Below are 57671 nucleotides of genomic sequence, written 5' to 3'. Positions count from 1 at the left end.
CACACGGCGGTTACCCCTCAGCAAGCCGGAACGGAAGCCGCGCAGGCCTTCTTCATTATTGATGGTGAGGAGTTCTTCGGGGTTGCGGTTGATGCCGATGGTACTGCGACCCAGAATAAAGTGGCGCAGTTTCCAGTTGCCGTTTTCGTAGAGCTTGGTAAAATAGAGCGATTCCAGCTCCAGCGTACCTTGTTCCCATTTGCCGTTCTTTATAAATGAGCCATAACCGGCACGGCCATAGAGGTAGCCAAAGTCTTTGTTGTAGCGGGCAAACGACAAATCAAGCCCGGCATAGCGGCGGTCAAACAGGTCACCCCGTTCGTAGCCATAAGAAGCCGATATCAACGTACCGGCGGGAATATCCTCCGTTCGACCGAAACCATACAGGTAACGGTCTTTGTAGTAGCGGCGCACGCTGTAACCCACACTGGCAATGCCAAACAAGTTGTCCTGAAAGTTTTCGGTAGGTTTAGTGTAGAAGTTCGTATTAATCAGCCGAAGCGCCGTGATCAGGCGGCCACGTGGCTCAAAGCCCAGATTATAGCTTTTGAACTTGAAAGAGCGGCCGAGCCAGAAATCCTGCCGATGGTAACCGACCTCTGCAAAACGCTGAATCGTATCCTCGGGTACGGGCGGCAGGAGCAGCTGCTCGTCTATTTTGCTGGCTCCTATGGCGCCGGCATAGCGGGTATTGGTGGCAAAGAAATCGCGGCGAAGGAAGGCGCTGCGCTCTTTGTAAAAATTCTGATCGAAGTAGTTGATGTCAGCTGTGATGTAGGTGTTGCCGATGTTCTCCACGGTGTAGCCGGCGCTTGTTTCCCAGGAGCGCGGGGCATTCATGTTAAAGCGGTAGGAGCCTCGAATCTGATGGCCGAGTCCCAGAAAGTTGAGCTCACGCAAGGCTACCCTGCCCGAACCGGAAGCTGGACTGTATGATCCTGAGCCTCCTAAACTGAAGATATCTTTGGTAATAACGAGCACATCCACGCTGTCCTCGGTGGTGGTGCGTTCGTCTACGATGATGCGGGCATCGAGCAGGTAATCCGTCTGACGCAAGAGACGCTCCGACTCCACCAGGGCCAGTGGCTCCAGAGGCTCCATCCGCTCGAAAAGCAATTTGTTGCGCACTAGGTGACGGCGTGTTTTGACGTGCAATGAATTGCCTGCCTTTTCCAGAAAGCTGCGCGGCACACGGGTCGAGTCGTGTATGGAATACCCCAGTGCGTCGAGCGTCATGATGTTGATGTTGCGTACCACCTTGTAGTTGTGCCGCTCGTATTCGCGCTGAATCAGTTCGGCATCCAGCCCCAGCACTTCCTCGTCTCTGCGGTCAAATACCAGTATCGCTTTCAGCAGCTTGCCCATGATCGTTTTGCGCTGAGAAATCTCCCGCAGGTTGTTCATCACCCGCTCGTCAAATTTCTGCTTAATGGTATCTGCTGGTGCTGCGATGCTGTCTTGGCGGATGGGTACTTCCTGCGCATGCACATTTCCGGCCAACGGCAACAAGCCGATCAGGCATGCCATTGTGAATCGGAGAAAGAGCATAGAGGACAGGGCCATGGAACTTAGGGAATGCTTACGCTGATAGACTACGTGCTTGTACGCTTTAACCTCCTAATATACTGCTTTCGCTTCGATGTGGAAAATTTGAGACTGAAATCCTAAAAACGCCTCTATGCTAATTATTTTAGTAACACAGGGATGTGGATAGTGTGTTGATAAATATTGTTGCTAATAATATTGGTTTTTGTGCTAAGGGTTTTGTAATTTTATAACCATCAAGCAGATATAAAAAGCGTAGATGGACGATAAGATAATAGGTAAACTAAAAATATTAGCAGATGCAGCTAAATACGATGTTTCCTGTTCTTCGAGTGGAGGAAAACGCAAGAACGAAAACAAGGGATTAGGCAATGCGGAGGGCATGGGTATTTGCCACAGCTATACCGAAGATGGCCGTTGCGTCTCGCTTCTTAAAATTTTGCTAACCAATTTCTGTATTTATGATTGTGCCTATTGCGTGACGCGCAAAAGCAATGACGTGCAGCGGGCAGCCTTTACGGTACAGGAAGTGGTAGACCTGACCATCAACTTCTACCGTCGCAATTACATCGAGGGTCTGTTCCTGAGTTCGGGCATTTTCAAAGATGCTGACTATACCATGGAGCGACTGGTGCGGGTAGCCAAAAAGCTGCGACAGGAAGAGAAATTCAATGGCTACATTCACCTGAAGACTATACCTGGCGCAAGTGAGGAACTGATAAAAGAAGCCGGTCTCTATGCGGACCGCCTGAGTGTGAACATTGAGCTGCCTTCAGAACAGAGTTTGCAGAGTCTGGCACCGGAGAAGAACTATAGTGAGATCCTGTTGCCGATGGGTTCGATCAAAGACCAACTGGTGCAGGCCAAAGAAGAAAGTAAGTTATTCAAAGCTGCGCCAAAGTTTGCGCCTGCAGGGCAGAGTACGCAATTGATCGTAGGCGCCACTGCTGAAAGCGATAGGCAAATACTGCAGTTGTCGGATCAGCTTTACAAAGGGTATAGCCTCAAGCGGGTATACTACTCAGGCTACGTACCGGTGAGTACGGACAGCAGACTGTCTATTATTACTGCACCGCCGATCATCCGTGAAAACCGCATCTACCAGGCCGATTGGCTGATGCGCTTTTATGGATTTGATGTGAAGGAAATACTGGACGAAGCGCATCCGAACCTGGACCTGGACATAGATCCAAAGCTAGGCTGGGCTCTACGCAACCGCCATTTCTTCCCGTTGGAGATTAACACAGCTGACTACGAGATGATCCTGCGCGTGCCGGGCATTGGCGTGAAATCAGCGAAAAAAATTGTGTCGGCCCGGCGGTTTGCGCCGCTGCACTTTGACCACCTGCGCCAGATGGGCGTGGTGCTGAAGCGGGCCAAGTACTTTATCACCTGCCAGACTAAGAGTCTGCAGCGACAGGACTTTGACTCAGAGCAACTACGCCGCCGCATCTTATTCGGCGATGGCTCAGTGCGAAGTGCACTGCTTACGCAGCAGCTGAGCTTGTTCGGGCAGGCTGGCTAAACATTATAAAGCGTGACATGGAAGAGGGGAGAGAGGAATTCAAAACAGACTTGTGTAATCAAACAGATCATAAATCATTTCAAACCATTCATAAAACGATGAGAAATTCTACGAAAGTTGCCCGTGTATCCTGCTGCTGTAAACTCAACATGCTAGTGCCACATTTGCAGAGCCTTTCTTCCAGAATGCAGCACGATGGCAAACGTGATAAAGGCCGCGTGAACTTTAATGCAAAGCAGTAACCAGCACATCTGCTGATGCACTTCTATACCTACGACGGCTCCTTTGAAGGACTACTCACCGTGGTGTTTGAGGCCTATGAGCGCAAAGCCTGGCCCACGGCTATTGAGCCAGAACAATTGGCGCAGCCTTCTATGTTCAGCGAAACCGTGCAGGTCATTACTGATGATGTTAAAGCCAACCGGGTATGGCAGGGGCTGAAGAAGCGGTTGTCAGCTGCAGCTCTGGAGTCGCTCTACTATACCTATTTGTGGGAGCAGACCGGCTTTGAGCGGTTAATCTTCGACTATGCCCGATTAGTTTTCGACTCGTCTGAGAGTGTGGAAGGAAACTATACGGCCCCCTTTATTTTGCAGGTACAGCAAATTCAAAAGCAGGTACACCGCGAAAAGCACCGAATGGAGGCATTTGTGCGCTTTCAAAAAACTGCAGATGGTCTGTTCTATGCCAGCATCTCTCCTGACTTTAACGTGCTGCCACTGATCGTGCGGCACTTTGAAAAGCGCTATGCCGATCAGCGCTGGGCTATCTATGATTCGTCCCGCCGTTACGGTGCCTATTATGATCTGCAACATACCAGCTTTGTGCAGCTGGATAACCCGGCCCTAACACCCAAGCAGCAGGGTATACTCAACTCTGATCAATACCACGAAAGCGAAACGCGTTATCAAATGCTCTGGCAGGTGTATTTTGACCACGTGAACATACCAGAGCGGAAAAACCCCAAATTGCACCTGCGTCACATCCCCAAGCGCTACTGGAAATACCTGTCCGAAAAACAGCCACGGCTACTCTAAATATGCCAGGTTCTTAATCTATTGTGTTTCAATCAGATTTCATAACAAAGGCTGCACTTCTATACCTTCTTCCAAAATTTTTCACAACACAGGACAACCCGAAAGCCAATTTTGGAGTATAAGTGTATATAGATATTTTATGAAACCTATTCAGTCGGAGGCCTCTGCACGAAGTAGCGGGCGTGGTCCGCTGACTTTCATTATCTAAAAAAGAAACATGAATACACGCATACGAAAAAAACTCATTCAAGTAGCCCGTGGTCGCGCTCACCTGATGTCGTTCCAAAATCTGATATTAGAAGCTGAACTGGGCTTAAACCTCGAAAACACGTACGAGAAGTCACAACTCAATGAAGTAATTGACGAAATTTCTGAATCAGAGCACGCTGCAGGGCGCCCTTTGCTAAGTTCGTTGGTCCGTATCAAAGGCCGTCAGAATCAGGGCGATAGTTTCTTTAAACTGTGCGAACGCCTGGGCTACGGTGATTGGAAAAGCTTAAAGCGCGACCAGGAATTTCTGGAAAAACAGCGTGAAACCTGCCGTGAATTCTGGCAGGACAGCAAGAATTTTACATCCTACCTGTAATACGAAGCAAAGAGGCAGGCCCGCCTTCACTCCCTGGGTCTGTTTCTTTGCAGATTTCACCCTTGTACACTAACTGGTAGCAGCACCATGATTTATTTCATGGTGCTGCTTTTTTTATGCCCTGTCGGTTGAGAGGGAGATTAATCACACAGCAAGTTGACTTCTCTTTTATTCAATTATAAACTGATGCAATCTTAGAAATTAATTGCACTGCTTTAAATCAGCAGCATGAGACTAAACTTTGATAAATAACATTGGGTATTTGATGCACCAGGGGCTATCAGGTATAATTTAAATGATAGTATCTGCCAGATGTGCGTTAAAGTATTAAGGGTTAATGGTTAAAATTCAATACAAAATTTTGTTTTGGGGTTGACAATATAGAAGAATATTATTTCTTTTATACATCGGACTGTTGAACTACTTTATAGGTGCTCTTGCCATGCTATGAAGTCTTTGGGCAAGCTGAAACTTCATAACATATCATATAACCATTATTCAACAGCCTATGAAATTACAAACCTCTACTCTTTTTTACACCCTTGTTTTATTTTTAAGTACCGGGCTCTCACAAGTGCTCGCTCAGGACGCTCCAGCTAAATTTGGTAAAGTAGATGAGGAGGTGCTCAAAATGCGTGTGTATGATCAGGATACAAGCGCTGCTGCAGTCGTACTTTCAGACTATGGCTACTCTTATTTTACCTACAGCAAGGGGTTCAAGATCGTATTCGAGCGCCACACACGCATCAAAATACTTAAAAAGTCAGGGTATGACGCAGCGAATGTGACGGTGCCCTACTACCAGCGCAATTCCAAGAAAGAAAATGTGTATAGTATCAAAGGCTATACCTATAACCAGGAAGGTGGTAAAATAACGAAAGACAAACTGGAGTCAAAGGCGGTGTTTGATGAGCAAACGAACGAGAATTGGTTTGCCAAAAAGTTTACAATGCCAAATGTGAAGGAAGGCTCTGTAATTGAGTACTCCTATACCATCACCTCGGACTTTCTGTACAACCTGCGTGAGTGGGAATTCCAAAGTACTATCCCGGTGGCCTACAGCGAGTACAATGTGCGCATTCCAGAATATTTTCGTTACAAGCAGGAGCAGCAGGGCTATCTGAGATTTGACGAGTCTACCAACACCAAAACCGCAGATCGCTTTACCGTTACATGGTCGGGGGAATCGACACCAGGTTTCGGAGGGGGCCGCACAACGGGCGGCTCTAGCCAGGTGGAGGCAACCAGCGATGTATACCGTTGGGTGATAAAAAACGCACCCGCCCTGCGTCCCGAGAAATACATCACCACCCTGCGCGACTATCAGTCCAAAATAGATTTTGAGCTGCAAACAGTAAAATATCCGAACGAGTTGCCACAGGTGATGACAGGAAACTGGGAGGATGTGACAAAGGACTTGCTGATAGCCGATCGATTTGGCAGCCAGCTAAACAGAAAAGGGTTTTTTAAGTCTGAAATAGCTGCCATTACGGGTAAGCACACGGATCAGGAGCAGCAGATGATCGCCATCCATAATTTGGTGAAACAAAGTGTTAAGTGGAATAATAAATACGGCTTTTACACAACAGGACCTATTCGCAAAGCTTTTGAGAACCGAAGTGGAAGCGCCGCGGATATCAACTTGATGTTAACAGCCATGCTGCAGGATGCGGGCCTGGATGCCGGCCCCGTGCTGGTAAGTACCCGCGAGCACGGCCGTGTGCCACAGGGCTCCCCAATGCTTAACAAGTTCAACTACGTGATAGCGCACGTCAAGCTAGGCGATAAAGAGTATCTGCTGGATGCTACGGACCCACTGTTGCCAGCCGGTATGCTGCCAGTGCGCTGTCTCAATGGGCAAGGTCGCCTGATTAAGAAAGATGATCAGCGCTGGGTAGCACTTACACCGACAAGCAAACTCACCAAGTTCTTTAACGGAGAGCTTACCGTTAACCCGAATGGCGGAATAACAGGTAAGGTGATGGAGTCGAGCACGGGTTACGATGCCCTGAGCCTACGCCGGACGATATTAGAGGAAGGGAAAGATAAGTATGCCGAAACGATCAGCAAGGAGATCGGAAATTACAAAGTGGAAAAGCCTGAGTTCCATAATATAGAAGATCTCAACCAAGCATTAAACATAAACTATAGCTTGTCGGCAAGCGGCAATAGCCAACCCGTTGATGTGATCTACCTGAATCCGATGCTGGGCCATGGAGAGACTGAAAATCCTTTCAAACTTGAAGAGCGACTTTACCCAGTGGATATAGCCGTGCCTATTGACTATACCTATGTGATCAAATTTGTGATACCGGAGGGTTATGAGTTAGAGGAGTCACCAAAAGGAGCCATTATCTCACTGCCAGACAATGGGGGTAAGTTTATGTACATTGTTCAGAAAGAAGGAAATGTGCTGCAGGTGATGAGCAAGATCAACATGTTCAAGCCTGTGTACTTCGCCCCTGAGTACCCGCATCTGAAAGAGTTCTACAACCAGATTGTGGCCAAGCACGCCGAGCAGATCGTGTTAAAGAAAGTATCAGCCAACTAGTCATTTTGCAGCCTGGCTCAGGTCCACCCGTTTAGGGTAGGTCTGAACCAGGCTAGCTTAATCTCCAGATTCTTATGAAAGCAAAGCTTATTTTTATTTTGATTCCGATGTTGTGCCTTCCGGTATTGGAAGCTCTCTGTCAATCCGGACCCTACAAGTACGGCAAGGTGCAGGAGGAGGAACTTCGGATGCGAACCTATGACAAAGACACCAGTGCAGCAGCGGTTATTCTTTCTGACTTTGCAGTGTCCCACTTTAGGCTAAATGGAGACGTGAAACTGATTACGGAGCGCCGCACCCGTATCAAGATCCTGAAAAAGACGGGCTATACCTGGGCGAACGTAGAAGTGCCAATGTACCAGAATGGCAGTAGCAAAGAGACCATAACCGGCATAAAAGGCTATACCTACAACCTGGAAAACGGTAAGATCAAGAAAGATAAGCTAGAGTCGAGCGCCATATTCGAGGAAAGGCAGTCGGAGTACCGGCAAACCAAAAAGTTTACGATGCCGAACGTAAAGGAAGGCTCTGTGATCGAGTATACTTATACTGTTAACTCTGACTTTATATACAACCTGCGCGACTGGGAGTTTCAGAGCACGATACCTACAGTATGGAGTGAATACAGAGCCAAGATACCACAGTACTTTGATTACAAAACCCTGCAGCACGGCTACCACGGCATTTATGAGCCAAAAGATAACTACGATGCCCGCATCAATGGGTATCGCTGGGTAATGGTAGACTTGCCTGCGCTGCGACCGGAGCGTTATATCACCACCTTGACCGACTACCAGGCCCGCATTGAGTTTGAACTTCAGATGCTGCATGTACCCGGCAAAGAATCCCAGGTGATGACAGGTGAGTGGGAAGAGGTAATTAAAGACCTGTTACGGCAGGAACGCTTTGGCAGCCAGCTGAACCGAAAAGGCTTTTTCAAAGGGGATGTAGCCGCTATTACAGAGCAGTTTACTGCGCCAGAGCAGCAGATGAAGGCCATCTATGAGATGGTGCAGCAGCAGATGAAGTGGAACGGGAAGTATGGTATATACACGACCGGCACGCTGCGCAAAGCCTTTGACAGCAAAACAGGCAGTGCCGCTGAAGTAAACCTGTTACTCACCGCGATGCTGCAAGAAGCTGGACTGGACGCAGCGCCTGTGCTGGTGAGTACACGTGAGCACGGCAAGGTATACAAAGGTACCCCGATGCTCAACAAGTTTAATTATGTGATCGCACATGTCAACCTGGATGGCCAGTCCGTGCTGCTGGATGCTACCGATCCGCTATTGCCGACAGGTATGCTCCCTATGCGGAGCCTCAATGGTGAAGGGCGCCTGATCAAGTCTAAAACAGACCAGTGGATAGCGCTGAAACCTTTAGGCAAATACCAGCGGGTATACACCGGAGACCTGACCATCCATGAGAGCGGACAGATCGAAGGGAATGCAACTGAGGTTAGTAGTGGGTATAGAGCGCTGTTCCTGCGCAAGGAAGTAAAAGAAGAAGGTGAAACCAGCTATACCGAGAAACTCAACAAAGAGATCGGCACTTACAAGTTCAGCAGCCCTGCCTTTAAGCATCTGAAAGAACTAAACAGCTCACTTGAACTCAATTACAAAGTTTCAGCCGCAGGCAATGGCCAGGCGCAGGACATGATCTATCTGAATCCGATGCTGGGGCAGGGTGAAAGTGAGAACCCCTTTAGACTCGAGCAGCGTGCCTACCCGGTAGATTTTGCCTTCCCGATAAGCGAAACCTTTATTTGCCGCTTCACCATACCAGAAAACTACGAACTGGATGAAGCGCCGCAGAATGTTAAAGTGAGCCTGGCTAATCAAGGTGGAAGCTTTACCTACATGGTGGAGAAGCGGGGCAATGTAGTAGAAGTGCTCAGTAAGATCGATATCTTGAAGCCCATTTACTATGCAGCTGAGTACCCGCAACTCAAGGAGTTATATGCACGCATTGTAGCCAAGCATGCTGAGCAGATTGTGCTGAAACGTAAATAATATTCTTAGGCTTCGACAATAATTGCAATGAAAAGAAACTTATATACTCTGCTGATTAGCATGCTTTGGGTAGTCACAAACCCAGCAGTGGCCTCCAATACTGACCTGTTGAAAGGTGCTAATGCCGTCATTAATGAGGAGGAAAAAGTATTTACGGTGCACTCACTCAGCAAAGGCACTACCTATGTCAAACGGGTGGTTACGATCCTCAATGAGGGTGGAAATGACCATGCTAAGCTGTACGTGCACCATGATAAGCTGAACAAGGTTGACTTCATAAAAGGTACAAGTTATGATCGGAATGGGAAGAAGATCAAAAGCTTAAAAAACAGTGAGATCCGGAACGTAAGCGCATCCACCGCCGACAATGAGGTGCTGGATAACCGTGTTATGATTGCTGAACTGACGCATCAGGTATACCCTTACAAGGTGGAGTTTGAGTACCAGACCACGACCAGCAATATGCTCTTTTATCCTAACTGGGTACCACTCAATAACAGCAAGACTTCCATTGCCAAAGCTACTTTTCAGGTGAAGATGCCTAAGGGAATGAAACTGCGTTACCGCGAGAGCAACCTGACGCAAAGTGTACAGCAGGAAAGCACTGCTTCACACGATGTGTACAACTGGCAGCTCACTAACCTGACTCCGATGGACAGTGAGCCCTATGCACCAAGCATGATCGAGCTGCTGCCTATGGTCCGCACTGCACCCTCAGACTTTGAAGTACAAGGGTATAAGGGCAACATGGACTCCTGGGAAGCTTACGGAAAGTGGATCAACCAACTGAACCAAGGCCGCGACGTACTGCCCGAAGCTACAAAAGCCAAGCTGCAGGCGATGGTGGCTGGTATTGATGACCCAAAAGAGAAAATCAACAAGATATACCAGTACCTGCAGTCAAACACACGCTATGTTTCTATTCAGCTGGGACTGGGAGGGTGGCAGCCATTTGAAGCCAGCTTTGTCGACTCCAAAGGCTACGGTGACTGTAAAGCGCTTACCAACTATACCAAAGCTATGCTGCAGGCTGTCGGTATACCTTCCATCTACGCCCTGGTGAACGGGGGAAGCGACGAACGAGCCGTACTGGCCGACTTCCCAAGCAGTCAGTTCAACCATGTGATCCTGTGCGTACCCACTAAGCAGGACACCGTTTGGCTGGAGTGCACCAGCCAGTTCGAGTCGGCGGGTTTTTCAGGCAGTTTTACAGGAGACCGCCATGCCTTACTTATTACAGCTGACGGCGGCAAATTGGTTAAAACACAGGAGTATACGGCAAAGGACAATCTGCAGAGCCGCCTGGCTACTGTGAAGCTGGATGAAAGCGGAAATGCTGTGGCCCAGGTACAGACAAGGTATACCGGTATCGCACATGAAGATCATCGCGATGTTATCCATAACCTCTCGCCTGAAGATCAGCGCAAGTGGCTGTACCGCAACATTAGTATCCCGGCTTTTGACCTGAAAAATTTTTCTTTTGATCTGAAAAAAGGGCAGATGCCTGAAGTGAACGAAAAACTGGAGCTCAACCTGCGGCAACTTGTCACGGTAAGCGGAAAGCGCATGTTCCTGACGCCTAATCTGATGAACCGTTGGACCACACTGCCTCAAAACACAGGCAATCGCAAGTATGAGGTTGTGCGCTCGAGTGCTTATACCAATGTAGATACGATTGTTTATGAAATGCCAGCAGGCTTTGCGCTGGAGTTCAAGCCAAATGACTTTTCATTTAGCACAGAATTTGGGAGCTTTGAATCCAAGGTGAAAATTGACGGACGCCAGGTTACTTATGTGAGAACCCTGCATATGAATAAAGGCCGCTACAAGCCCGAAGTATATGCCGCGATGGTAACCTTTATGAACGATGTGTACAAAGCAGATCAGCAGCAAGTGGTGTTTGTGAAGAGCATTCAATAAATTGATCAAAGTGAAACGGACGCAGCCCCACAGAAATTTTTTCTGTGGGGCTGCGTCTTTTCAGCAGGCTTCCCGTCATCATGGTGTAAATCGAAAAAAAACATCACCTTAAAAAGACAAAGCCATGAAAAGATTCCACGTGAATGTGCGCGTTAAAAAGATGCACGAGTCACTCGCTTTCTATACCGCCCTGTTCGGCGCCAAGCCAACTGTTTTAAAAGAAGACTATGCCAAATGGATGCTGGAAGACCCGCGCATCAACTTTGCCATATCGCTGCACCCGGAGAACGCAGGTATAGAGCACTTGGGTATACAGGCCGAGAGCGAGGAAGAACTGGCTGAGGTATACGGTCGTCTGAAGCAGGCAAAGGGAGCCATACGAGAGGAAGGGAAATGTACCTGCTGCTATGCCAAGTCCGAAAAGTCGTGGATAACTGACCCGCAGGGCGTAGACTGGGAGGCTTTCTATACCTTCGGAGAGGCCACTGTGTATGGAGAAGGCACAAACGCCCGCCCTGCAACTAATATCCAAGAAACTGCCATCTAGTACAAGATAAAACCATGAAACCGGACCACAGCGGGTATAGCTTATACCTGCCGTGGTCCGGCTATATTATGGGTGATGTCAGAGGCATGTATGAACTTGACTTTGCTGAATTTTTCTTCGTAAATTGATGTGTGGATGTAATTGCACACTATCGTTAAAATCGTTGCGCCATGGAAAATAAAAGCTGCCATACCTGTTCAGGCGATCAGTTAGTTACCTCAATAGATACCTGCGCCGCGGTAGCGCCAGTATACCTGGAGTATGAGGCCAAACTGCGCAGCTTTGTGCTGAAGCGTGTCCGCGACAAAGACGAAGCCAACGACATACTGCAACAGCTTTATGTGAAGCTTTACAAAAACTGCGAACAGCTACCCGATGTGCGCAATTTAAATGCCTGGCTTTATCAAATAGCCCGCAACGCCGTGTATGATTACTACCGCGAGCAGGGCCGCAGTATGCCGATTGAAGATGAGAGTAAACTAGAGGAACACTTTAGCCAGGAGACGGCCAGTCAGCAAGATTCCGAAAGCCTTGTGCTGCCCCTTATCAACATGCTTCCAGCTGAGTATGCTGAGCCTTTACGCTTGAGCGAAATAGAGGGCATTAGCCAGAAAGAGATTGCGGAGCGACTGGGAATGTCCTACTCAGGAGCTAAGTCGCGGGTGCAGCGTGGCAGGGAGAAATTGAAAGAGCTTTTTGTAGAGTGCTGCCATCTGGAACTTGATAGAAAAGGTAGTCTGGTTAGTGCCACCGCCAAGGAGAGCTGCAGGCCATTGCAGGTACAGTTAAAAGAGAAAGAAAGTTAAAACCTATACCTCGTCTGCACCCTGATATCCGACCTGCGGGGGCCTTCAATCGTTTCCAGTCCAGAACCAACCGTACGCTGGTTGCGGTAATGCGTGAGGCCATATTTTACCCACACATCCATTCGACGCATAGGCCTGAATTGTAACAGGGCGTATAGCCGAGTGCCTCTGCCACTAAAAGCAGGTATAGAGAAGGCGTACAATACATCTCGCTCGAAGGCGTACTGGCGCGTGTCGTAATTATCGGTGTCAAAGATGGCGTAGCGGGTGCTCAGGCGCACTTTGTTGAAATTGAAGTTGATGTCTTGAGAAATAAAGTACCCCGTAGTCAGCGGCGACTCCAGTTCAAAACTGCTGAATTGCACACGTGAGCGCAAGTTTACAACTGGCGTGGGCGTGAATTCATAGTACAACAGATAGTTCTTGCGATTTGCCTGTCCCACATAGTCTAGGCTGGTGATATTATCGGTGACATTGCGGCCTTTACTTTCGGCACGGAACTGGGCGTATAGGGAGCTTTGACGATTCGGCCGGAAGTAGAGGCGCATCATGTATTCATCGCCATACGAGGGAGCGTCTACCCGGTAACGCAGCCATGGGAACCGGAAGCGGTCATAGAAGGCCGTCAGCTCCCATTTCGGAAAAGGCTTTATTTTGATGCCTGTGTAGAAGCCCTGCTCGTTGATGTTGCGGGTGTTTTCGCTGAAAGCATTGCCATAGAAGGTATGGAAATCCCGGGCGTAGTAGCGATACAGCATGGCCAGCTCCACTTTGTTGGAGAGGTTGGCCGTCAAACCATTCACAGTGCCCATGCCGCCGCTCTTGGATATAGCCGTTTCGCCGAACAGGTATACGTTTTGCCAGGTATATGCGTAGTTGGTGCCAATGTTGTAATTGCTTGTTCCTCCAAATTCGAAACGCTGGTAGGGCAGACCCGCTTTCTGAATGGGTGAGCTGTAGGTAGTAGCCATCGCTGTTACCCCTGTTAGTAAGGTGCGGTTGCGGCTCTGGTAAGTCGCATTTCCCCCGATGGTCTGCTCCCGTACCCGGCCTTTGTTAGCCAGTTCGGTTGGGGTGCGGTGGAAGCCCGAGGTCTGTATACCTGTAAAGAAATCTCCGAAGTTATCGAGCGTGTCGAGTTGTGCCTGCAGGTTGGCATCCACCCGCTTGCTCGATACAAAGCCTGTTACATCCACTCTTCCCAAGGTATAGGTCACAGCAGCCCCTCGGTAAAAAGCGTGCTCCAATACCGAACTGTAAGGCCGTATACCCATGTTCGGTCGGCTGACTGTTGTGATGGTTTCGCTGCCCTTGCCCACGGTATAACCCGATGATAGCAGCAGTCCCTGTCCGAACTGCAGTTGGTAATCGCCCAAAGCAATCGATTTGAATTTTCCTTTGTTGTAGAGCTGCAAGTGTGCCGAGTAAAAGTCGAAGCCATAGCGGCGGGTGTCGGGGTCCCAAATGAACTGCTCCCCAGCATCTTTCTCAACAGTAAAGCCCAGGCTATAGTCACGGGTATGGCTGACGCGGTAGCGCATCAGTACTTTGTCTGGTGAACCAAGGTAGCGTGTACGGGAGCGGCTGGCGGTGTCGATCGGGGTATAACCGCGGCGTTGCTGCAGGGTACGCTCATAGCGGATGATCAAGGCGTTGTTATCCTCGCCCACGATGCGCTGCAATAACTGTCGTTGGTCAGCGTTGAGACCTGCATCATCCACCCGTACAAAGTACACGAGTTTGTAAATGGTGATCAGGTCAAAATCAGGTATAGACTGCAGCTCATAAATGCTCAGCAAACGGCCGTTTTCGTTGATATGTCGGAAGAGCGAAGCAATCTGGGAACGGGACAGAATGTAGAGCGAGGCCAGTTCTTCGGGTGTGGTACGGTTGAGGTCGATGGGACGCTGGAAGTACTGGAAAAGCGTTTCATAGAAGTCCTCGTAGGGCACGTTCTCGTCTTCCTGCTGCGCAAAGAGCTCCTGTACGAACAGGTCGAAATCGAAGGTTTGCCGTGGGTAGTCCTGTGCCCGCAGTGATAGGCAAATGCAAAGGGACAGGAGGAAAGTCGCTATACCTTGCTTCATCTGCATTTACTTTTGGAAGGTATAGGAAAGCGACAAATGATGGCTTTGGCCCAGTAACGTAGTAGAACCGAAAGCATAATCGGCGAAGAGGTGACGCGCCCGAAAGCCAAGGCCAAAGGTAGCCCGATTAGTGAGCGTGCTGAAGCCAGTACGCAGGGCCACTTTTTCTTGCAAAAGCTGGTACTCTATGCCTGCCTTGAAGTTGGCAGGATAGTCAATGTGTTTTTCGGTTTCGGCGAGTAAAAGGAGTTTTTGGTATGGGCGATACCCGAGGCCCGCTTTCATGACAGTGGGTAAGCGTTCGTCGTCAAACTCGGCTAGTTTGGCTTGGTTAATATTGTAAGCATAGGCTCCGAAGTAAAGTCCCGGCACCACTTCCGCCTGTCCGCCCACCGAAAGCGCCACCGCTTTGCGACTGCCATATCCTTCGGCAGCCACCTGCCACAGGTCCACTTTCCCTCCCAGGCTGAACTGCCCGAGCTTATGGCCTATACCTACGCCCACATGCTGCTGACTAAACAATTCATCGCCGAAGCGGCTTAGACTCAGTCCGTAATTGCCATACCTAGTAGTAGGATAAACCGCTTGCAGCGCCACCGTCGAAAAAGCCCGAACGCCGAAGCGGTTCTCGACATAAGCCCCGACCTGCGCCTGCTCCAGACTAGCTATACCTGCCACATTGTTGTTGAGCGCCCAGAGGTCAGGTAGCGTAACGGAGGCATTGCCCAGCGCAGCGGCACGTGCACCCGCAGGCACATCAGCCTGCGCCTGTACGAGGCAAGGCAGATAGAGGAGAAGAAGAAAATTAAGTTTGTTTCGTAGAAGTTGCGTTATCCCATGCAGAGTCGTTTTATAGCTAAAGTGCTATGTACGAGGGGGTAGTAGGAGGGTTTGTCAGAATCAGGATTTTTAGGATTTTTTTCGGATAAGCAGGATTGATATACCTTGGGGTGTGTGATTGTGGTAGCAAATCTAAAGTTGAATGAATTGATATTATCAATCCTGAAAATCCATGGGGCAGAGGCCTCTTTTTAATCCTGCAAATCCTGATTCGGATAAACAAAAAGGCGCTGAGGAATACCCCAGCGCCTTTGCTTTATTCAGTTTAGAAAGACTCAGCTTAGTTTTTCACTTCTACTGTCGCAGACTTTTTGCCGTCTTTCTTCTTTACTTTTACTGACTTCTTACCAGCGGCCAGATCAGCTTTCGCTTCTTCGATGGCAGCGTTAAGAAGTTGAGTAGAGCCGTTGTTGCTAGCAGCACCAGCAGCTACGCCAGTGTCAGCTGGGCCTGGGCTGTTAGTATTTACGATCGTCATCTCGTTGATCAGGTTAGAAGCACCTGCGTACTTATCCACCATGAACAGCACATAGTTGGCGCTCACGTTGATGCAACGCTTGTAATCCGGGTCGTACACCAAGTCACCTGTCATGGCTTCCCAGTTGCCGTCGAAGGCCAGACCGATCAGCTCACCTTTGCCATTGATCACCGGAGAACCAGAGTTACCACCTGTGATGTCATTGTCGGTGATGAAGTTCACGATCAGCTCGCCGTCCTTGTTAGCATAGCGACCATAGTCTTTAGCTTCGTACAACTGCTTCAGTTTTGCCGGCACGATGAACTCCTCGTTGTTCGGGTCTTCTTTCTGCATTACACCTTCCAAAGTAGTAAAGGTATCATACGTCACGCCATCGTGAGGCTGGTAGTTCTTCACTGAACCATAGCTCAGACGGATAGTAGAGTTAGCATCCGGATAGTATACCTTGTCCGGGTTCATTTGACGCAGACCAGCTACATACAGACGATTCGCACGAGCCAGCTTGGCATTGCTTTCACCCAACTTAGGGGCGATGTTCTGCTGATAATGCTCCATGATAGAGTTTACCAGGGAGAAAGCCGGGTCGTTAGCCAGCTGCTTCTGCGTCGGGTTGTTCAGGAACTGGTCTACCTTCTGCTTGTTCACCACAAAAGAGTTGCTGTACACATGGTCAGCCAGTTTATTGAAGTCGCCTTTATACTTCGCTACCATTTGTTTGAAAGCCTCTGGCTGCTGGTCTTTGGCGATGTCTTCGTGGTAGAACTTCATCATAGCGGCAAACACTTTCTTGTCTGTAGCCATGTTGTAGTCTTTGAAGAAAGCATCAGCTCTTGGCTTCAGGTCTTCAGCCGCTTTTTTAGCAGCGTCAGCGTTGCCTGATTTCAATGCATTGAAAACTGGCGTCATGCGGTAAGCGAACAGCAGAGCTTCTGTGCCCAGTACCGCTTCGTTCAGGTATACAGAACCAAGATTATACTTCTCGATCTCTTTGTAGGCTTCGTTCATGTCGTTCAGGGCGGTGCCGTACATGGCTTTGCGTTCTGCATTGGCGTCAGCCCAAGCCTGGAATTTCTTCTCATCGGCACGCTTGCCTTCTACCGTCTTCATGCGCTTGATGCCTTCATTCTGGCCGATAGAGTACTTATAGTAGTTGGCAGTAGAAGCATACTTAGAGGCATACTGGATGCGGGTTGCATCGCTCTTGTCCATGTCTTCTTTCCACAGGGCCAGCTTCTTATCACGCAGTTTGATACGCGATTTGTTTAGCTGCTCTACATCCAGAACCAGCCCTTCGGAGGTCATGAAACGCTTCGTACGGCCCGGGAAACCGAATACCATCGCGAAGTCGTCCTGCTCCACACCGCCGATATTGATTGGGAGGTGGTGCTTTGGCTTGTAAGGTACGTTGTTCGCAGCGTAAGCAGCTGGCTTGCCGTCTGGCGCCATGTATACGCGGAACATTGCGAAGTCGCCTGTGTGGCGTGGCCACATCCAGTTGTCGGTGTCGCCACCAAACTTACCAACGGCAGATGGAGGCGTACCAACCAAGCGCACGTCGTTGAAGCGCTCGTACACGAACAGGTAGTACTCGTTGCCGTTGAAGAAGTCGCGCACGTACGTCACATACTGACCGTTGTCGCTGGCTTCTTTGGCGATAGCCTGCGCACGCTGCGAAGCAAGCTGCAGACGCTCTTTCTCCGGCATGTTGTTATCAATGCCTTCCAGCACTTTGCCAGTTACGTCGTCCATACGTACCAGGATGTCCACGAACAGGCCTTCATTTGGAAGCTCCTGCTTGCGGTCCATGGCCCAGAAGCCGTTGGTCAAATAGTCTTTTTCAGGAGTAGAGTGCGACTGGATCTGGCCGTAACCGCAGTGGTGGTTGGTCAGCAATAGGCCTTCAGGGGAAATGAACTCACCCGTGCAGAAGCCACCGAACTGCACAATGGCGTCCTTGAGGCTGGAGTTGTTCACGTTGTAGATTTCTTCGGCAGTCAGCTGCAAGCCTTTTTTCTGCATGTCAGCGTGGTTCAGGCGCTTGATCAGCATCGGCAGCCACATACCTTCGTCTGCTTTGGCGAAGGGCACGCAAAGCGAGACTAAAAGAAGGAGTGAAAGGATTCTTTTTAACATGAATTTTTGTTTAGATTAGTTAAACTGTGACAAATTTATTTAAAAATTGCGTTACCTAACAGTTGTTCGGCAAATAAAAGCACACTAAAACCGTACCATGACCTGGCTTTTCAAAAAATTACTGTTGGCCCTTATCTGGGTTTACCGCAATATGATCTCTCCCTTAAAGCCAGCTACTTGCCGTTACACGCCTACCTGTTCCGCCTATGCCCTTGGTGCCGTAAACAAGCATGGCCCTTTTAAAGGAGGATGGTTGGCGCTTAAGCGAATTGGCCGGTGCCACCCCTGGGGCGGGAGTGGCTATGACCCGGTACCGTGAAAAAATGTTAAGTCAGAAAAGATTAGTATCCCGCACAATCGGAGGCAGGCACGTTGACACCGCCAGCCTGCTCGTATACCACTTGCGCCCCCAGATGACTGGCGTAGATAAGGTAAGCTGAGCCTGCGAGCATAAGGAGAAGCGTGAGCAGGCGCAGTGCTTTCAGGTATACCTTAATTAAGTTTAATGAAAGGAGCAGTTGCAGGGCTACAGCCGCTGTAAAGAGCCAAGCCAGGTTAAGGGAGGCTGATTCGTGGCGTTTCAGCACGGTGGGGTCGCAGATCTTTCGTGCCACGATGCCCTCTGCCATATCGCCGGTATACACGGCTATCCAGACGGTGGCGACACCCACGAAAAGTAATAAGGAACCAACCTTCTGCCAGAAGAGCTGCTGCTCACCTCTTATCACAGCAGCTACCACTTTGGCTACTGTGGCAAACAGCAACAGTGCTATCGGGAAGTGCAGTGAGAGCGGGTGCCAGAGCTCCGTTCGCCAAGAGGTTGGTTCCATTATAAAGGCTATTCCAATATTTTGACGGCGATAGGGTCCAGTCTATTTCCTACCTTCTCTACCTGTACTTCTACGCGGCCACCTTCTTTCAGGTGTTCAAACGGTACTGTCTCACCACCATGTGTCAGGGTCGTGTTCTCTGTGAAGTACAGCTCCAGCATTTTGTCATCATCTGTTTTCACATAGATTTCAGTCTTATCTGCTTCTACTTCGTGTACTACCCCTTGGTAAGTACCAGATTCAACTACATCTGTAGTTTCCTCCCCGCACGAGTAGAAGAAAGGCGCTGCCGCTACAAGGGCAGGTAAGATCAGCTTTTTGAAGTTCATAATTTTTTTGTTTTAAGGTTGGTCAAATATAGGCTAAAATTAATAAGTACCGGCTGATTATACCTGTATTTATAGCTGGAACTGCAACGTCACGTAGTAATTGCGGGCATCTGAAGGGATAATACCCGGCCCTGGGTAGCCCGTAGCGCGGCGCGTGAAGTAGCGGTTGTCGGCCAGGTTGTTGATGCCGGACTCCAGCGTGAAACGCTTATAGGTATAGCTACCCGACAGGTCCATTACCCAGTAGGCAGGGATGACTCCCACCACCGCGGTTGGCTCCAGCACAGAGTTTGGCGCATCGGTATACTGCTTTGCAGTATAGGCATACTGGTAAGCTAGTTTAAAACTGTTGCGCTTAAAGGAGAGACCCGTTTTGGCGATGACTGCCGGGGCTAGTTCCACCTTTTTACCATCAATATCTTTCTGGGGGCTGCTATACCTGGTGTTTACCAAGGTTACATTAGAGAAAACTGAAAGGCTGGTCGGGTGGTCATGGCCATAATACAGCTTCAGTAAGTCAGCCTCTGCAAAGGTCTCTATGCCAAGGTTGCGCGAGTCCCCTACGTTTGTCCGGATGCGGTTGGTAGTACCTTCTATATTCTGAAAATTAATGCGGTCCTGGTAAGCCAGGTAAAAGAGGCTGGCGTCATAGTTTAGTACCCCGCTCACATTGCCCCTAAAGCCCAGGTCGGCGCTGTAGCCCGATTCGTCTTTCAGGTTCTGGTCCACAAACTGGTTCGGGTTGATCACACGCATGTCATTGAAGTTGATGGCGCGGTAGTTCTGTGAAAAGTTGCCGTATACCTCCATTTGCTCAGAAGGTTTGTAGCTCAGCCCAACGCCCATCAACAATACATTGCGCGTATTCTTTCGCTCTTCCGGTACTATAGCATCATAGATGATATTGCCCGCCTGGTCGGCCATTACATTTCGATAGCTTCCTTCAGCATTGGTATTGATCCATTCATAGCGCACCCCTGGGGTAATACTCAGCTTAGGCGTGATATTGAAGATGTTCTCCGCAAACAGGGCGGCATTGCGGCTCAGGTAATCGTAGTTAGATGCGTTCGGAGCTCCCGTCTCAGAATAGAAGCGGAAGTCTGCGTCTGATCCTGTGGAACCGTCACCCTGCTGCTGGTCGGTAAAGCCACGGTAGTAGCGGGCACCGACCAGTAACGTCGAGAAAGATTTTCCCAGATCATAGCGGTGGATCAGGCGTGTTTCGTTTCCAAAATTGTTGAACTGATCCTGCAACAGCAGACGCGGTTGTGTGATGTCGTCCGGTCGGTTGATCTTGCCCATGAAGCCCAGCGCATCGCGCTGGGCCAGCAGTCCGAAATTGCGCACGTTAATCTTGGTGCGGTCGCTCACGCGGTAGTCCAAGGTCAGGGCCAGCAGGTTCCAGTTCACCTTAAACCAGTTGCGGTCGCGCACCGACTGGCGCGCATTCTGGTTGAAATCTATGTCTCTCAGTCCGCCCGGCTGCTGCGCCAGGTAGTCCATGTAGGTATAGTTGAAGCCCAGTTCCAGCCTGTTGTTTGGTTTGTAGTGCACGGAGCCAAAGGCAGTGTGGGCGTCAAAGCCCGAGTTCTCGCGCCAGCCGTCGCCGCGCTTGTACTGGTAGAAGCCGTAGTAGTGGAACTTGCCTTTGGTGCCGCCAATGCTGTTGAAGGTGTTCAGGAAACCCCATGACCCTACAGTCTGGCGACTGGTCAGCTCAAACGGCTTGTCTTCCGGACCTTCTTTCATCGCAAAGTTGATCATACCGCCGAACTGAGTGCCATATTGCAGCGATGCCGCGCCGCGCACCACTTCAATGCGGTCCAGCGCTTCAGTCGGTGGAGTATAGTAACTCTCTGGATAACCGAGGGCATCGGCGGAAATATCGTAGCCGTTCTGGCGGGTGTTGAAGTTAGAGGTACGGTTCGGGCTCAGGCCACGTCCTCCTATACCTAGCTGCAGGCCGGCTCCGTCGCTCTCCCAAATGTTGAGACCGGCCACTTTGGCAAATACCTGACGGCTGTTGTTGGTAGCCTTATTGGCTGTGATGTCATTCAACACCACGACCTCGCTTTTTTTGCCTTCATAGATGGCAGTACCCTCTACAGAGTTCAAGCGGGTGATGCCGAAGGTCTTTTCGCGTTCTCCTTTCACATTGACTTCCCGCAGTTTTCCCTCTAAGGGCTTTAATTCGAATTGCACAGTGACATTGGCGTCACTGATGGTCACCTGCTGGGTCTGGCTACCAAGCCCAATGCTATAAGCGGTGAGGGTATAGGTGCCGGCCGGAAGATTTTTGATGAGGAAGTTTCCCTTGGCATCGGCTTTCGTAATGCTGCCGTTGTTCACCAGCAGCACTTCGGCCTCAGGGGCGGCTCCTTTGGTGGCGGCATTCAGAATGGTGCCACCAATATGATAGGTCTGGGCCAGCGTAAGTTGCAGACTGCCTAATAGGAATAAGATAGAGAGCGTAAAGCGCATAATTATTCTAGCTGCCCCACAGCTTCTGGCTGTAGCGCATTTGGTTCAAAAGGTAAAATCCAGTGCTTGTGCCGGAAGTCATCCGTTGCAGCTGCCAGGTTGAAATTCGGATCAATCAGCAGGCGGCTGCCTCGCCCATTCATGGTGACATATGCTTCGGCACGCACCTCAGGTGCCGCTATGCCTTTGGACTTGAAATCGTCGCGCAGCATGTGGGCAAACTGGAGAAGCATGTCGGGCTGCGTGGCCATCATTTTCTCCTGATTTACTGTCAGATAATCAAGGTTATGGATCTCTGTCTCCTGCCCGGTCTGCGGGTCCCGCACATAGAAGAAGGCCGTACCAGCTTTCTCCATCAGCATCACGCGCCACGAAAAGCGGTAGCCCTGCTCCGTCCAGAACAGCTTGTCAGGGTATAGCAAAAAGCGCCACGGCAGCAGTATCTGTACTAAGAAGTGCAGTGCCAGGAGGCTGAGCAGTATACCCTGTGCCGGTCTGAAAACGGGTGCAAATATCGTGGTTTCGGACGGCTTTACCTTGGCTATACCCCGAAGTATTTTGAGTATCTTTTCATGGAAGCCGGCGGAGAAGAAAATCAGCGTGCTCAGCATCATGATGTAAGGGAACATGCCGATCTGGAAGAGCACCGCTGTAAGTACATGAAACACCACCACCGTCAGGTATGCAAGCGGGCGGCTTTTGCGCCAGCTCAGGAAAAAGGGAATGGTCAGGTCGTAAAAAGCGCCGAACCAGCAGAACACGAAAGCTACCCATACCTCGTCGAGCAAGGGGCCGATCAGGGGCAGGTGCGTGTGGGCCGGCAGCCAGTAGCGCAGCGGCATCGCCTCGAACAGCCAATCGGCGTTCAGCTTGGCCACACCGGCATAAAAGTAAACAAGCCCCAACTGCAGCTGAAAGATCAGCACGGTCCAGCGCGGCACCTGGCTCACCCACAGCTGCGGCCTGCGCAGCACATCCAGGGAAAAGTGGCGGTGCGCCGGCACCAGAATCATTAGCAGCGCCACGATGCTGACAAAGTAATAATGGTTGAGGTAATTGGTTTTGTCGATGAGCTCGACGTAGGTAAAGCTGAGAAAGAAAACCACAGCCGACCAGCGGTAAAACAGCCCGAGCATAACGCCCAGCGCTGAAAAAGCCATTAGGCCAAACAGGATATACATCCCTGTCTCGCCTAATGGCTTTACCCATTCAAATCCATAAAAAGGGAAGTATGCCTTGGGCGCCACATACAAGTCGTGCACCCATCCTTTAGCCATAAAGCGTACAATGCTGCCCAGCATCATCCCGCCAAAGATGATGCGGAAAACTGCCAGCGGAGCGGCAGAGACAGGGGCTGTAAGCCGTGCTTTCAGGTTTTGAAGCATACTATGGTTAATTAGTCGCCGTCGTTGTCTGTGTAAGTAATGGTCACACCCAGTGCAGCGGGCATATCGGTTTTGGTAAGCACGATCAGCTTCTGCAGCTCGTCATATACCTTGGTCACAGCCTGGGGATTGCTGGTAACCGCCTGTGAAAGCGGGGCTGGCACAGCAGCTACTGCGGCAAGGGCAGCATCAAACTGCTGTATGATGGCCGTTGACAGATTCTTGTCGGCATACTTAGCGCCTACATGGTCCAAGTAGTCATCTAGCCCCGGGCCATTTGCGCCTGAAGCTGACTGGCCCATAAAGGTCGCCTTCAGCGCTCGGAGATTATGCTCTAGCAAGGCTAGTGATGTATTGCTGTAGTAGGCCTCTACTCTGTCTGGAATTGCCGTGTTAGCCGAGAACCTGCCCGATGGGATGCCTACCTTGGCGCGTTTTGTCAGGTCTACTTCAAAGTTAAACTGGTTAACCAGGTTGCCAATAGAGCTGCCCACGGCTGTTCCTCCTGTTTCTTTGAAATTTTTGGCCGTATTGCCTGTCGTCCAGGCGGTATGGGTAGCGTCGGCTGCCTCTTTGATCAGGTTAGTGATGTCCTGCAGGTACTTTCTGCGATTGGCAGCGTTAGTAGCGGTTGTGAACCGGTCTACAATAGCTGCATCGCTTGCCTGGCCATACAGCAGGTAGTCCATGGCCGGAAAGCCTTTGGCAGACATATTCGCTGTGGTCTGCAGATTATAACTGCCACTGCTGATGTTGTTTTCTACCTGGTTGGTAGTAGTTGGGTAGATATTCAGGTTGTTGCGTAGCAGCTGTTCATCGGCTGGCCCAAATTCGTAGGCGCTCACTTCCTGCCAGGCCAGGTATGCCTCCTGATACTCTTTGCGGGCATCGGCGAGTGTGGTGGCAGTAGGGCTGGCCGTAAATGCCGTAACAGCAGAAGCCATCTCACCTGCCTCCGTTTTGAATTTCTGGTAACCTGGAATGATCAGGTTGTCGGCATAGTTCGCAAGCATCGCCTGACGATCATACTCAGTTTTAGGACCGGAGTCGCCATCGTTGGAGCCGCAGCCGGACAGTATCCCTAGGCAGGCCAGCGCAGCGGCGAATGTGTAGTTTTTTAGTGCGGTCATGGTATTTAAGCTCAAAAACAGCAGCCAAGGCATTAGGTTGCCATGGCTGCTGTCAGGTTTAAAGGTTATATGCTATAGGGCAGTTCATGCACTACAACTGAGACTTGATGTTGTCCATGTTGTAGGCAGCACTGATGATATTGATGGCTGCGTTTATGTCTGCAGCAGTAGTGTCATAGAAATTAGTACCCAGTTTAGCCATAGCCTCCTGGTGTTGTGCGTCAGTGATCTTGCGGTCAGACTTAAACTTGAGACTTATCAGGAAGCCCATAGCCTCTGAAAGGTAGTGGCTCTTCTTGGCCTGATCGGCAATATGCGTTTTGGCCAGGTTCAACTCCAGAATAGTTGATGCTGCTACGAGCTTCTCCCACTCCGTGCGAATAGTGGCAACTGCCTCATCCTTGCCTTTCATATCCTTCGCAGAAATAGCAGCGCGACCTTTCAGGAAGGCATCCATCATGGCTTTGTTGCTGCCTGTGCTTGGGTTTACCTTGTTGCTGTAGTTGGCCCAGAACTTCAGGTTGTTCAGGTTGGAAGGGAAGTCTGTAGGAGCACCGAAGTAACCAAAGGCTTCATCAAAGTGGTGTTCCATTTTAGTGCCTTCGCCTGTTGTAATAGTTGTGTTGTCTACGGCAGCGCCTATTTTGGATTCAGTCAAATACGACTCTACTGCCTGGAAATAGAACACAGCGCCCATGAGACCTTTCTGGATGATCTGAGCTGGCTCTACGCCTTTGTCATCTACTAAGTATTTTGTGCCTTCAGCAGTGGTCAGAATGCCGGCTACGCCTCTCAGAGCCGGAGTGCCAGCAGAACCAGAAATACTGGCAGTGGCGGCTTTCTCGAAATAGCTGTCAAACAAAGACTGCGCAGATAAGATTGTCTTGTCCTTGAGCTGCTTGCCTGATGTGTTCAGTCTAGCCTCTGAGAAGGGAGCGTTCACATTGGCATACATGTTTTTCATTTTCTGCGCGTCGAGACGTGCGCCATTGTTACCTGTTTTGACATAACCGTCAAGCTCGGTCAGCATGCTGATACGGTCTGTCTGGCCGGAATAGTTTACGTTTTCAAAGTTATAGGTCTGCGGAACAGTATAAGATGGGGAATCATCTTCGTCCTTAGAACAAGAGGAGAAGAGGGCGCATACCGCAAGGCCTGCAATCGTCAGCATTTTAGAGTTTAGTCTGAGGTACATATCAATAATATGTTTATTTAGATTAAATATAAATATGCAGCAAAGCTAATATGGCGTCTATAAATAGGCAAGAGTTATTTAGATTAATTTTAAATAAGAGGCTGGAATGAATCAATACGTAGCAAAAACATTTTTCTGGAAATGTTTTTGCTGAGTGTAAGCATCAAGTATTTATAGAGAAATTCTGCATGAGCTAAAATTCTTCGCACTGAACTATATGGCCTATTCCATCCTGAGTGGTGGCTAACGGCATTTTGTTTGTAGCTATTTAGCTGTCTCTGCGTAGGCTATTTATAGATGTAGTGTAAGGAATAAATGGAGGGGGGCTATTAGCTCTGCTTTAATTTTATTAAACTGCAGTCTGTTCGGCAACTCAGCCACTGCCTAGGTTCATCATATATTTGTCAGCATAGGCCCATGATCATAAAACTAATCGAGCTAAACGGCTCTGTGAAAGCTTCCTTTCCACTTGCTGATATAAAGCATGTTGAAACCCGTACGCTAGAATACTTTGGAGAAAAAACGCATAACCTGTACCTGTACATAGGGGAAGGAAAAGATGAGTACTTCATGCTCCTGACCTATCTGTGCCCCATTAACATGAAGAGGGCTGCAGATAAGCTGCAGGATCTGATTCAGCAGGCGTCGCTTACTGATGCACCTGTTGGAGAGACGGCATTTGAGCTGTATCCGGATGCAACGCCTGTCTTAGACTTGACCGCAGGTATCCCCCATACGATCACATACGGCGCCAGTCTTACTTAATACAGGAGGACAGAGCAAGCCTTACGAAGAGGATTTCGGAAGGTAACGAAGCATCTGTTTGACCATGCTTTCCGCTGTGCTGGCATAGTCCTCCTCATATTTTTTTAAAAGCTCTTCGCGGGTAGGCTTTTCACCTTTAGCCTGTTTTTCCCAAAGCACCGACAATGAGGCGTATGGCGGAAGAACTATTCCGATGGCGTTGTAAAAATTGCTGACGTTGGCGATCACGTGCTGCGCACCATCAGAGTCCCCGGTGATCACGATGCCACCTACTTTACCCTCCAGCTTCGATTTTTTCCCTTCCAGAATTTCGTCATGGAGTTCATCGAGCCGCTCAATTACCCTTTGTATCTCCGATGATTGGTTGTTCCACCAGATTGGCGTAGCGAATACAATAATGTCTGATGAGAGTATCTGCTGTAGTATACCTGGCCAGTCATCACCTTCGCCCATGTCGCTGTAGGTGCCTGCCGGTATTTTGTGGTCAACCAGTTTGATGATGGTGCAGTCGATGTCCTGCTTCTTGAAATAGCCTGCCAGAAATTCAGAAAGAACCTCTGTGTTGGACATCCCTTCTTTTTTGAGTGTTCCGAGTAGTATAATTGCTTTCATACACAGTTAACTCATATCACGGACTAGATGTTTGGTCTTATTGAAATCACGACTCCAGCTTTTGCCCAGCTTATGAAGCCGATTCTTGCTCCAATGGAATACGTTTGGCGTTTTCAGCCAGCCACTCACCAAATGACTTTAGCTCAGGATTAAGTTCTTTTGAAAAACTAACATCACGAACCTGGTTGCATACTTCCTCAAAGTCACGGTAGAACTGGAACATGTTACCCAGATCATCGGCTCCAGGGAAGCCGAAGTTGCGGAAGGTCTCAGGTGATATGCTGTTATAGATGACTTCCTGTCCAAGTGCCTTTGTAAATGCGTCTGCCATCTCCTGGCCTGTCAGGTGCTCACCTGCGACACCTACAGTTTTGCCTATCATGTTGTCTCCTCTTTTAAAAATGCCATAGACGCATTTGCCGATGTCCTCGGCTGCTATACCTGCCATTTTCTTGTCACCGATGGGCAGTGTCAGGTATAGCTTGCCGTCTTCCCCTCTTTTAGGACCTAAGCCGAAATACACAAAATTGTCCCAGTAGAAGGATGCTCTTAAAAAAGTGGTGGGCACGCTCAGATCTGTGAAGAAATGATCGGCTTCGCCTTTTGCGTCAAAGTGCGGTACCTTGTATTTCCCCTGCAGCGTTGGCATACGGTCATCATTGAGCGGTACCCATTGGCGGGTATCTTCCAGGGTAGACCAGATCACATGCTGCAGTCCGGCTTCTTTGGCCGCCTCCGCCATACTTTTGGCCTCATCATACTCCTTTTCGGGGGAGAAATGTGCCCAGAAGAATGTAACAAAATAGGCGCCATAAGCACCATCCAATGCCCGTTTCATACTCTCCTTATCATCGATGTCTGCGGCTACCACCTCGGCTCCCATATCGGCCAGGGCTTTGGCTTTAGCTGAGTCAGGATCTCTGGTTACAGCACGTACTGTAAACTCGCTGCCGCTGTCCTGCAATATAGCACGTGCAACTCCGCCTCCCTGAGCTCCTGTTGCACCAAATACAGTGATGATCTTTTTTGAAGACATGATTTATTGTATTATGATTGGTGATTTTTATACTTACGCAAGTTTTTGCGTGTAGGTAGGTATGTTGGAAGGATAATACGCAAGTTTTCTACCAGCCGTGTCTGTTCGGTGCGCTAAAAAATGTACCCGGTAAATGGAGGGCAGAAAATTCGTGAAGTTGAGCTTGAATTATGTTGAGATTGAATTATGTTACAACCAGCTCAGGCCGGACCTGCGGGATATAGCTAAACTCCTCGGGCTCCGGGATAATAAATCAGGCAAAACTGTTCAGAGAATGAAGTCGAATACTTTTTGCTCCTTGCTTTCAGTGAAACCGGCCTGCAGGTAGAACTTGTGGGTATCAAGTCGTTTTGTATGGCAGCGCACCTTAAGCTTGCCAACGGATTTTTCAGTGGCCCATACCTTTACCTGCTCTACCAACTGCTGGCCTATACCTTGTCGTCGGAAGTCTGCATCCACCACTAGGCCCCCGATCTCTATAAAAGGAGCGGACTCCAGGCGAAAGGTGTAAAAAGCATGAATCCACCCGACAACCTGATTGCCCGAAAGTGCCACAAATCCGCAGTGGTCTCGCTGAACCAGTACCTGAGCTACCCTCTGTTGCATGTCCTCGGCTGACACGGTGTAGCCGAATTGCATTGAAAGCTGTGCTAGCATCACTGCATCCGCTGGCACTATTTCTCGGAGGGTCACGTGCATTACTTAACGATCCCTTTCATCCATGCGCTAATCGTTTCCAACGCCACGGGTGCCATGGTCTCTTCTATGCTGGCATACTCGGTGTGGAGGCCGGTGTCAGCGGTCTGGAAGATATGGTTGAGGCCCGGTAATTCTTTGATCGTGTAGCGCTTGTTGCCAGCCGCTTTTAAGGCTTTTTCAGTGGCGGCCAGGTTTGTGGCAGCAGGTACCTGCAGGTCTTTGCTGCCGTTGAGGGCAAGCACGGGCATTTTCAATTGCTGTAGGGTAGGAGCCGGGTCATAAGCCAGGTAGTAGCGGAACCAGGGGCTGCTGAGCTGGGCAACCATCAGGTCTTCCCCCTGCTGCGTCAAGCCGATTTGCTGCTTCTCTGCTTCTGTCATCGTGGCTTTCGCCTCCCGCTCCAGTGTCCGGACCTGTTGGGACGCTTCAAACAGGTCGGCTTCGCTTGTAGCGATTTTAAACTGAGCCTCTCTGAGCTTTAGCAGCTTTTGCAGCGTCGCGTCAGGTATACCGCTTGCCTTATAAATTGCCTCGTTCTGTTGCAGGATCAGTTCGGTGCCCGGTACTGCGTTACCGGCCATCAGCACCACAAAGGCCACATCTTTGTTAGCCGCAGCAACACTGCTCGCAATCAGGGCGCCCTCGCTTATACCTAACAGGCCTATTTTCTTCGGGTTCACCAGTTGGTGTGTTTTCAGGAAGGTATAGGCCGCCTGCGCATCCGAGGTAAGGTCCTGGGTAGTGGCCATGGTGGGGTTACCGCCCGACTTGCCGGCGCCACGGTCATCGAGGCGCAGCACAGCAAAGCCCTGACGGGTCAGGTGGTCAGCCAGCACCAGAAAAGGCTTATGACCCAACAGCGTCATATCGCGGTCCTGTGCGCCGGACCCTGTAAACAGGATAACAGCCGGGTGCTTCCCCTTGCCGGCAGGGATAGTCAGAGTGCCTGCCAGTTTGATACCTGCCGCTTTGTTCTCAACTGTTACTTCCTGCTCCTTATAAGGGTAAGGCTTCGTGGGCGTCTGCGGGCGGCGCACTTCGGCCACTGTTCCTTTAGTCAAGGCTAGTGGAAAGGCCATACCACTTTGGTTCCAGTTTCCCTCTATGGACTCCGGGCCGGTTCGTTTGCCAGCATACTCGATGCCGCCTGTAGGTATACGCAGGTATAAACTGTCCTGTATGAGTCTGGCTTCAGGTATAGCCATTCCTTTGACGCCCTGCAGCGGTATGTCCATGGTGGCGGTGAGTTGTCCGTTCTCTGAGCTGCTCAAATGAAAAACAATTGTGATCTTGTTACCGCCCGCCTCCAGGGTGCCGTTCCAGCTACCCTCAAGCTGTCCAAGGGTGGTTGGCTGAGCAATGGCAGCGCCACCGCATAGTAGTGATAGGCAAAGGGTGAGGAAGAATTTGTTCATGCTATACCTGATTAGATTGACGAAGTCCTTTTTATGATTCAATTGCTTGGTTAACTCTGCTGTCTCCTTTAAGTGTAATGATCCATTTCATTAGGTCGTCGAGCACCGTGGTATTCAGCGAGTAGAGGACAAACTGCCCTTGCTTCTGAGAGGTAACCAGTTCTGCCTGGCTCAGTATATCGAGGTGATGCGAAATACTGGGCTTGGTGATGTGAAAAGCCTCCGCAATGTCGCCAGCCGTCAAATCCTTCTTCTTTAGCAGGTTGAGAATCTCTCTTCGGGTTTGGTCATTTAGTGCCTTGAATACTTTGTTCACTGTCTTGTTAGGTATTTAGTTAAATATCTAAATACCTAAATGAAAATGCAAAATTTTAGATCAATAATTATTGCTTTAGTTGTGTCCTACCTGTTTAGGATATTGTGTAACTTCGGTTCTTAGAATAGAAACTATGTCAGCAACTGACCATACCTTAAGTGCTAGTTCTGTCAACCTGATACTGCATGTACTTAGGCTGCAAGGGCAGAATGTAGAGGTCTTGCTTGCCGCGGCAGGTATAGAACCGGAACAGCTGCAGGATGTGCACGGTCGCATCACCATTGCCCAGATGGTGGACCTCTGGCAGGCGGCAGTGAATGCCACTGCCAACCCTGACCTGGCCCTGCATGTGGGTGAGGCACTAAATCCTACCTCAGCAGGTATAATCGCCTATGTCATGATGAACGCACCAACCCTGCACGACTCGCTGCGAAAGCTCTGCAAGTACCAGGATATTGTGTGTGAAGGTATACGGACCAGTCTGCAGGTGCGGGGACAGGAGGCACATGTGCTGCTGGAAGTTGTGAGCCCGGCGCTGCACCAGCCCCGGTATGCGATTGACAGCGAAATGGTGATCTACAAAAATGCCTTTGAGGCGCTAATCGGGCAGGAGCTGCCCCTCCATAAAGTCATGTTTGCCTATCCGCAGCCTGACAGCATTCAGGAGCACCACCGCTTGTTTGGAAGTACTACAGTGCTGGAGTTCGGGACCGTCTACAGTGGTTTTGTATTCGATGCGAAGTGGCTGCAGCAGCCGGTGGTGAGTGCTAATCCTGAACTTAACCTGCTCTTTGAGCAATATGCAAACGAATATCTGCAGCGGCTAAAGGAACCCCGCTCGCTGACAGAGCGTGTGCAGCGTGAGCTGGCCCGGCAGCTGAAAGGCGAGGAGCCCAATGTGACTAGCGTAGCCCGTAGTCTGGCCTTGAGTGTGCGCTCGTTGCAGGCGAAGCTGAGTGAAGAGGGGACGACCTACCAGCGGGTACTGGACAGCGTGCGGCAGGAGCTTGCCCAGCAGCACTTAAGGAGCGGGCACCATACCGTAGCAGACGTCGCTTACCTGCTTGGTTTTTCAGAGCCAAGCGCCTTCAGCCGTTCGTTTAAGAAGTGGACCGGATTACCTCCGCAGCTCTATCGGCAAAGCATAGCCGAAGCCTGATTTCCCCTTCAAATTGCCGAAACGCTATGTCTGGCCAATATTTTTTATTAAATTAGCAGAATCGCATATTTTACTCAGCTAACTCCCGTGCTCCGATCACTATCTTTTACTGTTACTGGTTTACTGCTTATCTCTCTATCATTTGTAAGTGGCTGCACTGAGTTTGATCGCTCTGGTAACACTATAACAGTAACAACTCCGGAGTATGTAGCCAGTGTAGACAAGTGGCACCAGGAGCGGGAGGCAATGCTGAAAGCACCGGATGGTTGGCTGACACTAGCCGGATTGTTTTGGTTGCAGGAGGGGGACAATACCTTCGGCAGTGGCCCCGACAACAGCCTGACTTTCCCGGAAGGCAAGATCCCGGGTCGGGCTGGCATCATCAGGCTGCAGGGCGACACGGTGACCACCCGTATCAATCCGGGAGTAGAGGTACTGCAAAAGGGTAAACCTGTTAGTGAGACGCTGCTCTACACCTCCGGGATGGACTCGGTGCCAAAGCTCACGCACGGTTCACTTACCTGGTTTGTGATCAAGCGTGGCCACAGGTATGGCATACGGCTACGCGACCTGCAAAACGATGCGCTGGTGCACTTCAAAGGGATTAAGCGCTTCCCTGTGAAGGCTGATTGGCGTGTGAAGGCTAGCTTTGTTGCACACCCCACCCCGAAGCAGATCGCCATCACCAATATCGTGGGGCAAACCTCCATGATGGAGTCACCAGGCACGCTGATCTTTACCCTGAATGGGCAACAGTATCAGCTGGATGCATTGTGGGAAGGAGAGGAGCTTTTTATCATCTTCGCCGACAAAACCAACGGCATCGAAACTTATGGCGCTGGCCGCTACCTCTACGCTGACAAGCCTGGAGCGGACGGTACTACGGTGCTTGATTTCAACAAAGCCTCCAACCCGCCCTGCGACTTTGTGTCCTATGCGACTTGTCCGCTGCCTCCGCGTCAGAACTTTCTGCCCATCATGATTGAGGCTGGAGAGAAGTCATACGGGGAGTACTAAGCCGCAGGCGAGGCCGATGACTCCCTGACCGGAACACTCTGCTCGTTTCTAAACCAGGCCAGGGTGTCGGCGATGGCTTTTGACATTGGCGTTGGGCTGAAATCGGGCAGGGTCCGATGGAACTTCTCATCGTTCAGCAGAATGGTGTTCTCCCACAGGTAGCCCATTTCGGCGATCTCGCGCATCATGGGCATGAACAGGCCAAGTGTTTTGAACAGCCATTTGCTGTGCAGTTTGTGCTTAGGCTTTTTGCCTGCGGATTCCGCAAGTTGCGTTTGCCATGCTTTTATGCTAGGCACTACCTCGCCACCGTAATTGTATACCTGGTAAGGAAGGTCTGGCTCTATTTGGAGCAATTCATAAAAGACGCGGGCAGCATCCGGTGTGTAGACGAGTTGGTGCGGGATGTCATTGCGGTAAAGCCAGGGCATTGCATCCCCTTGCAGCGCCGCTCTAAAGATCGGAGCTATACCTTCGTTCATGACATTGGGACCCCAGAAGTCCGGCAGGCGCACGATCAGCACGCGGCAAATTCCCTCTTGGGCTGCCTGTGAGAGTTGTTGCTCTAACTTTACACGCAATTCCCCTTTTCGGGTATGCGGTTGCATGGGGGAGTCTTCTTTTATCTCGGGCAGGTTACCGTAGTTGTACACATTGCCCGGAAAAAGGATAGTAGCCTGATTGGCCGCCGCTGCTGCTATCACATGCTGGGTAACACGCTCCATGTTGCCTTGCCACTTGTCGTAGGGGTAGTTAATACCGTGGAAAATATGCGTAGCCTGGCGGCCAAGTTCCAGTAGCAGGCCTTTGTCCTGCGCATCGCCCTGCACAATGGTGAGCCCGGTTTGCTTGCCAAAGAGGCGGGATGCCTTATCACGATCCCGCACCAGAATGGTTACCTGCTCTTGCCGTGCGAGAAGTACCTGAGCAAAAGCGTAACCAATGCTACCCGTTGCACCAAGCACAAGAAAATTTTTATCCAATTTGCTCATTGTGTTAGTGTTAATTGATTTGTTATACTGCAAAGATGGGGTGTTAATCTGCAGGTATACTTGACCGATTCTGCAAAGCGCTTGACAGAAAATGCAAACAATTCGGTGCAAACGGGGTAAAACAAAAGGGAAGTCTGCCGGGGGCTCCCAAGGTAAAGGAACTTATGCGAACATCTGACTGTTAATATATAGTTCCGAGAATATTTAACCAAAAATTATGATCACAGAGACTATGTCTAACACAGTAATTACGAATGAACACTTGGCGAAAGCCATGACTTATACACAATACCGCGAATTAATTGACACACTGCTGGCGGAGAACAAAACCACAGGCACTAACCATTCCGAAGCTATGGTGGAGTATACCCGTATGAATGCCCAGCGTATGCGTCGCGTCGAAAAAACCACCGTGCTTGATAACGAACTCGTGGATCTGATGCTGAGCGTGCAGAACAAGATGATCTGGGTGATCATTACAGAAGCCTGGTGCGGTGACGCCGCCCAAACAGTACCGGCCCTAGTGAAAATAGCCGATGCCTCACCGCTAATTGAAGTGAAACTGCTTTTGCGTGACGAAAACCCGGAAGTAATGGACGCCTACCTGACAAACGGAGGCCGCTCTATTCCAAAGCTCATCGCCCTCGACGCCATAACGCTGGAGGAGCTCGGGACCTGGGGGCCACGACCAGCGCCTGCACAGCAGCTTTTCACGGAGATGAAAGCCCAGAACGTAGATTATAAAGAATTTGTAGAGAAGCTGCATGGATGGTATGGCAAAGACCGAAGCAAAGCACTGCTACAAGAGTTTAAGCAGCTAATTCCGCAATGGGGTCAACTGCAGAAACTAGAAGAACAGCCAATGGAGCGATTCTAAAACTTCGTTTCATATAAAAGCGGCGGCCTTACATGAAGGTCGCCGCTTTTTTTGTACCTGTCTCTTACAGTTTTAGCGTGTTTTAGCACGCAGAATCAAACTTACCTGCCGGATCTTGTCGCCTACCTCCAATTGATGCACGACATCCATGCCCTCGATCACTTTCGCGAAGATAGTGTAGCGGCCGTCCAGATGCGGAGTAGGAGAGTGGGTGATGAACCACTGGTTACTCTCCGTGTCTTTTCCAGCAGAGGCCATGCCTATATAACCTTCACGGTAATGCAGCGGTGCAAACTCTGACCTGATAGAGTAGTCGGAACTACCCCAGCCATCGCCACGCTTGTCGCCACCCTGCGCCACAAAGTTTGGCACCACTCGGTGGAAGTAAAGCCCATCAAAGAACTGCTTGTTTACCAACTCCACAAAGTTAGCCACTGAACCCGGGGCTTCTTCAACAAACAGCTCCAGTGTGATAACACCTTTCTCGGTTTCGATCACCACCTGCTGGTCAGGATGAATCGTCTGTACAAGCTGCCAGTCTATTGGGTGTGTGAAGGGATTTTGTGGGGTTTCGGATTGCTCTTTGCCGCTCAGGTAATCGATGGTCTTCTGCAGTTCAATATTGGTTTCCATGTCGCGCGGCAATACCAGTTTCTGTTGCGCGGCGGTCAGGAAGCTATGGTCGCGGTAGGTCTCCCGGAAGTTGAGCTTCGGATTACGGATCACGCCGGCGGCAAGGCCTACCAGGGATACATCACCGGAGGCTATGCCTTGTTTAAAAATGCCGGCGAAGTCTTGCTCCATCGACTTTGGAAAATCGGCCTGCTGGCGCATGGCGGAGAGTGCCTCCATGCCATACGTGCCGATCACCGGTTGTGAAGCGGCAAAGGTTTCCTTAGCGATAAATTGGTAGTTGCCATAGTCAGCTGAGAGCGCCTTGAGTAAATGCGCTTTATCGTATGGGTTCTCGGTGCGCAGGTATAGCTGCTGGTACTCCTGGCTCAGCTTGGCTTTATCGGGGCTGTTGCGCAAAATCACCCAGATCAGACCGGCCCGTACACGGCCATCTTCCACCTGGGTGAGGGCTTTGCGAAGTGTATTGCTGCTTACGCCAGCATGATTGGCCTGCAGGAATTCCGCCGTAGCCACTGCCGTGTTGATGTTCTGATCGGTCAGGCCAGCTAAGATAGCCTCGTCTATTTCTTCGAACTCAAGCCCTGTCATGGAGCGGATCGCGCTCAGGCGCACCCGGTAATCAGGGTCGCTTTGCACGATACCCGATAGTAGCGCCGCTTTGTCACGGGCGTTCACTTTAGAAAAAGCCTGGGCCACTGCCATACGCACATCCGCTGATTCATCTGATGTAACCACGGTCGTCATCTGCTGGCGGTAAGGCGTCAGGTCAAGCTTCGGGGTGCGGGCCAGCAAATGAGCGGCTGCGAGACGAACTTCATAGGACTTACTTTCAGTGAGCCACTGTATTGCCCGTTCCACGGCCTGCGTACTGCTGATCTGACGCAAACCAGCCCGGTACAATCCCCAGGCTTGCCCAGCTTGCGCTGTTTCATTGGGTGCCCGATAGTTCACCAGAAAGTTCAGGCCGCCGCTGTCAGCCAGCTTGCCGAGGGCTTCCAATACTTCCGCCTGCACAGCCGGGCGCTGCTCCTGTTGCAGGTGGCGGATCATAGCCTGTTGCGCTTTTTTATGCCCGATCTGACCCAGTGCGTAAGCAGCCGCTGTCCGGATTACGGTGCTGGTGTCTGAAAGGGATATCAGGAGTTGCGGAATGGCCAGTGTGTCTTGTACCGAGGCAAAGGCTAGCGCTGCTTCCCGGCGGTACTGCGGCTTGGGGTGATTGAGGAAGCTGAGCAGCTCCGTCGTTTTGCGCTCATCCTGCAAGGTATAGAGCTCACGCAGGGTCGCGTCAGAGAACTTGTTGATTTGCTGTGTCGGTGTATCGGTAGCTACCGCTGCGCTTTGCTGAGGCTGTTGACGACAAGCCGCAAAAGCGGTGAGGGCCAGTAAGAGGGTATAGCTTTTTTTCATCGTTTATGCTTATGCGCTTTCAATATACTAAATGCCTTTAATATAGCCCTGTTTAAATGTTTTGGTATGAATTTGTTTGGTAACTATGTAATAATTAGTATATTGATTTCTTAAAGCTATACCTAACAATGCAGCACACCGGCATTAGCGTACGTTTGTTTTCCAAACCTTATGGCATCAGGTCGCAGATGGAGCGCCTGCTGTTTGTACTCGCCTTGCTATCAGTGGTTTTGCACGGTTGGCTGCTTTACCAGCTTATTGCTGTGCGGGATTTCCATTCAGCCATGACCTTCCTGTACCTGTTTAGCTTGCTGCCCTTCTGTCTTTTTATGGCATCCGTGTGGCTTGATCACAATCCGGGTTATCAGCGTCACCTTACCCTCTCGGCATCAGGTATACGGTACCGGCTTGGGTTTATGCAACGGGAGCACGATTTTGACTGGGAAGAAGTAGAGCGCATTGTTCTGGGCAGCCACATGCTGGAGTTTGAACTGAAGAACGGCGAGCAGCACGCCATTTCTCTTGATGCGGTGAATCACGAGAAAACCCTGCAGCGTGTCCGGGAGGAGCTGGTTCAGGTTGCAACTGCGAGGGATATAGCTATTGAGATGACACAAAACTAGCGTTATGTATGTAAACCTTTACCCTAACAAAGAACTTAAAAGAACAAAGCAAGTCTTGCTCTGGGCAGGTATACTACTTCTATGCGGTGGACTCTCTGCTTTGATCGGTGAGTTCGTGGCCCGTGAGGAAATTCGTTGGGGCTGGGCTGGCGGAGCACTTGTGGTCAGCACAATCGGCCTGCTGGGTTTCGCCGTAGGGGCCGGCTACCTCCGGTTGAAAGATGCTTACTTCTCCATGACGCCGGAGCGCATTGCCTATCGCCTTACTTTGTACGGTGCGGAGCACATCATCCAATGGGATGCCATAGACAGCATACAGGCATCTGAACATATGCTTGTATTTGAGCTGAAAGACAGCCGGCAACTGACCATGCGTCTTGGTCATATCCAAAGCCCTGAAATAGCAAATCATGTTAGTGTGAGCATACAGCTGGCAGCCATACAGCAGCATGTAGAAGTAAATCAGGTGCCGGTAAGTGCACAGCAGGTCAGTATGTAGCATCAACTGTTGTTCGTCACAACTCTATCTGTACCTAATTACTTACCAATTTTCCCATTGGTCTTTCTTCCAACCCCTGAAGGTATAGACTTCTCTTCTTTTGCTTGCCTAAGCCCTGTTGTTATACTTTAGGCCAATTATATCAGCAGTTTTATCTATCATAGAGCGACACTATCCATGTGAAGGGGAATTGTGTTTAATTAATTTTGATTAAAATTAAACCTGTAATTAAGCCAAGCGTATTTATCTTTAATTCAATTTTAATGCTTCCCTTACAGCTGCGTTAAACATTTCTTTTCTGTTATGCCTTGCTGTAATCTACAACACAATACAGCTTTCATGTACATCAGTCTTTATACAGCCCGACAACTGCGTAGGATCAAAGACCGGCTGCTTTGGTTGGGGCTGTTTATGGCTAGTGGGGGAGGGTCAGCGTTAATTTACAATCTCATACTGGTGGAAGAGGCACGCTGGTTGTGGGGTAGTGCTGCCATTGTGATTGCTTTCGTAGGGTTGTACCTGCTAGTGCTTGGTCTAGACAAAATTCCGCTCAAAAATGCCTTCGTAGCTATATCGCCTGCTAAAATATCCTACAGACTCAACTTCTACAGCAGGGAATATAACCTGGATTGGAGCGGTATTGCGGCGATACATCTCAGCGATCACTGTGTGCTTTTTGACCTGCATGGCGGCCGTCAACAATCACTTTTCTTATCTGGCATCGAAAGTCACAATATGGCCAGCCAAGTGGCGCTTAGCCTTCAGTTAGCAGCTTTGGAGCGTAATGTGACCGTCAATGGCGTCCGATTCAATGTGCCTAACAGAGTTCCAGGCATCTGATTTCAGTTTTACATGTCTCTCTCCTTGCCAGCCTGCTCAACCAAATGGTGGGTTCTTGTCTATCTAATATTTCTGGAGTCTAAGATTCTAAACCAATCTTGTTTTAGATTTTGCAGGCGTTTCACATGCTTATCTGTTTATATAAAAATCTATTTTGGTAATATGATTGTAAAAAATATGATTAATTAGTTTTTTAATATATATTTTTACTGTAATATTGCTATAGATAATGTTCTCACCTTAAACAAACTGCTAATGAAATTAAAATTTTATACAGCACTGATCAGTGCTCTTCTGTTTCTGTCATTCGCAAGTTTCGCAAATGCTAACCTAAAGTCTGCTAAAAACGAAAAATCAACTAAGAATAAGAGGCAAGCAGTATCTGGTAAGAAAACGGCCGATTTCATTTCGTTTAAGTCTTCAGTGTACAACAAAGATGGCTTGGTAAAGAAAAAGCGTAACAGGAAGGGCTGTCCGAGCTTTGATTAATATACGGATTAACTCTTGAAGAAAGACTTAAGCAGCCCCGGGGTTGCTTTTTTTATGCCACAGAATCTTGCTCAGTTACAGATGATTTGCTCATCAATAAGCTGCACGTATCAGAGCAGCTTGCTTAGGCTATAGTTTGGAAGCGATTGTTTTCGGAACTTGCGGCTTTAACCTGATTATGGCCGAGCTGAAAACACGTGTGTATGGACTTCAATTTGGATTGCTGTGCCTGAGCTCTTTTCTCTTCTTTGCGAGTTTCAATATGATTATCCCGGAGCTGCCGAACTATATCACGCAGCTGGGCGGTGCTGAGTACAAAGGACTGATCATTTCTCTGTTTACTTTAACGGCTGGTTTGTCAAGGCCTTTCAGTGGGCAATTGGCTGACAAGATGGGGCGTATACCTGTCATGCTGATCGGAGGGGCTGTCTGTATTTTGTGTGGCTTCCTATACCCTATCACTGGCACGGTGGCAGCGTTCCTGCTGCTGCGTCTTGTGCATGGTTTCTCAACTGGGTTTACACCTACCGGCACGGCCGCTTATGTGGCGGACATTATACCTATGGAGCGGAGGGGAGAGGCAACCGGTCTGCTCGGCTTAGCAGGCAGTCTAGGTATGGCGGCAGGACCAGCGATGGGAGCCGCTATCGCCAATAACTTCTCTCTCGATGCCATGTTCTACTCATCTTCGGCAGCCGCCTTCCTGTCAGTTGCTGTTGTAGCCCGCATGCACGAAACACTGGACAATCCAAATCGCTTCCGAATGGGATTGCTCAAAGTTTCCCGCAAAGAGATATTTGAACCGCGCGTGCTGGATCCATCCATTGTTATGATGCTCACTGTGGTTTCCTTTGGAATCATCCTGACAATCGTTCCTGATTTCAGTGAGCACCTGGGCATTCAAAACAAAGGACTCTTCTTTACCAGCTTTACACTCTCTTCACTGGCTATCCGTTTTCTGGCCGGCAGAGCCTCTGATAAGTACGGCCGCATTCGGGTGCTTAAGATTAGCTCGGCCTTACTGGTCGTGGCAATGGGCCTGATCGGCTGGGCCAGTACGGCGACAGAACTGCTGCTTGCTGCGGCTGTTTTCGGCGTAGCTGTGGGCATGAATTCTCCAACTGTTTTTGCGTGGACCATTGACCTGAGTCACCCGGAGCACCGTGGCCGGGCTATGGCTACCATGTACATCGCCTTAGAGGCAGGTATAGGGTTTGGTGCGCTGGCCTCTGGCTGGATCTACTCCAACGATCCCAGCAAGTTCAGCCTGGTGTTCTGGACAGGAGGAGCTTTTGCCTTGCTCGGATTCTTATACCTCAACTTTGTAGTCAAAAATCCCAAGTAGCGGTATTCTGCATACTTGACTTTCCCTGACCAGGCGGATTGATAGGCCAGGTGTCCCCACCATTATTTCCGGTCATACATAGACATAGCCCATGGGGCGTCCGTATAGTTATCTATTGTATACACTTCAGTTAAACTTTAGCTTAGTAGAGTAGTTCCTCCAGTATTATGACAGCAATGAGCCAGGCTTTTATAGATCACTTGACAGCTTTGCACCAGAAGTCCCGGCATGTGGTGCCACACTCCATGAGCTGCGCTTTTCTGGATGGTTTGCTGCAATTGCTGTTTCCTTCACTCTCTGAGCGCTCTTTTGGTTCCCGCTCAGAAATTGAGGCGTATGCCATGCTGTTGCGCTCTGATCTGGAGAAGATTCTATTCAGAATAGAAGAGCGGCTGCCTGCTAAACCTTATGAAATAGCAGACGCTTATTTTGAAGCTTTGCCAGATCTGCAGCGCCAGCTCAATGCCGATGCCGCCGCCATTGAAGCGGGAGACCCTGCCGCTGTGAACATAGACGAAGTGATCCGGACTTATCCCGGTTTCTTTGCTGTTGCTGTATACAGGCTCTCGCATCAGTTCTGCCGTATGGGAGTGCCTTTGCTGCCACGCGTACTTACAGCCTATGCGCATGCCAAAACAGGTATAGACATTCACCCAAAAGCCAATATTGGAGCCCGCTTCTGCATAGACCATGGCACTGGCGTTGTGATTGGAGAGACAGCCGACATCGGAAACAATGTGAAGATATACCAGGGTGTAACCTTGGGAGCGCTAAGCGTAGAAAAGACAATGGCAAACCTGAAGCGGCACCCTACCATACAGGACAATGTGATCATCTATGCCGGAGCCACGATACTGGGCGGAAAAACAGAAGTAGGCCATAACAGCATCATAGGGGGGAATGTGTGGTTAACCGAAAGTGTGCCCCCGTTTGCCAGGGTATATCATCGCCCGCAGATCAAAGTGAGTTATTATGAAGATAGAGCTGATGTTCTAAATTTTTCAATTTAAAAAAGATACATATATGAAAGCGCATAGCATACTAGAAACCATAGGGAAGACTCCCCATGTGAGAATCAACCGTCTGTTCAAAGACAAAGCAGAAGTGTGGATGAAGCTGGAGCGCGCCAATCCCGGTGGCAGCATCAAGGACCGCATCGCTCTGGCAATGATCGAAGACGCTGAGACGAAGGGTATCCTTAAAAAAGAGAGTGTGATCATTGAGCCTACTTCGGGTAATACAGGTGTCGGGTTGGCGATGGTTGCTGCTGTGAAAGGCTATCCTTTGATTCTGGTAATGCCCGAGTCTATGTCGATTGAGCGACGCAGACTAATGGCGGCCTACGGAGCCAAACTGGAATTGACGCCGCGTGAAAAGGGCATGAAGGGCGCCATTGAAAGAGCCCGTGAAATGCTTGATGAGCACGAACATTCCTGGATGCCGATGCAGTTTGACAACGAGGCCAATACGCAGGTGCACATCGAAACCACGGCCCAGGAAATTCTGGCTGACTTCCCGGAAGGCTTTGATTACATGATCACAGGGGTAGGAACTGGAGGGCATATTACAGGAGTAGCCAAAGTGCTGAAGCGCCACTTTCCGAACCTGAAGGTATACGCTGTAGAGCCTGCCGCCTCACCGGTGCTAAGCGGTGGACAACCCGGCCCACACCCGATTCAAGGTATAGGCGCCGGTTTTGTACCAGGTATAATGGATACCAGCCTGATGGATGGGGTGGTAACAGTGGCTGCTGACGATGCTTATGACTTTGCCCGGAGAGCTGCCATGGAAGAAGGTATATTTGTGGGCGTATCATCAGGCGCCTCATTGGCAGCGGTGCAGCAGAAACTGGACGAAGAAATTCCGGATGGTGCCCGGGTGCTCACCTTTTGCTACGACACCGGCGAGCGATACTTGTCTGTGGAAGGACTGTTTGTGTAGCGGGTACAGTAAACTTCTTAGAGCTGCGCCGCCTGTTGCACAAGGCAACAGGCGGCGCAGCTTTTTTCATCAGGCAGCCAGTAGTTCCTGGATGTCCTCGTTAAGTGATTGTTTCACTTTCTGTAGTTGTCCGTCGGTCATGGTGCGCTGCAGTGCCTGGAATACAGCCCGGAAAGCAGCTGTGATTTCATCGTCTTGTTGAAAGTCATTGTTAGCGGCAAAAGCATTCTTGTTGCGGATGTAATTGATCCAGTCATTTGCATTGCGAATGGTCACAGGTACTTTAGATGGATCATACTGGTCAAAGTAGATGCCTTTCCAGAAAATGGGTAGTTGAGCGGCAAATTGTATAGCATCATTCACGGGCAATCTGTCACGTATAGATTGCAGCACAGCCCTGAAGATGCGGCCGGCTTTGTTGAGGTCCTCGGTCTGCAGTTCTGTCGCTACATCCTGCAGCAGTACGGTTGCATTCTTAATGTTGTCTTCAAAATTAAATGGCATAGATCCTCCCTTCTTTAAGCGTTGCATCCTATATGGTACGTCCGGAAGGGGGGCTTGTTCCGGAATATTTGGCACTCTCATAGATAGCTGGCGAAGTTAAAACGGTACAAAACAGTGCTGTTTAAAGGGCAAAGCGACTTATGGTATTAATTGCTTGATATGGTTCGCTATCATATTGATAAACTTTGCTTTACATGCCATTGGCTATACCTGTATACTGTTATGCCGAATGACTTTAGGGCTTAGGCTAACTGCAAAAATCGGTACATTAATTCCATTAAAAATAAGAATTGTGTGAGGTCAATTTTTAAGTTCAAAGTAGTTTCGGCAAAAGAAACTCAAAAAGCTTATAAAATGAGAAAAAATGCGTGGCTTTAGTATAAAATAATCTATATATTGTACCGGTATAGAAGCAACACGCATTATGAATGCCCAAGTAACGTCGGTATCTCATTCAATTTTCAATAACAAAGGTGCTTTTGCGCTTTTATTAGGCTCTGGAGTTTCCGGTAGCGCCGGTATACCTAGTGGTAAGGAAATAGCTTTCGACCTGATTCGTCAGATTGCAATTCTTGAAAATGCGAAGTGCGGACCGAATCCCGAAGAATGGTTTTTGGAGCGGTTTGGGGAAAAGCCTGGCTATGCAAACCTGTTGGAACCGCTTACGAACACTGAAACAGAGCGACAAAACCTATTACGCAGATACTTTGAGGCAAATGAAGCTGAGCGGGAAGAAGGACTTAAGAGACCGACACTTGCGCATCAGGTAATTGCCCGGTTGGTTAGCAAAGGCTACATACGCGTCATCATCACGACCACCCTCGACAGGTTAGTAGAAAATGCATTAAGATGTATAGGTATAGAGCCTGTCGTAATTAGCTGTCCCGGTCACATTGTCAATTCCCTTCCGATCGTTCACTCTAAAGTCACCGTCATTAAGGTCAACGGGGATTATATTGACTCCAGCTTTTTGAATGTAAAGAGTGAAGCAGACAAGTACGAAGAAAGGCTCACGGAGCTGTTGCGCTATGTAGCGGATAACTTTGGCTTGATCACCTGCGGATGGTCTGCTGCAAAAGATAGTGTGCTGAAAGAAGCTCTGGAAACATCGAATAAGTTTAGGTTTTCGAACTACTTTACATACCTGGATAAGCTTGGTAATGAGCTCGAAGAACTGGCCTACATCAGGAGAGGCAAAACTGTAAGCATCACCAATGCTGATTCCTTCTTCAAAGAGCTGCATGATCATGTAGAAGTACTCGAGAGCACGAACGCTGTAAACCTTTCAACCTCACAGATCGCAGTATCAAAACTGAAGAAGTATATTGTACAGGATGATCAGATCATACCGCTTCATGACCTGATAAGAGGAGAGGTTAACCGGGTGAATCTGGACTTCAATGCGCTATCTGTTGATGGTACACCAACCAAAGAGGAGATTAAAAAGCGGGTAGATCACTATTTCCAGCACTGCAATACATTGTGCGGTTTGTTTGTGAATGGTGTTTATTGGGGCAAAGAGCAACATCATTCAATTTGGCTCAATAGTTTAGCCTATTTTACATCTGCCAAAGAAAGAGAAGGAGGAGGGAGTGTCTGGCTTGATCTAGAGACCTTGCCCGGGCTTATCTTCCTTTACAGCATCGGTCTGGCCAGTATCATGAAGAAGGACTACAGGCTGCTATCCAAGATGTTTTCCATGACCTCACATTTAAGGTATGGAGACGCCCCGATCCTGGACTATGTGAACGTCACTAAAATATTAGATCATAATACACTGCGGGAGGCTTTGGGAAACAGGCAGCTTGTTCCTATGTCTGAGTTGCTGTTTTCAGAACTGAAGCCGCTCTTCGACAACTTCTTGCCACACAGCAAGGATTATGAGAATCTGTTCGACATGTTCGAATACCTATTAGCCTTATCTTACACCAAGAAAATCGGGAAAGGGCCAAGTCCTGTTGGCAGGTTCGGGTACAGAGTAAAACAGAATGTCATCAAGCATCCGTTTGAACAGATTGCCTATGAACTAGGTACCCAAAAGGAGGGTGAGAGCTTATTTTCTCCATCCCTGTTTGTGGATATGTCCGACCTGACACACACCGAGAAGAAATTTAAAGAATACTTTGATAAGCTTTCCGGGTATTATTTCTGATCTAGCTTAACCTTCAGAGTTAGTCTTAATAAGAAGTTGATATTACCTGTCTTAGTATATTATTGGCCCCGGTGTGTTGGGTAGCAAATTAGGAATAGGTATAGCAAAGCATAAAGCAAGCTTACTCCTCTACTCGCTATACCTGAAATTCCTTAAGTCTAATCACTGGTCTACTCTCCTGAGTTTCTAACCTTGGCTTTTTATCGGTATACCTAAGCGTGGGGCTGCAGGCCTGTTCAAATGCTTTAAATGAGGTAACAGTATAGGCTGAAAGGAGGAGGCGTGGAATAAACTGAGGGAGTTGTGTGTAATACTGTGTATCCCCCTAAACACAAAAGCCCTTACGTTTTAGCGTAAGGGCTTTTTTATCAGTGTGGAGAATATCGGAGTCGAACCGATGACCTCTTGCATGCCATGCAAGCGCTCTAGCCAGCTGAGCTAATCCCCCGTTTGAGTGTCACAAAATTAGAACAAATTTCGAATATGCAAAAACTGAAGCGTCACATTTTGAAAATAAAAAAGGCGGGACATTTGTCCCGCCTTTTTGCTGTATAGGTTATTTCTGCTTAGTTGAAGATATAACGCAGACCAAGCTGCATGCTCCAAGTACTAGCTAAGCTGAAGTTCTCACGGTAAGGAGAGTCTGGCAAGAAATTGTTGCCATCGTTGTCACGTACTGTGATCATGTTGTAAGTAGGTACGCCGGTAGCAGAAACTGAAGCTACTCTCAACAGCTGGTAGTGGAAGTTAGAACCACCGTTCAGTTGCTGTCTTACACCCCATGCAGAGTTCAGCATGTTACCGATGTTGTTAACGTCAACGCTCAGCTGCAGTGTATTGCGCTTGCCACCTACGTTGCCGAAGATGTCCTGAAGCAATCTGAAGTCAAACTGGTTGAACCATGGCATCAAACCGCTGTTACGCTCAGCGTAAGCACCTCTCTTCAAACCTTGGTTGGCTACGAATGTATCGAAAGCCTGACGCTGTTGCTCAGCAGTGAACTGTACCTGACCATTGTTCATGATAGGAGCGAAGTTCATTTCAGCAGAGTTAGTTGGGATCCAAAGCAGGTCACTGCTAACACCATCTCTGTTTACGTCACCGTTATAGATGTAAGAGAAGCGACCCTGAGAAGAACCTTGGTAGAACAGGGATACTGTAGTTGCAAGACGGTTAGCGTACTCCAGACGGTAAGAAGCGTTCGCTACTACACGGTGAGGAATTGAGTACTGAGAGATACCCATCAACAGTTCGTTTGGATCGTTGATAGAGTAGTTGTTTGACCAGGCAGAACCTGCGCTAGAACCTGGGTTACCAGTTACGTCTTTTGCTTCAGTGAAGGTATAGAACACGGAACCAAAGAAACCGCTTCTAGAAGGAAGAGTCAAACCAGCAGTGGCAGACAGTGAGTGACCTTTATCGTTGTTCGTTAGAATCACTGCTTCACGAGTACCTGACACGTACTGCGCGTTAGATGAACCGTTCCAGAAGTCACGGTTATCACCGTTGTTGTTCAGTTGCATTGTAGCAGGCTTTCTGTTCGCGTTGAACTGGTATACACCTACCAGGTCTTTGGTGAACAAGAGGTCAGCAGTAGCTACGAGCGGTGTACCAGCAATCGTGTAATCAGCACCCAAGCTGCTTCTCCATACCTGTGGCATTTTGAAGTTACGGTCAACAAGGGCAAAGCTACCAGGAGCACCAGCATTTGGCTGACGGATGAATACATTAGAAGGACCGTTTTCTAACCAGTAGTAACGATCAGGCTGGAATCTGATTACGTCAAGTGTGCTAGCGCCAACACCGTCAACTACGTTCTGGATTACACCAGCACCAGTTGGCATGTTGGTTAACCATACGAAAGGAACACGACCAGAGAAGATACCTGTACCACCACGAAGTGACAGTGAGCGGTCTTCCAGAAGGTCTAAGTTAAAGCCGATACGTGGCGACAACAGAACTCTTGACTTTGGCCACTCACCGCTAGAGTAAGTAGTTTCGTTGCCATCCGGATCAAGAAGTGTCATGTTATCGATAGATGGGTTGGCTGTCAGATCGTTCATATAGATAGGCAACTCAGCACGTAAACCCATTGTCAGGTTAAGACGGTCAGTTGCAGCGAATCTATCTTGTACATACAGACCAGCCATACCGAAATTGATGCGGGAATATGGATCCTGACCTTCGTAAGGGTAAGTCAGACCAAACTGAATAGGACGTGCATCGTTGATGAAGTCATCAACAGAAGCATAACGGTAGTAAGAAGTACCGTAGCGCTGGAAGCTGTTACCGAAGTTCTGAATCTCGAAGCTAGCGCCACCAGTCAGGTTATGCTTTCCAGCAAGTAACGAAACGTTGTTGATGAACGAGTAGTTGTTGTTGATTACATCATTCTCCCAAGAGAAAAGTTCGTAACCAAAGTTCATGTATTGGTCACCGTCTTTCCAGATGTCAACAAATGGGAAAGGGCTGCTTGGAGAAGTACGTGTGTCCTGAATGCGGCTGTAAGTAGCCAGGAACTGGTTAGAAAGCACAGAAGATAGTGTGCTGTTCAATTCAGCTGTTACTGAACGTACTGAGTTTTCGAAACCGTAGTTAGAACCTGCGAAAGAAAGTGCGTTCTGGCCGATACGGGCAGAGCTGGCACGTGGGTTTGGAGCAGAGCTGGCGTTTACAGTCTGGTCGCTGGTACCTACTACCTGGTTGTAACGAAGTGTAAACTTGTGCATGTCGCTGATGTTCCAGTCGATACGCGTCAAGAATTTTGTGTTTTTGTTGTTGAACTCGTTGGCATAGTTCTCATAAGCACCTGGGTCGTAACCGTAAGTGTTGATCAAGTGCTGACGAACGCGCTCTAAGTCTGCTGCAGTAGTTCTTGACACGTTAGGACCAGTAAGGCCTGGGCGAGAAGCTACCCAGTTTACACCAGGGTAAGTTTCGTTTTCGTGCTCGAAGTTTGCGAAGAAGAACAATTTGTTTTTGATGATCGCACCGCCTAAACGGGCACCGAAGATTTGGTTCTTTCTTTCAGTCTGCTCAGGCAGTTCGTTGTCACCAACTTTTCTACCGTTGAAGTCCTGGTTTCTGTAGAATGTGTAAGCAGAACCAGAGAATTCGTTTGTACCGCTACGTGTTACAGCGTTGATGCCAGCACCGGTAAAGCCTGACTGACGTACGTCGTAAGGAGCGATATTAACCTGTACCTCTTCGATCGCGTCAAGAGAGATAGGCTGAGAGTTACCACCAGGAAGTGGGTTAGAGCTAAGACCAAAGCCGTTGTTGAAGTTAGCACCGTCTACCTGAAGGTTGTTGAAACGACCATCACGACCGGCAAAGCCGTTACCGTTGGCCTGTGGAGTCAGACGAGTAAAGTCTGTAACACTTCTGTTAATAGTAGGAAGTTTCTCCAGCTGCTGTATTCCTACGTTAGTAGCGGCACCTGTTTTGTTGGCGTTGAACACAGACGAACGGTCAGTGCTTACAATTACTTCCTGCAGTTGCTGACCTGAGTCAGACATAGTAGCATCAAGCTGGTAAGGAACACCCAGGCTCAATGAAATGTTGCTGTAAACTTTTGGCTCGTAACCAATGTAGCTTACTTCGATGGTATAAGGACCACCAACACGAGCGTTAGGAACGTTAAAGCGACCCTCAACGTTCGTCACACCACCGTATGTGGTGCCAGAAGGACCGTGTGTTGCTCTTACGGTTGCCCCGATCAAAGCTTCACCCTTTGAATCCTTTACGGATCCGGTAATACTACTTGTTGTCACCTGAGCGTGCATAGTAACCACGCACAGCAACAAAAGCAGTGTTGATAGTAATAACTTTTTCATAAAAAGATTGATTGATTTTTGCTTGCAAAATTAGAGGCTATAATCCGAAATGCAACTACTTATAGATTAAATTATTATTAATAATTTGTCTTATGTTATTTGCTTTTTAGCATCGAAAATTTATAGTAAATTGCGAACACACTGTTAGTTTAAACACTGAGTGCCAAAAAGAAAGGCGGAGCTATATGGCTCCGCCTTTCTTTTTGGCACTCAACTAAATTAGCACACAGTTTACATTCAATTGAAAATGTAGCGGATGCCAAACTGGGCTCTCCAGCGTGACGAAAAGTCATTCACAAAATAAGGATTTCCATCCGTCAGGCCACGGCCGGTATAGTTGAATCGGGGTGTGGTAGTACCCGGCTCATAACCTATAAAATCAATGGCTTGGAAGGCATTGAAGGTGGCTGTATACTGCCGCCCCCAATCCTTATTGAGCAGATTAGTGAAGTTGAAAATATCGAGGGTCAGCTGTAAACGGTGATCATTGCTGCCTTGCCCTACCCGGAATTCCTGCATAACGCGCAGGTCAATCTGATTTGTCCAGGGTAGCCGGTCTCCATTCCGCTCCGCATATTGGCCTCGTCGGTCGCTCAGGTAGTCGTTGCTGCTGATAAAGGCGTCCAGCGCAGCCCATTGCTCATCCGGTGTCGCAGAGCCAGGTACGATATTGCCATCACGGTCTCTGAAAGGTACAAGATTGATTTCTGACTGGTCTCTTGGCACGTAGATCAGATCATTGGTTCTGCCTGCATCATTGTTCACATCACCATTATATATATAAGAGAGCGGTACACCAGTTTGTCCGTTGTAGAATGCCGAGATGGTTGTGCCAGCGAAACCAAGGTATTTTAAGTTGTATGTAAGGCCCGCCACTATTCTGGAGCGCACATCATTATCAGCAAAGGCTTCTGTTACATTATTCAGACCTTCTACCTGGTTTACGTTTATCCAATTCGAACGTGCCTGGCTGGAGTTACCTGGGTTGACATCTTTCGCTCTGGAATAAGTATAGGCCAATGAGCCAGAAATGCCATTCTCTACAAAAGCTTTCTGCAACTGACCTGTCAGGCTATAACCAAAACCACGACTGGTGTTGGTCAGGTATATGATATCCTGGAAATTATTGCCTTGTATGCGGCCAAACACCGGGCGATTGTCTGCGCCTGTCAGGGTACCGGTCTGCTCCAGGTTCAGGTTTTGATAATAGATGTTATTCAGGTTTTTTGAATAAATACCTTCCAGTGTTGCCACAATGTCAAAAGGAAGTCTTTGGTCAATGGCGGCGTTCACCCGGAAGAGTTGTGGAAATTTGAAGTCAGGATCTGTGATATTGATCTCAGCCGTTCTATCTGAAAGTCCTACTGAAGTGGCGGTGGGTTGTGCGTTCGGGTTCGGATTGAAGCGGATTTGCTCTAGCAACGGACCTGAGGTGAGCGCCAAGCTGCCCAGCAGTTGACCGGTATTGGTATACTGGTTAGCAATCCATACAAACGGAGCACGGCCTGTGAAGATACCAGCACCACCGCGAATTTGTGTGTTACCATCGTCCATCACATCCCAGTTCAGACCTACCCGCGGAGAGAGCATAAACTGAGCGCCCGGCGTTTTGTCTGTGGCCAGGCCCCGGCTTGCAAACGCTTCATTGAATTCCTGATTGGCGGCAGGTTCGTCATTAAATGTAGGAATGTCGAGTCGTAAACCAGCTGTTACCTTAAGGTTATTGCGTACGGCGTACTCATCTTGTATATAGAAGCCAAGCTGAAAAGCCGAGAATTCCGCGCCCTGCTGCCGATTATCGGTACGAGAGTAATTTCTGAAGAAGGCTCCTGGCGCTGCTTCATTGGGTGTGCCTATCGCTTCAAATGCCTCGAGGGAGTTATATTCATAAGCACCGAACTCTTGCCTGATGAACAAGTTGTAAGTTTTGTAAAACTCGTTGTGGGTACCCAGCGTGATGGTGTGCTTTCCTAAAAAAGCGTTGAAGTTGTTGGTGATTGTCAGTACATCCTGATCCAGTTGGTTTTGCACAGAGAAGGGTTCACTGCCCAGCGAGATCGTTCTGCCACCTGACAGGCGAATCAGTACGTTTGGAAATGGGTCGCCGATGATGTCGCGGTCGTCACGCACGGCGGTGAAGCCGATCAGGGCCTCGTTGGCGAACTGCCCTCCAAACTGGCTGCGCAACTGCAGTACGCTGGAGTTTGTCGTGCTGGGGAAAAACTCGGCGTTGTTAGCAAATCGGAGAGCGTTTGGGGTACGGGAGTTATCGCGGTTTTCACCATACACGTAGCTGTGGCGGAGTGTAAGCTGGTGGTTGTCGGTGATGTTCCAGTCAAGTCGGGCGAATATCTTGTCACTCAACGTTTCGTCATCTATCCCCCTGAAACTGCCCGGGTCGTAGCCCAGGCGATTGGCTACACTCAGTACGCGATTCGCTTCGTCTACCGTAATGTTAGAACCGGCGCTTCCAGGCTCGAACAGGAGTGGAGCAACTCTCTTCGTTTTTTCACCATTCACAAAGAAAAAGAGTTTATCCCGGATGATAGGGCCGCCAAGCCGCAAACCCATCTGATAGTCCGTAAAATCAGGTAGTCTGGTTCTGGCGTCGTCCGGACTTTTGCCAACCAGACCTTCGTTATTGCCAAAATAGTAAGCTGAGCCTGTGAATCGGTTGGATCCACTACGTGTAATGGCGTTGATACCACCCCCTGTAAAACCACTCTGTCTGACATCAAAAGGGGCTATTACGACCTGTATCGCTTCAATGGCATCCAGTGAAATGGGTTGTACGCCAGTCTGTCCGCCATTGGTGCCACTGGCTGAGAGACCAAATACGTCATTGTTGACAGTGCCGTCTATCGAGAAGTTGTTGAAGCGGTTATTCTGTCCGGCAAAAGAAATACCTGAACCAGAAGTGGAGGCCTGTGGCGTGATGCGGGTAAAGTCATTTAGGCTTCGGGAGATGGTGGGTAGCGATTCCAACTGCTCTGTTGATACGTTGGTGGCAGCGCCCGTTCTGTCAGAGTTGATGATTTTGTCCTGTGTGGCGGTAATCTGTACTTCACCGAGAGTAGTCGTGCTTTCAGAAATGGTAAGGTCCAATCTGAAGTTTTGACCCAGGGCCAGGTTAATGTTTTCAAATCGCTGCTCTTGGTAACCTACATAGGAAGTTCTGACCGTATAGGGGCCGCCGACACGCATGTTTTGGATATTGTAACGACCCTCTGCATTGGTGGCGGCTACATACTGTGTGTTAGTGGGAGTGTGGACGGCAATAACCGTTGCGCCTGGAAGAGGGGAGCCGCTCTGGTCTTGCACCACACCATTCATGGCTGCAGTCGTCGTACCCTGTGCCCATGCAAAGTGGCCGCTCAGTAGCAGCAAGAAGGTCACAAGCAACTTTGTGTAAATAGTCCTCATAATACTTATAAGCTAAATTGAAAAAATATAACTTCTTATAAGTACGTATGTATGAGTAATTTATCTCTTTTTTGAGTTGAATTTTTGTGTTAAGAAATAGTGCTGCAAATACTAGGTATAGCACAGGGGCAAACAGCTTCCTGTATGTATAGAATTCCACCCTCTTTACAGTAAGTGTTATCAATACCAGCAAGGCATGAAATTACACTCGAAACTGAATGGTCTTTGGTTCGACTTGCAGTGAAAATATGTATAGCGGTATTAGAACTGCTATTCATCAAAAGGCCGCACCGCCTTGATAAAGATCTTTTGCCAGTAGTCAGCGTTAAGGTTGTTTTCTATTACTCCGAGAGAAGTGGAGGCATGTATGAATCTGACCTCATTGTCGTTGATCACCTCAGTTACCATACCTACGTGTGTGATTTCCCGGCTAAACTTGTTTGCACCGAAAAACACGAGGTCCCCTTCTTTCAGTTCTTTCACCTTTACGGTTTTGCCAAAGCGGCTCTGCTCTTCAGATGTGCGGGGCAAGTTTACGTTAATGCTTTGGAAAGACGTGCACAGCAGGCCGGAACAGTCCATACCTACCCGTGTGGTGCCACCCCATTTATAGGGAGTGCCCGTATAGGAGCGAGCTGTCTGTATGACGGTAGCCACATGCTCGTCGAGGCGTCGCGGGTTAGGAACGTTGGTCCGACTGGTGCGGTCCTTGGAGGCCACATTGCCTTTACCGCCATTACGGGCGGCTATTTTGGCTCTTTTGCGGGCTTGTCGTTTTTCCTCGGCTATCTCTCTGGCAGACTTGTAAGTGTCGCCACGTTTACTGAATGTAGGCTTCACTGACTGGCAGGAGGCCATCAGCCCAATAAGAAAGATAAATAGTAGGTAACTGGTAAATGATGTTCTCAAAGCGTAACTTGGTAACTAATGGCTAAAAATTTGTCAGGCTTGCTAAATTAAGCATAAGCTATTTAATATAAAATGAATTTCAACAAGATAACCCCGAATTTGGTGGAAGCTTTCACCGCCATAGTCGGGCAGCAGCACGTGATTCTCCCTGCTGACCAGGAAGGTATGCTGCGTTATACCCACGACGAAACAGAGGATCTGCGTTACCTTCCCGAAGTGGTACTCAAACCTAAGAACGCAGAAGAAATAAGTCGTATTATGCGTCTATGTCACGAAAACTGTATACCTGTAACCCCTCGTGGGGCTGGTACAGGTCTGAGTGGCGGGGCGCTGGCTGTACATGGTGGTGTAGTGCTATCTATGGAGCGGCTCAATGCCATTGTCACTATTGATGAGCGCAATCTGCAAGCCACCGTGGAGCCGGGCGTTATTACCCAGGTATTTCAGGAGGCTGCGATTGCCCGCGGCCTTTTTTACCCACCTGACCCCTCCAGCCGCGGAAGTTGCCAATTGGGAGGTAACCTGAGCGAGTCTTCCGGAGGACCAAGGGCTGTTAAGTATGGTGTCACCAAAGATTATGTACTGAATCTGGAAGTGGTGCTGCCAACAGGTGAGATTACCTGGACCGGAGCCAACGTGCTCAAAAATGCTACAGGTTACAACCTGACGCAGCTGATGGTCGGAAGCGAAGGTACCCTGGGTATCATCACCAAGATCGTATTCCGGCTTATACCTTACCCGACCCAGAACCTGGTGCTGCTGGTGCCTTTCAGAAAAGAAGAGGAAGCCGCCGCTGCCGTGTCCAGAATATTCACAGCAGGTATAGTGCCCTCTGCACTGGAGTTTATGGAACGAGAGGCCATTGAGTGGACTTGTCGCTATATGGATCTGGACGTACCCATGGCTGCCGATGAGCGGGCACACTTGCTCATCGAACTTGACGGCAACGACATGGACTTGCTATACAAAGATGCAGAGCGGGTATACGAAGTGCTGGAGACCTTTGATGTGGGTGATATTCTTGTGGCCGATACTGAAAAACAGAAAGAGGACCTCTGGCGCTTACGTCGTAATGTAGGGCATGCTGTGAAAAGCAATTCTATTTACAAGGAAGAAGACACTGTTGTGCCTCGTGCAGAACTACCCGTGTTACTTCGGGGTGTGAAAGAGATAGGAGAGAGGTATAAGTTTAAGTCTGTGTGTTACGGGCATGCCGGCGACGGCAACCTGCACATCAACATCGTAAAGGGTAGCATGTCAGATGATGACTGGCATAACAAGTTACCCGAAGGTATAAAGGAGATTTTCAGGCTGTGTGTTTCGTTAGGGGGCACTATATCAGGTGAGCATGGCATTGGTCTGGTGCAGCGTCCTTATATAGGTATAGCCCTGAGCGATACCCAACTACGGCTTATGCAGGGTATAAAGCAGCTGTTTGATCCGAAAGGCATCCTGAATCCGGGTAAGATATTCTAGAAAAAGAAAGCGGCAGTCCTATAATGGCTGCCGCTTTTTTATATAAAGTAGGCCAGGGCAGACCCTGACCGTTGGTGTATATCAGGATTTCTTATCATTTGCTGGCTTTTTGTCTTCCAAGGCTTCATCCATTTGTCGCAGGGTATCCCATGACTGCAGCAGGTTACGTGGCGACTCGTGTAATTTGGGCACTGAATTATCAGCCTGCTCTCCCTTTTGCTCACCTGTACTCATATTGTAGAGCTCGCTTTGGGCTTGGTTGGCCTTTTCTGTCGCCTGGTGACTGCGAAACAGGGCCTCTTTTAAGGTTTTATCGGGTTCCGTCATAATCGCTAGTTTTAAATTTGGTTATTGTGTAATATCTTTTCCTTTTTCTTGACTTCTTCTTTTATAAAGTTGCTCACATACCGGGCCACATCGTCGGCATGCTCTTCCATCAGAAAGTGTCCGCTATCTTCAAAGTGCAGCACATAACACTCATGGAAAAACTTTTTCCAGCGCTGCAGGGCGTCGATCTTAACAAGTTTGTCGCGCTCTCCCCACAGTATAAGAGTTGGAATGTCCTGAATCTTTTTACGCTCTTTCCAGAGTTCATCATACCATTTGCTCACCCCAACCAGTTCACGGGCACAGGCCAGTGAACTTACCGTATCATCCGGGTCGCCTAGTGCACGTGTGTATTGCTCCTTTAGCTTTTCAGGCATTTTGCTTTCCTGCCCGAACAATTCGTGCACTAACTGATCGGTGGTGAGGTTTAACTTAGAGTGTAGAAACTTGCCTAAAGGTCCCACCAGGTATTTACTGGCTTTCGAGAACACCTGATGATTTGACAGAGACCAGGTCCAGGTGTTGAGCATGACGATGTTGTGGACCCTGTCAGGGTGGTTGATTGCATAGGCTAATCCGATTGGTGCACCAAAGTCATGCACAAGCAGGGTGATTTTGCTAAGCCCGAGGTGCTCCATCAATTGCTCAAAGTTAGCGGCATGGGCTCTGGGCTTGTAACTCCAGTCCTTGGGCTTATCTGACAGGCCGAAGCCGATCAGGTCCAAGGCGACGCAACGGTACTTTTTACTGAGTATCTTGATCAGGTTTCGGTAGGCAAACGACCACGAGGGCGTACCATGGATCATAACGATTGGATGTCCCTCTCCTTCATCGATATAATGCATTTTGCCAGCTTCTAATTCCAGGAATTTGGATTTGAAGGGATATTCTTTGGTGTCCAGCCAGTCTGGTTTCATAGGTGACTCAGGGTGTTAACTACCCTTATCTATACTTGAGACTGCAACTCAGGTTGTTAAGAAAAGTAAAAATATATCCGATGTATCTAAATGTGGGGCAATGTACCTTGGTGTAGGTATAACTGAGAATATCATAGCAACACAGGCTGTCGGGCAGGTATAGCGGTGCTGCCTATTTATTTTAATTTTTCAGGATTTGCCGCAACTCTTTTGTCCTGATCAAAGTAAGACAAGGCGCCGGTTCGCGGCATTTTGGAGGAAAAGCACAATAATGTGATCAGGATCTCTGTTAGGCTTAGATGCCAACATAAGTTACCAGATTCAACTCCTTCTAAAAAAATGTTTAATTTTGTCTTTTAATAGTATGTGTTTCATGGGGAACATCCCTGTGCTGCCATATTTGTTTTTATCAAAAGGCAGACGGTAGGTGCACTAATTGACGTATTGCTCTAACTAAGTGCTTTCCCCTTTTAAGGAGAGGTGGTTTTAGAGCAGGTAACAAGGTGTGCTTTCGGGTTCATTGATAAGTCATATTGAATTTTTTAAAAACGCTAAGTTTGTACTTCATTAATAATATTTACCTATGAGAATAGCTGTAGTTGGCACCGGTTACGTGGGCCTGGTGACGGGCACCTGCTTTGCCGAGGTGGGCATTGACGTGACCTGCATTGACATCGACCAGAAGAAGATAGACAACCTCAAGCAGGGCATCCTGCCGATTTACGAGCCGGGCCTTGAGGAGATGGTGACGCGCAACGCGCAGAAAGAGCGCCTCTCCTTCTCCACCGACCTGGCCACCAGCGTGCAGGGCTGCCAGGTGGCCTTCATCGCCGTGGGCACGCCTCCGGGCGAGGACGGCTCGGCCGACCTGAAGTACGTGCTGGCCGTGGCCCGCGAGATCGGCCGCTCCATGACCGACTACCTGGTGGTAGTGACCAAGAGCACCGTGCCGGTGGGAACGGCGGCCAAGGTGCGCAACGCCATCCGCGAGGAGCTTGAGGCCCGCGGCGCCGACATCGCCTTCGACGTGGCCTCCAACCCGGAATTTTTGAAGGAGGGGGCCGCCATCGACGACTTCCTCAAGCCCGACCGCATCGTGGTGGGCGTGGACTCCGAGCGCGCCGAGCAGGTGATGGCCAAGCTCTACAAGCCCTTCCTGATGAACGGGCACCCGCTCATCTTCATGGACATCCCGTCTGCCGAGATGACCAAGTACGCGGCCAACGCCATGCTGGCCACCAAGATCAGTTTCATGAACGACATCGCCAACCTGTGCGAGATCATGGGCGCCGACGTGAACATGGTACGCAAGGGCATCGGCTCTGACGCCCGCATCGGCAACAAGTTCATCTACCCGGGCATCGGCTACGGCGGCTCGTGCTTCCCTAAGGACGTGAAGGCCCTGATCAAGACGGCCTCCGAGAACGGCTACCAGATGGAAGTGCTCCAGTCGGTGGAGAACGTGAACGAGAAGCAGAAGTCGGTTCTCTTCAACAAGATAACAAACTACTACGGCGGCGAACTGGCCGGCAAGACCTTCGCCGTGTGGGGCCTCTCCTTCAAGCCGAAGACCGACGACATGCGCGAGGCGCCGTCGCTGGTGATCATCGAGAAGCTGCTCGAGCAGGGCGCCAAGGTGAAGGCCTACGACCCGGTGGCCATGAAGGAGGCCAAGCACTCGCTGGGCGACCGCATCGAGTACGGCAAGGACGAGTACGAAACGCTGATCGACGCCGACGCGCTGCTGCTGGTGACCGAGTGGCCTGAGTTCCGCTCCCCGAACTTCGCGGTGGTCAACAAGCTGATGAAGGACAAAGTGGTCTTTGACGGCCGCAACATCTACGACGCCAAGGAGATGGAGGAGAAGGGTTTCACCTACTTCGGAATCGGCATCAAGCAGGCCCAGGTGGCCCAGCAAACTAAAGCAACTGTATAGTATGGCCAGAAAAAAAGTATTGGTAACGGGCGGAGCCGGCTTTCTTGGCTCCCACCTGTGCGACAGATTCATAGCCGAGGGCTACCACGTGATCGCGATGGAC

At 49.3% G+C, this 57671-nt stretch carries 47 protein-coding genes and 1 tRNA gene (2 of these 48 only partly in view); 24 read left to right on the top strand and 24 right to left on the bottom strand.

All coding sequences use genetic code 11. From position 1 onward, the window contains the following. A protein-coding gene (locus AC5FX6_RS12100; protein ID WP_493597313.1) for a BamA/TamA family outer membrane protein crosses the window boundary here: on the bottom strand, positions 1-1548 show its 5' portion. The gene continues 327 nt to the left of window position 1, outside the view; 1548 of the gene's 1875 nt are visible here — the first part of the coding sequence; the start codon lies at positions 1546-1548; its stop codon lies off the left edge, out of view. Positions 1549-1804: 256 nt separating this feature from the next. Between AC5FX6_RS12100 and AC5FX6_RS12095 the strand changes: the two genes are divergently transcribed. From AC5FX6_RS12095 to sigZ, 9 genes are all read left to right on the top strand, one after another. Beyond that, positions 1805-3070 (top strand): putative DNA modification/repair radical SAM protein, encoded by a 1266-nt coding sequence (locus AC5FX6_RS12095; RefSeq protein WP_493597312.1) that lies wholly within the window; start codon positions 1805-1807, stop codon positions 3068-3070. 98 nt (positions 3071-3168) lie between these two features. Continuing rightward, complete coding sequence (locus AC5FX6_RS12090; protein ID WP_493597311.1) at positions 3169-3312, top strand: hypothetical protein; 144 nt, start codon at positions 3169-3171, stop codon at positions 3310-3312. A 15-nt stretch (positions 3313-3327) separates the two neighbouring features. Continuing rightward, the gene (locus AC5FX6_RS12085) at positions 3328-4107 is read left to right on the top strand and encodes a TIGR03915 family putative DNA repair protein (protein ID WP_493597310.1); all 780 of its coding nucleotides are present in this window, start codon (positions 3328-3330) and stop codon (positions 4105-4107) included. A 217-nt stretch (positions 4108-4324) separates the two neighbouring features. Then, complete coding sequence (locus tag AC5FX6_RS12080) at positions 4325-4693, top strand: hypothetical protein (RefSeq protein ID WP_493597309.1); 369 nt, start codon at positions 4325-4327, stop codon at positions 4691-4693. Between the two features lie 508 nt (positions 4694-5201). Next, positions 5202-7244, top strand: coding sequence for a DUF3858 domain-containing protein (locus AC5FX6_RS12075; RefSeq protein ID WP_493597308.1), 2043 nt, complete (start codon positions 5202-5204; stop codon positions 7242-7244). 74 nt (positions 7245-7318) lie between these two features. Next, positions 7319-9256 (top strand): DUF3858 domain-containing protein, encoded by a 1938-nt coding sequence (locus AC5FX6_RS12070; RefSeq protein WP_493597307.1) that lies wholly within the window; start codon positions 7319-7321, stop codon positions 9254-9256. Between the two features lie 27 nt (positions 9257-9283). Then, a complete protein-coding gene (locus tag AC5FX6_RS12065; protein WP_493597306.1) occupies positions 9284-11176 on the top strand; it encodes a DUF3858 domain-containing protein in 1893 nt (630 codons plus the stop codon). Between the two features lie 124 nt (positions 11177-11300). Beyond that, positions 11301-11723 (top strand): ArsI/CadI family heavy metal resistance metalloenzyme, encoded by a 423-nt coding sequence (locus AC5FX6_RS12060; protein WP_493597305.1) that lies wholly within the window; start codon positions 11301-11303, stop codon positions 11721-11723. Between the two features lie 170 nt (positions 11724-11893). Next, positions 11894-12529 carry an RNA polymerase sigma factor SigZ gene (gene sigZ / locus AC5FX6_RS12055; RefSeq protein ID WP_493597304.1) on the top strand — a complete coding sequence of 212 codons (636 nt, stop codon included), beginning with the start codon at positions 11894-11896 and terminating at the stop codon, positions 12527-12529. Here sigZ and AC5FX6_RS12050 read toward each other — a convergent pair. From AC5FX6_RS12050 to AC5FX6_RS12040, 3 genes are all read right to left on the bottom strand, one after another. Then, a complete protein-coding gene (locus AC5FX6_RS12050) occupies positions 12526-14622 on the bottom strand; it encodes a ComEA family DNA-binding protein (protein ID WP_493597303.1) in 2097 nt (698 codons plus the stop codon). The two genes, sigZ and AC5FX6_RS12050, sit on opposite strands and share 4 nt — an antisense overlap. After that, entirely contained in the window at positions 14623-15372 is a 750-nt protein-coding gene (locus AC5FX6_RS12045; protein ID WP_493597302.1) for a PorV/PorQ family protein, read from the bottom strand. A 364-nt stretch (positions 15373-15736) separates the two neighbouring features. Further along, on the bottom strand, positions 15737-18067 hold the full coding sequence (locus AC5FX6_RS12040) for a S46 family peptidase (protein WP_493597301.1): 2331 nt from the start codon (positions 18065-18067) through the stop codon (positions 15737-15739). Between the two features lie 97 nt (positions 18068-18164). On the opposite strand from AC5FX6_RS12040, the gene yidD reads away from it, so the two are divergent. Further along, the gene (yidD, locus tag AC5FX6_RS12035; RefSeq protein WP_493597300.1) at positions 18165-18386 is read left to right on the top strand and encodes a membrane protein insertion efficiency factor YidD; all 222 of its coding nucleotides are present in this window, start codon (positions 18165-18167) and stop codon (positions 18384-18386) included. A 22-nt stretch (positions 18387-18408) separates the two neighbouring features. Here yidD and AC5FX6_RS12030 read toward each other — a convergent pair whose 3' ends face one another. The 6 genes from AC5FX6_RS12030 to AC5FX6_RS12005 form a co-directional block, all read right to left on the bottom strand. Then, on the bottom strand, positions 18409-18897 hold the full coding sequence (locus AC5FX6_RS12030) for a DUF2231 domain-containing protein (protein ID WP_493597299.1): 489 nt from the start codon (positions 18895-18897) through the stop codon (positions 18409-18411). Positions 18898-18905: 8 nt separating this feature from the next. Next, positions 18906-19226, bottom strand: a complete 321-nt coding sequence (locus tag AC5FX6_RS12025) for a hypothetical protein (RefSeq protein WP_493597298.1) — start codon at positions 19224-19226, stop codon at positions 18906-18908. Between the two features lie 69 nt (positions 19227-19295). Beyond that, on the bottom strand, positions 19296-21707 hold the full coding sequence (locus tag AC5FX6_RS12020) for a TonB-dependent receptor domain-containing protein (RefSeq protein ID WP_493597297.1): 2412 nt from the start codon (positions 21705-21707) through the stop codon (positions 19296-19298). A gap of 2 nt (positions 21708-21709) precedes the next feature. Further along, entirely contained in the window at positions 21710-23092 is a 1383-nt protein-coding gene (locus AC5FX6_RS12015; RefSeq protein WP_493597296.1) for an HTTM domain-containing protein, read from the bottom strand. A gap of 11 nt (positions 23093-23103) precedes the next feature. Then, positions 23104-24222 carry an imelysin family protein gene (locus AC5FX6_RS12010; RefSeq protein ID WP_493597295.1) on the bottom strand — a complete coding sequence of 373 codons (1119 nt, stop codon included), beginning with the start codon at positions 24220-24222 and terminating at the stop codon, positions 23104-23106. Between the two features lie 91 nt (positions 24223-24313). Next, a complete protein-coding gene (locus AC5FX6_RS12005; protein ID WP_493597294.1) occupies positions 24314-25417 on the bottom strand; it encodes a DUF4856 domain-containing protein in 1104 nt (367 codons plus the stop codon). A gap of 417 nt (positions 25418-25834) precedes the next feature. Here AC5FX6_RS12005 and AC5FX6_RS12000 point away from each other — a divergent pair, with 417 nt between their 5' ends. Then, positions 25835-26182 carry a hypothetical protein gene (locus AC5FX6_RS12000; protein ID WP_493597293.1) on the top strand — a complete coding sequence of 116 codons (348 nt, stop codon included), beginning with the start codon at positions 25835-25837 and terminating at the stop codon, positions 26180-26182. A gap of 21 nt (positions 26183-26203) precedes the next feature. Here the strand turns inward: AC5FX6_RS12000 and AC5FX6_RS11995 are convergent, their stop codons facing one another. From AC5FX6_RS11995 to AC5FX6_RS11975, 5 genes are all read right to left on the bottom strand, one after another. After that, positions 26204-26794, bottom strand: a complete 591-nt coding sequence (locus AC5FX6_RS11995) for a flavodoxin family protein (RefSeq protein WP_493597292.1) — start codon at positions 26792-26794, stop codon at positions 26204-26206. 70 nt (positions 26795-26864) lie between these two features. Next, positions 26865-27830 (bottom strand): NmrA/HSCARG family protein, encoded by a 966-nt coding sequence (locus AC5FX6_RS11990; RefSeq protein WP_493597291.1) that lies wholly within the window; start codon positions 27828-27830, stop codon positions 26865-26867. A 267-nt stretch (positions 27831-28097) separates the two neighbouring features. Further along, positions 28098-28529 carry a GNAT family N-acetyltransferase gene (locus AC5FX6_RS11985; RefSeq protein WP_493597290.1) on the bottom strand — a complete coding sequence of 144 codons (432 nt, stop codon included), beginning with the start codon at positions 28527-28529 and terminating at the stop codon, positions 28098-28100. Beyond that, entirely contained in the window at positions 28529-29944 is a 1416-nt protein-coding gene (locus tag AC5FX6_RS11980) for an alpha/beta hydrolase (protein ID WP_493597289.1), read from the bottom strand. Before AC5FX6_RS11980 ends, AC5FX6_RS11985 begins: the two co-directional genes overlap by 1 nt. A gap of 31 nt (positions 29945-29975) precedes the next feature. Then, positions 29976-30260: an autorepressor SdpR family transcription factor gene (locus tag AC5FX6_RS11975; RefSeq protein WP_493597288.1), complete on the bottom strand. Its 285-nt coding sequence runs from the start codon at positions 30258-30260 to the stop codon at positions 29976-29978. Positions 30261-30393: 133 nt separating this feature from the next. Between AC5FX6_RS11975 and AC5FX6_RS11970 the strand changes: the two genes are divergently transcribed. Both AC5FX6_RS11970 and AC5FX6_RS11965 read left to right on the top strand, forming a co-directional pair. Beyond that, positions 30394-31419, top strand: coding sequence for an AraC family transcriptional regulator (locus AC5FX6_RS11970; protein WP_493597287.1), 1026 nt, complete (start codon positions 30394-30396; stop codon positions 31417-31419). An 87-nt stretch (positions 31420-31506) separates the two neighbouring features. After that, entirely contained in the window at positions 31507-32436 is a 930-nt protein-coding gene (locus AC5FX6_RS11965) for a DUF1684 domain-containing protein (protein ID WP_493597286.1), read from the top strand. On the opposite strand, the gene AC5FX6_RS11960 is transcribed toward AC5FX6_RS11965, so the two are convergent. Continuing rightward, complete coding sequence (locus AC5FX6_RS11960; protein ID WP_493597285.1) at positions 32433-33428, bottom strand: NAD-dependent epimerase/dehydratase family protein; 996 nt, start codon at positions 33426-33428, stop codon at positions 32433-32435. The two genes, AC5FX6_RS11965 and AC5FX6_RS11960, sit on opposite strands and share 4 nt — an antisense overlap. 217 nt (positions 33429-33645) lie before the next feature. Between AC5FX6_RS11960 and AC5FX6_RS11955 the strand changes: the two genes are divergently transcribed. Continuing rightward, a complete protein-coding gene (locus tag AC5FX6_RS11955) occupies positions 33646-34305 on the top strand; it encodes a thioredoxin family protein (protein WP_493597284.1) in 660 nt (219 codons plus the stop codon). A gap of 72 nt (positions 34306-34377) precedes the next feature. On the opposite strand, the gene AC5FX6_RS11950 is transcribed toward AC5FX6_RS11955, so the two are convergent. Next, entirely contained in the window at positions 34378-36351 is a 1974-nt protein-coding gene (locus AC5FX6_RS11950; RefSeq protein ID WP_493597283.1) for a peptidylprolyl isomerase, read from the bottom strand. A 128-nt stretch (positions 36352-36479) separates the two neighbouring features. Between AC5FX6_RS11950 and AC5FX6_RS11945 the strand changes: the two genes are divergently transcribed. From AC5FX6_RS11945 to cysK, 6 genes are all read left to right on the top strand, one after another. After that, positions 36480-36974 (top strand): hypothetical protein, encoded by a 495-nt coding sequence (locus AC5FX6_RS11945; RefSeq protein WP_493597282.1) that lies wholly within the window; start codon positions 36480-36482, stop codon positions 36972-36974. A 4-nt stretch (positions 36975-36978) separates the two neighbouring features. Further along, positions 36979-37473 (top strand): hypothetical protein, encoded by a 495-nt coding sequence (locus AC5FX6_RS11940; RefSeq protein ID WP_493597281.1) that lies wholly within the window; start codon positions 36979-36981, stop codon positions 37471-37473. A 339-nt stretch (positions 37474-37812) separates the two neighbouring features. Further along, a complete protein-coding gene (locus AC5FX6_RS11935) occupies positions 37813-38313 on the top strand; it encodes a hypothetical protein (RefSeq protein WP_493597280.1) in 501 nt (166 codons plus the stop codon). Between the two features lie 667 nt (positions 38314-38980). Further along, complete coding sequence (locus AC5FX6_RS11930) at positions 38981-40147, top strand: MFS transporter (protein WP_493597279.1); 1167 nt, start codon at positions 38981-38983, stop codon at positions 40145-40147. Between the two features lie 167 nt (positions 40148-40314). Next, entirely contained in the window at positions 40315-41157 is an 843-nt protein-coding gene (locus tag AC5FX6_RS11925) for a serine O-acetyltransferase (protein ID WP_493597278.1), read from the top strand. A 13-nt stretch (positions 41158-41170) separates the two neighbouring features. Then, entirely contained in the window at positions 41171-42088 is a 918-nt protein-coding gene (gene cysK, locus AC5FX6_RS11920) for a cysteine synthase A (protein WP_493597277.1), read from the top strand. A 69-nt stretch (positions 42089-42157) separates the two neighbouring features. Here cysK and AC5FX6_RS11915 read toward each other — a convergent pair whose 3' ends face one another. Beyond that, positions 42158-42592: a DUF2267 domain-containing protein gene (locus tag AC5FX6_RS11915; RefSeq protein WP_493597276.1), complete on the bottom strand. Its 435-nt coding sequence runs from the start codon at positions 42590-42592 to the stop codon at positions 42158-42160. A 424-nt stretch (positions 42593-43016) separates the two neighbouring features. Here AC5FX6_RS11915 and AC5FX6_RS11910 point away from each other — a divergent pair, with 424 nt between their 5' ends. Further along, the gene (locus tag AC5FX6_RS11910) at positions 43017-44744 is read left to right on the top strand and encodes an SIR2 family protein (protein ID WP_493597275.1); all 1728 of its coding nucleotides are present in this window, start codon (positions 43017-43019) and stop codon (positions 44742-44744) included. A 374-nt stretch (positions 44745-45118) separates the two neighbouring features. On the opposite strand, the gene AC5FX6_RS11905 is transcribed toward AC5FX6_RS11910, so the two are convergent. The 4 genes from AC5FX6_RS11905 to AC5FX6_RS11890 all read right to left on the bottom strand — a co-directional run bounded on the left by AC5FX6_RS11905 (position 45119) and on the right by AC5FX6_RS11890 (position 52912). Then, positions 45119-45192 (bottom strand) — tRNA-Ala (locus tag AC5FX6_RS11905). 118 nt (positions 45193-45310) lie between these two features. Beyond that, positions 45311-48580 (bottom strand): TonB-dependent receptor, encoded by a 3270-nt coding sequence (locus tag AC5FX6_RS11900; protein ID WP_493597274.1) that lies wholly within the window; start codon positions 48578-48580, stop codon positions 45311-45313. A 237-nt stretch (positions 48581-48817) separates the two neighbouring features. Further along, positions 48818-52003 (bottom strand): TonB-dependent receptor, encoded by a 3186-nt coding sequence (locus AC5FX6_RS11895; RefSeq protein WP_493597273.1) that lies wholly within the window; start codon positions 52001-52003, stop codon positions 48818-48820. Positions 52004-52273: 270 nt separating this feature from the next. After that, entirely contained in the window at positions 52274-52912 is a 639-nt protein-coding gene (locus tag AC5FX6_RS11890; protein WP_493597272.1) for a C40 family peptidase, read from the bottom strand. A gap of 72 nt (positions 52913-52984) precedes the next feature. Between AC5FX6_RS11890 and AC5FX6_RS11885 the strand changes: the two genes are divergently transcribed. Next, positions 52985-54388: an FAD-binding oxidoreductase gene (locus tag AC5FX6_RS11885; RefSeq protein ID WP_493597271.1), complete on the top strand. Its 1404-nt coding sequence runs from the start codon at positions 52985-52987 to the stop codon at positions 54386-54388. Positions 54389-54469: 81 nt separating this feature from the next. Here the strand turns inward: AC5FX6_RS11885 and AC5FX6_RS11880 are convergent, their stop codons facing one another. Further along, the gene (locus AC5FX6_RS11880) at positions 54470-54715 is read right to left on the bottom strand and encodes a hypothetical protein (protein WP_493597270.1); all 246 of its coding nucleotides are present in this window, start codon (positions 54713-54715) and stop codon (positions 54470-54472) included. An 11-nt stretch (positions 54716-54726) separates the two neighbouring features. Next, positions 54727-55632 (bottom strand): alpha/beta fold hydrolase, encoded by a 906-nt coding sequence (locus AC5FX6_RS11875; protein WP_493597269.1) that lies wholly within the window; start codon positions 55630-55632, stop codon positions 54727-54729. A 583-nt stretch (positions 55633-56215) separates the two neighbouring features. On the opposite strand from AC5FX6_RS11875, the gene AC5FX6_RS11870 reads away from it, so the two are divergent. Together AC5FX6_RS11870 and AC5FX6_RS11865 are read left to right on the top strand one after the other, a co-directional pair. Further along, entirely contained in the window at positions 56216-57568 is a 1353-nt protein-coding gene (locus AC5FX6_RS11870) for a UDP-glucose dehydrogenase family protein (RefSeq protein ID WP_493597268.1), read from the top strand. A 1-nt stretch (position 57569) separates the two neighbouring features. After that, positions 57570-57671, top strand: the 5' end (the start) of a protein-coding gene (locus tag AC5FX6_RS11865) for a UDP-glucuronic acid decarboxylase family protein (protein ID WP_493597267.1). 864 nt of this gene lie beyond the right edge of the window; only the first 102 of its 966 coding nucleotides appear in the window; it begins with the start codon at positions 57570-57572; its stop codon lies beyond the right edge, outside the window.

The organism is Pontibacter sp. LHS2, from assembly GCF_058932845.1.
This window is presented reverse-complemented; position numbering and strand designations above follow the sequence as displayed.

What these genes read in the sequence shown, in the direction of transcription:
- AC5FX6_RS11995 (WP_493597292.1), bottom strand. Translation starts at nt 26,794, where the DNA reads ATGAAAGCAATTATACTACTCGGAACACTCAAAAAAGAAGGGATGTCC.
- AC5FX6_RS11955 (WP_493597284.1), top strand. Translation starts at nt 33,646, where the DNA reads ATGATCACAGAGACTATGTCTAACACAGTAATTACGAATGAACACTTG.
- AC5FX6_RS11950 (WP_493597283.1), bottom strand. Translation starts at nt 36,351, where the DNA reads ATGAAAAAAAGCTATACCCTCTTACTGGCCCTCACCGCTTTTGCGGCT.
- AC5FX6_RS11915 (WP_493597276.1), bottom strand. Translation starts at nt 42,592, where the DNA reads ATGCCATTTAATTTTGAAGACAACATTAAGAATGCAACCGTACTGCTG.
- AC5FX6_RS12075 (WP_493597308.1), top strand. Translation starts at nt 5,202, where the DNA reads ATGAAATTACAAACCTCTACTCTTTTTTACACCCTTGTTTTATTTTTA.
- AC5FX6_RS11980 (WP_493597289.1), bottom strand. Translation starts at nt 29,944, where the DNA reads ATGAACAAATTCTTCCTCACCCTTTGCCTATCACTACTATGCGGTGGC.
- AC5FX6_RS12000 (WP_493597293.1), top strand. Translation starts at nt 25,835, where the DNA reads ATGATCATAAAACTAATCGAGCTAAACGGCTCTGTGAAAGCTTCCTTT.
- AC5FX6_RS11900 (WP_493597274.1), bottom strand. Translation starts at nt 48,580, where the DNA reads ATGAAAAAGTTATTACTATCAACACTGCTTTTGTTGCTGTGCGTGGTT.
- AC5FX6_RS11945 (WP_493597282.1), top strand. Translation starts at nt 36,480, where the DNA reads ATGCAGCACACCGGCATTAGCGTACGTTTGTTTTCCAAACCTTATGGC.
- AC5FX6_RS11875 (WP_493597269.1), bottom strand. Translation starts at nt 55,632, where the DNA reads ATGAAACCAGACTGGCTGGACACCAAAGAATATCCCTTCAAATCCAAA.
- sigZ (WP_493597304.1), top strand. Translation starts at nt 11,894, where the DNA reads ATGGAAAATAAAAGCTGCCATACCTGTTCAGGCGATCAGTTAGTTACC.
- AC5FX6_RS12050 (WP_493597303.1), bottom strand. Translation starts at nt 14,622, where the DNA reads ATGCAGATGAAGCAAGGTATAGCGACTTTCCTCCTGTCCCTTTGCATT.
- AC5FX6_RS12015 (WP_493597296.1), bottom strand. Translation starts at nt 23,092, where the DNA reads ATGCTTCAAAACCTGAAAGCACGGCTTACAGCCCCTGTCTCTGCCGCT.
- AC5FX6_RS11930 (WP_493597279.1), top strand. Translation starts at nt 38,981, where the DNA reads ATGGCCGAGCTGAAAACACGTGTGTATGGACTTCAATTTGGATTGCTG.
- AC5FX6_RS12090 (WP_493597311.1), top strand. Translation starts at nt 3,169, where the DNA reads ATGAGAAATTCTACGAAAGTTGCCCGTGTATCCTGCTGCTGTAAACTC.
- cysK (WP_493597277.1), top strand. Translation starts at nt 41,171, where the DNA reads ATGAAAGCGCATAGCATACTAGAAACCATAGGGAAGACTCCCCATGTG.
- AC5FX6_RS11885 (WP_493597271.1), top strand. Translation starts at nt 52,985, where the DNA reads ATGAATTTCAACAAGATAACCCCGAATTTGGTGGAAGCTTTCACCGCC.
- AC5FX6_RS12085 (WP_493597310.1), top strand. Translation starts at nt 3,328, where the DNA reads ATGCACTTCTATACCTACGACGGCTCCTTTGAAGGACTACTCACCGTG.
- AC5FX6_RS12095 (WP_493597312.1), top strand. Translation starts at nt 1,805, where the DNA reads ATGGACGATAAGATAATAGGTAAACTAAAAATATTAGCAGATGCAGCT.
- AC5FX6_RS12080 (WP_493597309.1), top strand. Translation starts at nt 4,325, where the DNA reads ATGAATACACGCATACGAAAAAAACTCATTCAAGTAGCCCGTGGTCGC.
- AC5FX6_RS12065 (WP_493597306.1), top strand. Translation starts at nt 9,284, where the DNA reads ATGAAAAGAAACTTATATACTCTGCTGATTAGCATGCTTTGGGTAGTC.
- AC5FX6_RS12005 (WP_493597294.1), bottom strand. Translation starts at nt 25,417, where the DNA reads ATGTACCTCAGACTAAACTCTAAAATGCTGACGATTGCAGGCCTTGCG.
- AC5FX6_RS11940 (WP_493597281.1), top strand. Translation starts at nt 36,979, where the DNA reads ATGTATGTAAACCTTTACCCTAACAAAGAACTTAAAAGAACAAAGCAA.
- AC5FX6_RS12010 (WP_493597295.1), bottom strand. Translation starts at nt 24,222, where the DNA reads ATGACCGCACTAAAAAACTACACATTCGCCGCTGCGCTGGCCTGCCTA.
- yidD (WP_493597300.1), top strand. Translation starts at nt 18,165, where the DNA reads ATGACCTGGCTTTTCAAAAAATTACTGTTGGCCCTTATCTGGGTTTAC.
- AC5FX6_RS11910 (WP_493597275.1), top strand. Translation starts at nt 43,017, where the DNA reads ATGAATGCCCAAGTAACGTCGGTATCTCATTCAATTTTCAATAACAAA.
- AC5FX6_RS11960 (WP_493597285.1), bottom strand. Translation starts at nt 33,428, where the DNA reads ATGAGCAAATTGGATAAAAATTTTCTTGTGCTTGGTGCAACGGGTAGC.
- AC5FX6_RS12020 (WP_493597297.1), bottom strand. Translation starts at nt 21,707, where the DNA reads ATGCGCTTTACGCTCTCTATCTTATTCCTATTAGGCAGTCTGCAACTT.
- AC5FX6_RS12070 (WP_493597307.1), top strand. Translation starts at nt 7,319, where the DNA reads ATGAAAGCAAAGCTTATTTTTATTTTGATTCCGATGTTGTGCCTTCCG.
- AC5FX6_RS12040 (WP_493597301.1), bottom strand. Translation starts at nt 18,067, where the DNA reads ATGTTAAAAAGAATCCTTTCACTCCTTCTTTTAGTCTCGCTTTGCGTG.
- AC5FX6_RS12025 (WP_493597298.1), bottom strand. Translation starts at nt 19,226, where the DNA reads ATGAACTTCAAAAAGCTGATCTTACCTGCCCTTGTAGCGGCAGCGCCT.
- AC5FX6_RS11925 (WP_493597278.1), top strand. Translation starts at nt 40,315, where the DNA reads ATGACAGCAATGAGCCAGGCTTTTATAGATCACTTGACAGCTTTGCAC.
- AC5FX6_RS11935 (WP_493597280.1), top strand. Translation starts at nt 37,813, where the DNA reads ATGTACATCAGTCTTTATACAGCCCGACAACTGCGTAGGATCAAAGAC.
- AC5FX6_RS11895 (WP_493597273.1), bottom strand. Translation starts at nt 52,003, where the DNA reads ATGAGGACTATTTACACAAAGTTGCTTGTGACCTTCTTGCTGCTACTG.
- AC5FX6_RS11985 (WP_493597290.1), bottom strand. Translation starts at nt 28,529, where the DNA reads ATGCACGTGACCCTCCGAGAAATAGTGCCAGCGGATGCAGTGATGCTA.
- AC5FX6_RS11870 (WP_493597268.1), top strand. Translation starts at nt 56,216, where the DNA reads ATGAGAATAGCTGTAGTTGGCACCGGTTACGTGGGCCTGGTGACGGGC.
- AC5FX6_RS11970 (WP_493597287.1), top strand. Translation starts at nt 30,394, where the DNA reads ATGTCAGCAACTGACCATACCTTAAGTGCTAGTTCTGTCAACCTGATA.
- AC5FX6_RS11990 (WP_493597291.1), bottom strand. Translation starts at nt 27,830, where the DNA reads ATGTCTTCAAAAAAGATCATCACTGTATTTGGTGCAACAGGAGCTCAG.
- AC5FX6_RS12060 (WP_493597305.1), top strand. Translation starts at nt 11,301, where the DNA reads ATGAAAAGATTCCACGTGAATGTGCGCGTTAAAAAGATGCACGAGTCA.
- AC5FX6_RS11880 (WP_493597270.1), bottom strand. Translation starts at nt 54,715, where the DNA reads ATGACGGAACCCGATAAAACCTTAAAAGAGGCCCTGTTTCGCAGTCAC.
- AC5FX6_RS12030 (WP_493597299.1), bottom strand. Translation starts at nt 18,897, where the DNA reads ATGGAACCAACCTCTTGGCGAACGGAGCTCTGGCACCCGCTCTCACTG.